At 62.2% G+C, this 55870-nt stretch carries 56 protein-coding genes (1 of these 56 cut by a window edge); 32 read left to right on the forward strand and 24 right to left on the reverse strand.

Features of this window, described 5'->3' with window-relative positions; all coding sequences use genetic code 11:
• Nucleotides 1-38 precede the first annotated feature (38 nt).
• The 7 genes from C7I87_RS22130 to lptF all read right to left on the reverse strand — a co-directional run bounded on the left by C7I87_RS22130 (nucleotide 39) and on the right by lptF (nucleotide 8021).
• A complete protein-coding gene (locus tag C7I87_RS22130) occupies nucleotides 39-332 on the reverse strand; it encodes a DUF1330 domain-containing protein (RefSeq protein WP_149906211.1) in 294 nt (97 codons plus the stop codon).
• A 68-nt stretch (nucleotides 333-400) separates the two neighbouring features.
• A complete protein-coding gene (gene rsmA, locus C7I87_RS22135; protein WP_149906212.1) occupies nucleotides 401-1240 on the reverse strand; it encodes a 16S rRNA (adenine(1518)-N(6)/adenine(1519)-N(6))-dimethyltransferase RsmA in 840 nt (279 codons plus the stop codon).
• 25 nt (nucleotides 1241-1265) lie between these two features.
• Nucleotides 1266-2282, reverse strand: a complete 1017-nt coding sequence (gene pdxA, locus C7I87_RS22140) for a 4-hydroxythreonine-4-phosphate dehydrogenase PdxA (RefSeq protein ID WP_188393945.1) — start codon at nucleotides 2280-2282, stop codon at nucleotides 1266-1268.
• Between the two features lie 13 nt (nucleotides 2283-2295).
• Nucleotides 2296-3228 carry a peptidylprolyl isomerase gene (locus C7I87_RS22145; RefSeq protein ID WP_188393937.1) on the reverse strand — a complete coding sequence of 311 codons (933 nt, stop codon included), beginning with the start codon at nucleotides 3226-3228 and terminating at the stop codon, nucleotides 2296-2298.
• A gap of 88 nt (nucleotides 3229-3316) precedes the next feature.
• Nucleotides 3317-5737, reverse strand: a complete 2421-nt coding sequence (locus C7I87_RS22150; protein ID WP_188393938.1) for an LPS-assembly protein LptD — start codon at nucleotides 5735-5737, stop codon at nucleotides 3317-3319.
• Complete coding sequence (lptG, locus tag C7I87_RS22155; protein ID WP_188393946.1) at nucleotides 5737-6822, reverse strand: LPS export ABC transporter permease LptG; 1086 nt, start codon at nucleotides 6820-6822, stop codon at nucleotides 5737-5739. The genes C7I87_RS22150 and lptG overlap by 1 nt, the downstream gene beginning before the upstream one ends.
• Entirely contained in the window at nucleotides 6819-8021 is a 1203-nt protein-coding gene (lptF, locus tag C7I87_RS22160; RefSeq protein ID WP_149906217.1) for an LPS export ABC transporter permease LptF, read from the reverse strand. The genes lptG and lptF overlap by 4 nt, the downstream gene beginning before the upstream one ends.
• Nucleotides 8022-8384: 363 nt before the next feature.
• Between lptF and C7I87_RS22165 the strand changes: the two genes are divergently transcribed.
• The 3 genes from C7I87_RS22165 (at nucleotide 8385) to C7I87_RS22175 (ending at nucleotide 11633) form a co-directional block, all read left to right on the forward strand.
• On the forward strand, nucleotides 8385-9920 hold the full coding sequence (locus C7I87_RS22165; RefSeq protein ID WP_149906218.1) for a leucyl aminopeptidase: 1536 nt from the start codon (nucleotides 8385-8387) through the stop codon (nucleotides 9918-9920).
• Between the two features lie 9 nt (nucleotides 9921-9929).
• Nucleotides 9930-10379 carry a DNA polymerase III subunit chi gene (locus C7I87_RS22170; RefSeq protein ID WP_149906219.1) on the forward strand — a complete coding sequence of 150 codons (450 nt, stop codon included), beginning with the start codon at nucleotides 9930-9932 and terminating at the stop codon, nucleotides 10377-10379.
• A gap of 306 nt (nucleotides 10380-10685) precedes the next feature.
• The gene (locus C7I87_RS22175; protein ID WP_149906220.1) at nucleotides 10686-11633 is read left to right on the forward strand and encodes a glycoside hydrolase family 26 protein; all 948 of its coding nucleotides are present in this window, start codon (nucleotides 10686-10688) and stop codon (nucleotides 11631-11633) included.
• A gap of 218 nt (nucleotides 11634-11851) precedes the next feature.
• Here C7I87_RS22175 and C7I87_RS22180 read toward each other — a convergent pair whose 3' ends face one another.
• From C7I87_RS22180 to C7I87_RS22205, 6 genes are all read right to left on the reverse strand, one after another.
• A complete protein-coding gene (locus C7I87_RS22180; protein ID WP_149906221.1) occupies nucleotides 11852-12370 on the reverse strand; it encodes a DUF995 domain-containing protein in 519 nt (172 codons plus the stop codon).
• 35 nt (nucleotides 12371-12405) lie between these two features.
• Nucleotides 12406-13335 carry a glycoside hydrolase family 26 protein gene (locus tag C7I87_RS22185; RefSeq protein WP_149906222.1) on the reverse strand — a complete coding sequence of 310 codons (930 nt, stop codon included), beginning with the start codon at nucleotides 13333-13335 and terminating at the stop codon, nucleotides 12406-12408.
• Between the two features lie 159 nt (nucleotides 13336-13494).
• The gene (locus tag C7I87_RS22190) at nucleotides 13495-15282 is read right to left on the reverse strand and encodes a glycosyltransferase family 2 protein (RefSeq protein ID WP_149906223.1); all 1788 of its coding nucleotides are present in this window, start codon (nucleotides 15280-15282) and stop codon (nucleotides 13495-13497) included.
• A 95-nt stretch (nucleotides 15283-15377) separates the two neighbouring features.
• Complete coding sequence (gene galE, locus C7I87_RS22195; RefSeq protein ID WP_149906224.1) at nucleotides 15378-16364, reverse strand: UDP-glucose 4-epimerase GalE; 987 nt, start codon at nucleotides 16362-16364, stop codon at nucleotides 15378-15380.
• Complete coding sequence (locus C7I87_RS22200) at nucleotides 16264-17391, reverse strand: UDP-glucuronic acid decarboxylase family protein (protein WP_246696353.1); 1128 nt, start codon at nucleotides 17389-17391, stop codon at nucleotides 16264-16266. The genes galE and C7I87_RS22200 overlap by 101 nt, the downstream gene beginning before the upstream one ends.
• A 1117-nt stretch (nucleotides 17392-18508) precedes the next feature.
• A complete protein-coding gene (locus tag C7I87_RS22205) occupies nucleotides 18509-18979 on the reverse strand; it encodes a carboxymuconolactone decarboxylase family protein (protein ID WP_149906225.1) in 471 nt (156 codons plus the stop codon).
• Nucleotides 18980-19064: 85 nt separating this feature from the next.
• On the opposite strand from C7I87_RS22205, the gene C7I87_RS22210 reads away from it, so the two are divergent.
• From C7I87_RS22210 to C7I87_RS22225, 4 genes are all read left to right on the forward strand, one after another.
• A complete protein-coding gene (locus C7I87_RS22210) occupies nucleotides 19065-19757 on the forward strand; it encodes a TetR/AcrR family transcriptional regulator (protein WP_149906226.1) in 693 nt (230 codons plus the stop codon).
• 19 nt (nucleotides 19758-19776) lie between these two features.
• On the forward strand, nucleotides 19777-20388 hold the full coding sequence (locus C7I87_RS22215) for a hypothetical protein (RefSeq protein ID WP_149906227.1): 612 nt from the start codon (nucleotides 19777-19779) through the stop codon (nucleotides 20386-20388).
• Nucleotides 20385-21251 carry a 23S rRNA (adenine(2030)-N(6))-methyltransferase RlmJ gene (locus C7I87_RS22220; protein ID WP_149906228.1) on the forward strand — a complete coding sequence of 289 codons (867 nt, stop codon included), beginning with the start codon at nucleotides 20385-20387 and terminating at the stop codon, nucleotides 21249-21251. Before C7I87_RS22215 ends, C7I87_RS22220 begins: the two co-directional genes overlap by 4 nt.
• Before the next feature lie 186 nt (nucleotides 21252-21437).
• Nucleotides 21438-21890 carry a hypothetical protein gene (locus C7I87_RS22225; RefSeq protein ID WP_149906229.1) on the forward strand — a complete coding sequence of 151 codons (453 nt, stop codon included), beginning with the start codon at nucleotides 21438-21440 and terminating at the stop codon, nucleotides 21888-21890.
• A 99-nt stretch (nucleotides 21891-21989) separates the two neighbouring features.
• On the opposite strand, the gene C7I87_RS22230 is transcribed toward C7I87_RS22225, so the two are convergent.
• Nucleotides 21990-22301 (reverse strand): transcriptional regulator, encoded by a 312-nt coding sequence (locus C7I87_RS22230; protein ID WP_149906230.1) that lies wholly within the window; start codon nucleotides 22299-22301, stop codon nucleotides 21990-21992.
• 552 nt (nucleotides 22302-22853) lie between these two features.
• Here C7I87_RS22230 and C7I87_RS22235 point away from each other — a divergent pair.
• The gene (locus C7I87_RS22235) at nucleotides 22854-23312 is read left to right on the forward strand and encodes a histone (RefSeq protein WP_149906231.1); all 459 of its coding nucleotides are present in this window, start codon (nucleotides 22854-22856) and stop codon (nucleotides 23310-23312) included.
• 422 nt (nucleotides 23313-23734) lie between these two features.
• Nucleotides 23735-24331 (forward strand): glutathione S-transferase family protein, encoded by a 597-nt coding sequence (locus C7I87_RS22240; RefSeq protein WP_149906232.1) that lies wholly within the window; start codon nucleotides 23735-23737, stop codon nucleotides 24329-24331.
• A gap of 62 nt (nucleotides 24332-24393) precedes the next feature.
• Here the strand turns inward: C7I87_RS22240 and C7I87_RS22245 are convergent, their stop codons facing one another.
• Nucleotides 24394-25047, reverse strand: coding sequence for an outer membrane protein (locus C7I87_RS22245; protein WP_149906233.1), 654 nt, complete (start codon nucleotides 25045-25047; stop codon nucleotides 24394-24396).
• A 411-nt stretch (nucleotides 25048-25458) separates the two neighbouring features.
• Here C7I87_RS22245 and C7I87_RS22250 point away from each other — a divergent pair, with 411 nt between their 5' ends.
• The 6 genes from C7I87_RS22250 to C7I87_RS22275 all read left to right on the forward strand — a co-directional run bounded on the left by C7I87_RS22250 (nucleotide 25459) and on the right by C7I87_RS22275 (nucleotide 30570).
• Nucleotides 25459-26223 (forward strand): SDR family oxidoreductase, encoded by a 765-nt coding sequence (locus tag C7I87_RS22250; RefSeq protein WP_149906234.1) that lies wholly within the window; start codon nucleotides 25459-25461, stop codon nucleotides 26221-26223.
• The gene (uvrC, locus tag C7I87_RS22255) at nucleotides 26220-28286 is read left to right on the forward strand and encodes an excinuclease ABC subunit UvrC (RefSeq protein ID WP_149906235.1); all 2067 of its coding nucleotides are present in this window, start codon (nucleotides 26220-26222) and stop codon (nucleotides 28284-28286) included. Before C7I87_RS22250 ends, uvrC begins: the two co-directional genes overlap by 4 nt.
• A gap of 97 nt (nucleotides 28287-28383) precedes the next feature.
• Complete coding sequence (gene pgsA / locus C7I87_RS22260; protein WP_010915213.1) at nucleotides 28384-28980, forward strand: CDP-diacylglycerol--glycerol-3-phosphate 3-phosphatidyltransferase; 597 nt, start codon at nucleotides 28384-28386, stop codon at nucleotides 28978-28980.
• Nucleotide 28981: 1 nt separating this feature from the next.
• The gene (gene moaD / locus C7I87_RS22265) at nucleotides 28982-29239 is read left to right on the forward strand and encodes a molybdopterin converting factor subunit 1 (RefSeq protein ID WP_149906236.1); all 258 of its coding nucleotides are present in this window, start codon (nucleotides 28982-28984) and stop codon (nucleotides 29237-29239) included.
• A 5-nt stretch (nucleotides 29240-29244) separates the two neighbouring features.
• Nucleotides 29245-29727 (forward strand): molybdenum cofactor biosynthesis protein MoaE, encoded by a 483-nt coding sequence (locus tag C7I87_RS22270; protein WP_149906237.1) that lies wholly within the window; start codon nucleotides 29245-29247, stop codon nucleotides 29725-29727.
• A 78-nt stretch (nucleotides 29728-29805) separates the two neighbouring features.
• The gene (locus C7I87_RS22275; RefSeq protein WP_149906238.1) at nucleotides 29806-30570 is read left to right on the forward strand and encodes a YbaY family lipoprotein; all 765 of its coding nucleotides are present in this window, start codon (nucleotides 29806-29808) and stop codon (nucleotides 30568-30570) included.
• Between the two features lie 4 nt (nucleotides 30571-30574).
• Here C7I87_RS22275 and C7I87_RS22280 read toward each other — a convergent pair whose 3' ends face one another.
• Together C7I87_RS22280 and ndk are read right to left on the reverse strand one after the other, a co-directional pair.
• Nucleotides 30575-31180 (reverse strand): class I SAM-dependent methyltransferase, encoded by a 606-nt coding sequence (locus tag C7I87_RS22280; RefSeq protein WP_149906239.1) that lies wholly within the window; start codon nucleotides 31178-31180, stop codon nucleotides 30575-30577.
• A gap of 180 nt (nucleotides 31181-31360) precedes the next feature.
• Nucleotides 31361-31783 (reverse strand): nucleoside-diphosphate kinase, encoded by a 423-nt coding sequence (gene ndk / locus C7I87_RS22285; protein WP_127279526.1) that lies wholly within the window; start codon nucleotides 31781-31783, stop codon nucleotides 31361-31363.
• 279 nt (nucleotides 31784-32062) lie between these two features.
• Here ndk and C7I87_RS22290 point away from each other — a divergent pair, with 279 nt between their 5' ends.
• A complete protein-coding gene (locus tag C7I87_RS22290; protein WP_149906240.1) occupies nucleotides 32063-32335 on the forward strand; it encodes a DUF2934 domain-containing protein in 273 nt (90 codons plus the stop codon).
• Between the two features lie 80 nt (nucleotides 32336-32415).
• Here the strand turns inward: C7I87_RS22290 and C7I87_RS22295 are convergent, their stop codons facing one another.
• Nucleotides 32416-33108, reverse strand: a complete 693-nt coding sequence (locus C7I87_RS22295) for a glutathione S-transferase family protein (RefSeq protein WP_149906241.1) — start codon at nucleotides 33106-33108, stop codon at nucleotides 32416-32418.
• A 66-nt stretch (nucleotides 33109-33174) separates the two neighbouring features.
• On the opposite strand from C7I87_RS22295, the gene C7I87_RS22300 reads away from it, so the two are divergent.
• Nucleotides 33175-33687, forward strand: coding sequence for a DinB family protein (locus C7I87_RS22300; RefSeq protein WP_149906242.1), 513 nt, complete (start codon nucleotides 33175-33177; stop codon nucleotides 33685-33687).
• 47 nt (nucleotides 33688-33734) lie between these two features.
• Here C7I87_RS22300 and C7I87_RS22305 read toward each other — a convergent pair whose 3' ends face one another.
• A complete protein-coding gene (locus tag C7I87_RS22305) occupies nucleotides 33735-34367 on the reverse strand; it encodes a GNAT family N-acetyltransferase (RefSeq protein ID WP_246696349.1) in 633 nt (210 codons plus the stop codon).
• A gap of 8 nt (nucleotides 34368-34375) precedes the next feature.
• Entirely contained in the window at nucleotides 34376-35332 is a 957-nt protein-coding gene (locus tag C7I87_RS22310) for a LysR substrate-binding domain-containing protein (protein ID WP_149906243.1), read from the reverse strand.
• Nucleotides 35333-35443: 111 nt separating this feature from the next.
• On the opposite strand from C7I87_RS22310, the gene C7I87_RS35320 reads away from it, so the two are divergent.
• The 6 genes from C7I87_RS35320 (at nucleotide 35444) to C7I87_RS22345 (ending at nucleotide 42289) form a co-directional block, all read left to right on the forward strand.
• Complete coding sequence (locus C7I87_RS35320) at nucleotides 35444-36277, forward strand: hypothetical protein (RefSeq protein ID WP_188393939.1); 834 nt, start codon at nucleotides 35444-35446, stop codon at nucleotides 36275-36277.
• A gap of 45 nt (nucleotides 36278-36322) precedes the next feature.
• A complete protein-coding gene (locus C7I87_RS22325) occupies nucleotides 36323-37249 on the forward strand; it encodes a DMT family transporter (protein WP_149906244.1) in 927 nt (308 codons plus the stop codon).
• The gene (locus tag C7I87_RS22330) at nucleotides 37242-37445 is read left to right on the forward strand and encodes a hypothetical protein (RefSeq protein ID WP_095202476.1); all 204 of its coding nucleotides are present in this window, start codon (nucleotides 37242-37244) and stop codon (nucleotides 37443-37445) included. Before C7I87_RS22325 ends, C7I87_RS22330 begins: the two co-directional genes overlap by 8 nt.
• A 161-nt stretch (nucleotides 37446-37606) precedes the next feature.
• Entirely contained in the window at nucleotides 37607-38059 is a 453-nt protein-coding gene (locus C7I87_RS22335; protein WP_149906245.1) for a Ros/MucR family transcriptional regulator, read from the forward strand.
• A gap of 137 nt (nucleotides 38060-38196) precedes the next feature.
• Nucleotides 38197-40074 carry an ABC-F family ATP-binding cassette domain-containing protein gene (locus C7I87_RS22340; protein ID WP_149906246.1) on the forward strand — a complete coding sequence of 626 codons (1878 nt, stop codon included), beginning with the start codon at nucleotides 38197-38199 and terminating at the stop codon, nucleotides 40072-40074.
• A 94-nt stretch (nucleotides 40075-40168) separates the two neighbouring features.
• Nucleotides 40169-42289: a molybdopterin oxidoreductase family protein gene (locus tag C7I87_RS22345; protein ID WP_149906247.1), complete on the forward strand. Its 2121-nt coding sequence runs from the start codon at nucleotides 40169-40171 to the stop codon at nucleotides 42287-42289.
• 65 nt (nucleotides 42290-42354) lie between these two features.
• On the opposite strand, the gene C7I87_RS22350 is transcribed toward C7I87_RS22345, so the two are convergent.
• Both C7I87_RS22350 and C7I87_RS22355 read right to left on the reverse strand, forming a co-directional pair.
• Nucleotides 42355-43530 carry a flavin-containing monooxygenase gene (locus tag C7I87_RS22350; RefSeq protein WP_246696350.1) on the reverse strand — a complete coding sequence of 392 codons (1176 nt, stop codon included), beginning with the start codon at nucleotides 43528-43530 and terminating at the stop codon, nucleotides 42355-42357.
• A gap of 28 nt (nucleotides 43531-43558) precedes the next feature.
• Nucleotides 43559-44038 carry an Lrp/AsnC family transcriptional regulator gene (locus C7I87_RS22355; RefSeq protein WP_149906248.1) on the reverse strand — a complete coding sequence of 160 codons (480 nt, stop codon included), beginning with the start codon at nucleotides 44036-44038 and terminating at the stop codon, nucleotides 43559-43561.
• Between the two features lie 108 nt (nucleotides 44039-44146).
• On the opposite strand from C7I87_RS22355, the gene C7I87_RS22360 reads away from it, so the two are divergent.
• Genes C7I87_RS22360 through C7I87_RS22370 form a run of 3 tightly spaced genes read left to right on the forward strand, consistent with a single transcriptional unit; the run spans nucleotide 44147 to nucleotide 47752 of the window.
• Nucleotides 44147-45355 carry a diaminopropionate ammonia-lyase gene (locus C7I87_RS22360; RefSeq protein ID WP_149906249.1) on the forward strand — a complete coding sequence of 403 codons (1209 nt, stop codon included), beginning with the start codon at nucleotides 44147-44149 and terminating at the stop codon, nucleotides 45353-45355.
• Nucleotides 45352-46599 (forward strand): Zn-dependent hydrolase, encoded by a 1248-nt coding sequence (locus C7I87_RS22365; protein ID WP_149906250.1) that lies wholly within the window; start codon nucleotides 45352-45354, stop codon nucleotides 46597-46599. Before C7I87_RS22360 ends, C7I87_RS22365 begins: the two co-directional genes overlap by 4 nt.
• On the forward strand, nucleotides 46592-47752 hold the full coding sequence (locus C7I87_RS22370) for a M20 aminoacylase family protein (protein WP_149906251.1): 1161 nt from the start codon (nucleotides 46592-46594) through the stop codon (nucleotides 47750-47752). The genes C7I87_RS22365 and C7I87_RS22370 overlap by 8 nt, the downstream gene beginning before the upstream one ends.
• 274 nt (nucleotides 47753-48026) lie before the next feature.
• Here the strand turns inward: C7I87_RS22370 and C7I87_RS35325 are convergent, their stop codons facing one another.
• Nucleotides 48027-48398 carry a hypothetical protein gene (locus C7I87_RS35325; RefSeq protein WP_188393940.1) on the reverse strand — a complete coding sequence of 124 codons (372 nt, stop codon included), beginning with the start codon at nucleotides 48396-48398 and terminating at the stop codon, nucleotides 48027-48029.
• Here C7I87_RS35325 and C7I87_RS35330 point away from each other — a divergent pair.
• From C7I87_RS35330 to C7I87_RS22400, 6 genes are all read left to right on the forward strand, one after another.
• The gene (locus tag C7I87_RS35330; RefSeq protein WP_188393941.1) at nucleotides 48397-48570 is read left to right on the forward strand and encodes a hypothetical protein; all 174 of its coding nucleotides are present in this window, start codon (nucleotides 48397-48399) and stop codon (nucleotides 48568-48570) included. The two genes, C7I87_RS35325 and C7I87_RS35330, sit on opposite strands and share 2 nt — an antisense overlap.
• Before the next feature lie 71 nt (nucleotides 48571-48641).
• Nucleotides 48642-50735 (forward strand): ATP-dependent helicase, encoded by a 2094-nt coding sequence (locus C7I87_RS22380; RefSeq protein WP_149906253.1) that lies wholly within the window; start codon nucleotides 48642-48644, stop codon nucleotides 50733-50735.
• A gap of 8 nt (nucleotides 50736-50743) precedes the next feature.
• Nucleotides 50744-51526, forward strand: a complete 783-nt coding sequence (gene dapB / locus C7I87_RS22385; RefSeq protein ID WP_149906254.1) for a 4-hydroxy-tetrahydrodipicolinate reductase — start codon at nucleotides 50744-50746, stop codon at nucleotides 51524-51526.
• A 173-nt stretch (nucleotides 51527-51699) separates the two neighbouring features.
• Entirely contained in the window at nucleotides 51700-52704 is a 1005-nt protein-coding gene (locus tag C7I87_RS22390; protein ID WP_246696354.1) for an ABC transporter substrate-binding protein, read from the forward strand.
• A 107-nt stretch (nucleotides 52705-52811) separates the two neighbouring features.
• On the forward strand, nucleotides 52812-53621 hold the full coding sequence (locus C7I87_RS22395; protein WP_149906256.1) for an ABC transporter ATP-binding protein: 810 nt from the start codon (nucleotides 52812-52814) through the stop codon (nucleotides 53619-53621).
• Between the two features lie 11 nt (nucleotides 53622-53632).
• Nucleotides 53633-54511: an ABC transporter permease gene (locus tag C7I87_RS22400; RefSeq protein ID WP_149906257.1), complete on the forward strand. Its 879-nt coding sequence runs from the start codon at nucleotides 53633-53635 to the stop codon at nucleotides 54509-54511.
• Between the two features lie 50 nt (nucleotides 54512-54561).
• Here the strand turns inward: C7I87_RS22400 and C7I87_RS22405 are convergent, their stop codons facing one another.
• Nucleotides 54562-55870: the 3' portion of a sensor histidine kinase gene (locus C7I87_RS22405; RefSeq protein ID WP_149906258.1), read on the reverse strand. The gene runs 50 nt beyond the window's last position; the window shows 1309 of its 1359 coding nt (coding positions 51-1359); the start codon falls outside the window, past its right edge; its stop codon occupies nucleotides 54562-54564.

A 55870-nucleotide genomic window follows, 5' to 3' on the forward strand; every position in this document is an offset into this window, starting at 1 on the left:
TGCACCATCAAACCCTGGGATCAAACATCTAACCGGCGTCAGGGCGCTATGCCATCGACCAGGATCAGATGTCGGCTGAGCGCGGCGTCGCGCACATCCAGTGCCGCAGCATACTCGGCGGATGCGTACCAGCGCCGTGCCCGCTCGACGTCAGGAAATTCGACGACGATCAGCGGCCCGGGATGCCACTCGCCTTCCAACGTCTCCACCTGACCGCCGCGCACCAGATAGCGCCCGCCATACCGTTCGATAGAGGCTGCGGCACGTGAGCGGTACGTCTGGAATGCCACTTCGTTGCGGATCGTGACATCGGAAATGATATAGGCAGGCATTCTGGCTCTCCGGCATGTTCGCCGAACTATCTATGTCTCGATCGGGGCAATTCCAGACTTGCCGGCGCTCACACCGCGTTCGTCAGCCGGACGAATTCCTCCACGCTCAGCGTTTCGGCGCGTCGGGTAGGATCGATGCCTGCGCGCTCGAGCAGCGCCTCTCCGCCGAGGCTTTTCACACTTTGCCGCAGCATCTTTCGGCGTTGGCCGAAGGCGGCTTCCGTGACCCGGCCGAGTTTCTTCACATCGGCGGGCAGGGGTGTCCTACGCGGCTCCAGGTGCACCACCGAAGAGGTGACCTTGGGCGGCGGCGTGAAGGCCTGGGGCGGGACGTCGAAGGCGATCCTGGCCTGCGTGCGCCAGCCGGCGAGCACACCCAGCCTGCCATAGGCATCGCTGTCGGGTGCTGCAACGATGCGCTGGGCGACCTCACGCTGGAACATCAGCGTCATCGAGGCATAGAAAGGAGGCCAGTCCGCGACCGTAAGCCATCGGACCAGCAGTTCCGTGCCGATGTTGTAAGGCAGATTGGCCACGATCCGCACCTGGCCGCTGTCTCCGGCAGCCGCGGACGCGAGGGCGGCGAAGTCGGTCTTCAGCGCGTCGCCCGAAATCACTTCCAGCCGACCGGGGTAATGAGCGGAGACTTCGGCAAGCGCTGCCAGGCAGCGTTCGTCGCGCTCGATGACGACGACCCGGCGGGCGCCGTTCGACAGCAGAGCCCTTGTCAGCCCTCCAGGCCCAGGCCCGACCTCGATCACCGTGGCATTCGTCAGGTCACCGGCGCTGCGTGCGATCTTGCCTGTCAAATTGAGATCGAGCAGGAAGTTCTGGCCGAGCGCTTTTTTCGCCTGCAGCCCATGGCGCTCGATGACGTCGCGCAGCGGCGGCAGCCCATCGATGCTCATGCGCGAAGACCGGAAGCGGAAGCACTCATGCGGCGACAGCCTTTGCGTCGATGTCGGCCAGTTTTCTGGCAAGCTTCAGCGCAGCGATCAGGCTGTCCGGTCGCGCCACGCCCTTGCCGGCGATGTCGAAGGCGGTGCCGTGGTCGGGCGAGGTGCGGATGAAGGGCAGGCCCAGCGTGACGTTGACCGCCTCGTCGAAGGCGAGCGCCTTGGCCGGGATCAATGCCTGGTCGTGATACATACACAGCGCCACATCGTAGCCCGCCCGCGCCCGAGCATGGAACAGTGTATCGGCTGGCAAGGGGCCGAAAGCGTCGATGCCTTCAGCGCGCAGGATGTCTACCGCCGGGCGCACGATATGCTCGTCTTCCAGGCCCATGGAGCCGCCTTCGCCGGCATGCGGATTGAGGCCGGCAACGGCGAGCCGCGGCTTGGCGATGCCGAAGCGGCTGGCAAGGTCGGCCGCAGTGATGCGCGCCGTCGCGACGATCAACTCGGTGCTCAGGGCCTTCGGCACATCGGCCAGAGCGATGTGGATGGTGACGGGAACCGTGTGCAAGTCCGGGCCTGCCAGCATCATCACCGGCATCGCCTCGACGCCGCTGTGCCGAGCCGCCAGATGCGCCAGATATTCGGTGTGGCCGGGAAAGCGGAAGCCGGCATCATAGAGCGGCTTCTTGGCTATCGGGCAGGTCACCACTGCAGCGGCATCGCCGGCAAGGCAGGCCTCGACTGCGCGGTCGATCGCTTCGATGGTGCCGGCTGCATTGGCCGGATCGGGCCGGCCCGGGCTGTCGATGAAGCGCGCCGTCAGGGGAACGATCGGCAAGGCGCGGCCAAACACCTCGGCCGCCTGCACCGGCGTCACTTCCTGGACAGGCAGCGAAACGCCAAGGTGGCGCGCGCGCGCGGCGACCACGGCCGGGTCAGCCAGCAAATAGAAGGGCGGCAAGCCGACAGCGTTGCGCGCAAGGAAGGCGGCGACGGCGATTTCAGGACCGATACCGGACGGATCGCCGACGCTCAACGCCAGCGCGGTCATCGCGTTGCTCACGTCAGCGCTTGACGATGCGGGCTTTCGCCTTCAGCTCTTCGACATATTTCTTGCTGAGATCGTCGGCGGCCTTGTCGTTGGAGCCTTCGCTCTGGAACACCATCTGGGCCGTCTTGTCGTCGGACACTTCGCGCGACGAGCAGATGCCGATGAATTCGACGCCGCGTTCGGTCTCGCGCGTGACGGTGGCGCCGCCGACCTTGGTCGCTTTGATCTGCTCGGCCCAGTCCGGCGGCAGTTGCGGCGCCAGAACCCGGCCGAGGTCGCGAACGGTGACGTCGATCAGGCCCTTGGCGAACTCACGCGTCGTGTTGCAGCCGTTGAAGCGGGCACGCATGGCGTCGGCCTCGCGCTTGCGTTTGGCCAGCGTCGCGCTGCGTTCGGCTGCCGGCACGACGAAGATGACCTGCTGCAGCATGTATTCCATGGCGCTCGGCTTGGCTCCGCCCTTGTCCAGCATGCGCCGCACCGCGTCCTGTTCGGTCACGCTGCCACCTTCGCCGGAACGGTAACGCGCGCTCAGGGCCTGGTTCCATGCCATCTGGGCGCGAATGAACTCCTTGAAGTGATCCTTGCCGACACCGGATTTTTCCATGACGCCATCGAGCTGACCAAGCTGCATCTTGTTGTTGGTGGCAAAGCGCTGGTAGGCGGCCTCGACCTGGGCATCGCTGATACGGATGCCAAGCCGTCTGGCCTCGGCGACGCGCAGCGACTGGTCGATCATTTCCTGTGCAGCGTCGCCCTTCTTGCGCTGCAGCTTCAGGAAGGCGGCACGATGGGCGATATCACCACTGGTGATTGCTATGTCGTTGACGACGTATTTGATCTCGCTGGCAAAAGCCGGCGGCGTCATCACTGTCATCGACACGGATGTCGCCGCCACAAGCAACGCGAACCCTGCTGAAAAGAGGTATTTCCTCATCGTTGGCATCCCAATTCTAGTCCGGCTCCGCCCAATTCCGTCCCCTTCCGGATACGCGAATCCGTGCCAGCCCTATGCGGCGAAACGATGTCGCCGCTTATTGGATGGTGTCGATTGCGTTGGTCGACGAGCCGAAGTCGCCGAGGGTGCGGAACGACAGGTTGAATCCGATGCTCTGCGTCACTTCCCTGGTGTTCAGGTCACGCGACTGCGCGTACGTCATCAGATAGGTGAAGCAGGAATCGTTGTAGGCGAAGCCCACCCCGTCCTTGACCAGCAGGCCCTCCTGCAAGTCGTAGGTTCCTGTCCCGAACACGCGCCAGTTCTCGGCAAGATGCGTCGATGCGCCGAGCGTGACCTCGTGACGGTCGGTCGTGAAACCATAGAGCGGCTGGGCCTGGATGAAGGCATACTTGGCGCTCAACGACACCGGCAGGCCGGAATAAGCAGCTTTTAGCTCGGCGCGGCGGATCTCGAAGCTCTGTTCGTCGAACCGGCCGCTGACCGAGGCCGCGAAGCCATTGGGGCTGGTTATGCCAAACAGGCCGACATAGTCGGACTTGGTGGTCTCAAGCCCCGAATTTGCGCCGACATTGACCAGATCGGGTGCCGCGAAGGAGTTTTCGCCGCCGATCTGATAGGACTGGCCGAAGATCGCATTGGTGCCCCAGCCATTGATGTAGGAGCCGGAATAGCGCAGCCCGACATTGGCACGCGAGCCGCCTTCGATGCGGTCATAACCGGAGAACTTGTCACGTTCGAACAGCGTGGTCGCATCGAAAACCATGCTTTGCGCGTCTTCGTTCGGAATGGAGAGGCCGCCGACATACTGTTCGTTCGGACGCAGGAACACCTGTGCCATCGGCTCGACAACGTGGCTCGACCCGCTGGCCAGCGAGAACAACAGGGGCCAGCTCATCTCGAGCCCAGCGGTCGCCATGTAGCGGGCAAAGGACGAGCGCATGTCGTCCTGCTCGCCCAGATTCGTCGCCATCTGGTTGACTGCGGTGAGCGAGGCCGATGAGGCTCTGACATAGTCGACGTCGCCTTGCAGCGCCAGCAACGGCGTCAGCACCAGCCCGTCATCGGTGACAAAGCTGCGTTTCCACTCGGCCTCGGCGGTAACACGGCTGGACTCGCCTTCGATGCCGCGCACACGCTGCGTACCCGAACCGGGTACGTATGGGGTAAAATAGGCCTGGTCTAGATCCTCGCGGCGGATGACGCGCGTATTGACGTTGAGCGACAACTGGCCGCCGGCGACCGACGTGTCGGGAATGTAGGCGTAGTCGAGCGAGGGCAGAACCCAGGGCTGCTGGCCGCTTCGCGCTGCCGGATTGCTGTTGAGCGTGTTTTCCTGGACCTCGAAATGCATGGCGCGCACGTCGAAATAGTTGCGGCCATTAAGGCCAGTCAGGTAGACCGACGACTGGTGGACATATGCATTGTACTTGTCGATGTTGTAGGTGTTCGAGAAGTTCTTGTCGGTCTGCAGCAGCACGTCCCAGCCGAAATTCCAGCGTTCGTTGATCGCGAACTGCCCCTGCGTGCCCATCATGCCGCGGAACTTGTTGGAATCGCCCGCCGCGCCCGAATTGATGTTGCGGCCGGCGCTGTCGATGAAGGCATCCGGATTCTGCTGCTGGATGGCAGCCATCTTGAAAGTGTATTGGCCGTTGTTGAAGCGCTGGCGCCATTCGGCTTCGCCGAGGAAGCCCTGCTTGGTATAGCCGCTTCCGGTCACCGTCAGATCATATGTCGGCGAAAGGGCGAAATAGTAGGGAACCTTGACGCTGTACCCCAGATGGCTGTTGTAGCCGATGCTGGGGATCAGGAAGCCGCTCTTGCGCTTCACCGTCGGGTCGGCGATCTCGAACGCCGGCAGGTAGGCCAGCGGAAAGCCGAAGAACTCGAAATTCGCGTTCTCGAAACGAACCGTCTTCTTCTCACCGTTCCAGATGATCTTCCTGGCTTTGACGCGCCATGTCGGTGCCTTGTCGGGCTTGTCCTCGCACGGTTCGCAGGCGGTGTAGACACCATTGTGGAAGGTGGTCAGCACGCCGCCCATGCGTTCAGCACTTTCGGCGGCGAAATAAGCCTTGTCGATGGTTTCAACGCGCAACGCGTTGACGAAACCGTCGGCGAAATCGTCGGTGATGTCGATGTGCTGCGAATTGATCTTGGTGCCGTCGCTGTTGACGATCTCGACATTGCCGCTGGCAACCATCCGCTTGGTATTGCGGTTGTAGACGACTTTCTGAGCGACGAGGCGGTTGCCGCCGTAGTCGATCTGCACGCCGCCGATGGCGGTCACTGTCTGGTTATCGTTGTTATATTCCAGCGTGTCGGCGGCCAGCAGCATCTGCGAGCCTGACGGAACCGTGGTCGCCATGTTGCTGACGTCCTGCGCGAACGCCGGCAGCGGGACGCCGCAAGCAACCAGGCACGCCAAGGCGCTCGCCGCATAAAGGCGCGCCAAACGGGCCTGCCTGTCGCTGGGCAAAAACGCCTCCCTCACTAGCCGTCTTCCTTGTATAGCAGGAAAGTCACCCCGAAGAACATAGCTACCACGACCGGTACCCAGGCGGCTATGGCAGTCGGCACGAACCCCGCCACGCCGAACGCCTTCACAAGCACCGAAACGACATAAAGCAGAAACCCGGCAACGACGCCACCCAGAATCATCGTTGCCGACTGCCCCATTCGCGCAAATCGCATTGAAACTGTTGCCGCAATCAGCGTCATGGCGACGAGGAGGAACGGCAACGCCACCAGCGAATCAAACTGCATGGCAAAGGCATTTGCCTTGAGGCCGAAGGAACGGGCAACCTCGATTTTTCCGGGCAGGTCATAGAAAGGAATTGTCTCCGGGCGCGCCAGCCGCTCCTGCACGAATTCCGGCTTCAGATTGGTCGGCACACGATCGTTCGCGACGGGCTGGATGGTACCGTTCCTGAAGGTCTTCACATCCTGCAATTCCCAATAGCCGTCGCGCAGGTAAGCACGTGCCGCATCCTTGCGCTCGACGATATTGCCTTGCTGGTCGAGGATGAAAAACACCGCGTCGGACATCTCCAGGCCCTGGTCGAGGATGGCCCGCGCGCCGATGATCGTGTCGCCGGAAGTGGTTTTCTGGCGAATCCAGGGAGCGGCATCGGCCGAAACCGCGTTCGATTTGCCGGAGCGCAGCTGGGTCTCGATCTGTTCGGACAAGGAGAAGGCGTGCGCGGCGAGCGGGTTGATGAGCCCGACCGACACGGCGCCGAACAGCAGTGCGCCGATGCAGCATGGCAAAAGGAACTGCCAGGCAGAAACGCCCGCGGACCGCGCGATGACAAGTTCGTAACGTCGGTTGAGCGAAACCAGCGTCGCCATCGCCGAGAACAAGCCGACAAACGGCACTGTCTGCAGCATGATCATGGGCATTCGAAGACCTGAAATGGCCATCGCCGTGCCATAGGTGAACCCTGGCAGGCCGGTGGTGCGGCCGGACAGTTCGGTGAAATCGATAAGGAACACCAGTGCCAGAAGGCCGAGGAAGAACCAGATCGTGATCGCCACGTAGCGGAAGAAGAAATATCGGCCCAGAGTCCAGCCCATCAGCCGACCCCTTGGCCTGAGGTGTCGCGTCTGGATAGACGCAACTTGAGGGCATTCCAGCCGTCACCGATGCGGCTGGCCAGGTTTGTCATCCAGTCCGCCCAGGCAACCGGCAGTTCCATGGTCCGGTTCGACACGATGAACCAGATCGCCACCGCGGAGGCCACGATCGGCACGCCATAGACCATATAGGAATATTGCGGGACCTCGTCGGCCTTGCTCGCGGCGAAGAAACCCAGCCAGCGTACGAACAGCGATATCGCGATGGCCGTGATCAGCGGATTGACGCGCGCCTCGCGATGCGAACGCGCGTCTCCCGCCACCGCGAGCGCGATCAGCGCAAAAACCATGGAGTACGTCCATTCCGAAAACCGCTGGTCGACCTCGGCCCGGTATTCCTGGGGATTTTGCTGGTAATTCTTGTCGTTAGGACTTGGATTGAGCAGGTATTGGGTGGTCTGGTCTTTCGGGAGCAACGTCACTTGGTTTGCCGCCGACATGAAAGCCGACATGTCGAAGGCATAGGACGTGAACCGGATGACACTGAGGTCGCCTGTCAGCGTTTTGCGATGGATGACGCCGTCATTCATCATCAGCACCTTTTCGCCGCCGCGTTCGATGATGCTGCCGGTCTTCGCATAATAGACGAGATTGACGCCTTCTTCGCGCGAATCGGCGACGAAGATGCCACCCAGCCGGTTGTCGGGAAGCCGCTCGCCAATCTGCAGGAACAGTCCGTCCTCGATCTTGCGGAAGGTGCCTTCCTGGATGATCAGCGACAAGAGGTCGGCGCGCGACTCCGCCACCAGGGCGCGGTTCTTCTGTCGTGCATAGGGGTCGATGCCGTTGTCCACGGCGAACGAAAAGACGCTGGCGGCCAGCGCCAGCAGCATGATCGGCCGCACGATGGTCCAGCGCGAGGCACCCGATGCATTGACCACCGCGAGTTCCGAATCCGAATTCATCACGCTCAGTGTCTGCGCGACCGCCACCACGAGCGCGAAAGGCACGACGATCGGAACGATGGAAGGGAGAATAAGAGACGCGACCTCGAAGAAGGTCAAAGCCGATTGGCCGCTGTCGGTGACCAGGTTGATCTTAGCCAGCACCTGCGTCGTCCACACGATGGCCAGTGTCCAGACCAGCGCCGCCAGGAAGACCACGAAAGCGCGGCGCATGATGTAGCGTTCAACGACCTTCATGAAGGCTTTACTCGATTTTCTCGAACGGCATCATGCCACCACGCTAAGGGTAGCTGTCCGGCGACGCCCGCACAACTGGCACCGTCGGGCTGCATCAGGCAGGCGATCCGGTCCCCGTCCCACGTCGCGTACCGCAGTAGGCCGGAGTGTCGGCGGCAATGGATAAGAAAGGACGAACATCGATGGTTAACAACAGGTTGCGGCTTGAAGCGGGCCGTGCCGCGACGAATCGCCATCGATTCCATGTCTCATATGGGTAGCCATTTTGGCAAAGTCTTGCCAAATGCCGGAAAACGACCAAATGTCGCGGATCGCTCCAAACCGCTTCGCGCATCATCGCGCAATCCCCGAAAGCAGGACATGATGAACCCGAGACCATCGATCGCCTTTGCAAAATTCGCCGCGCCCCAGACGGCGGCGAATAGAAAGGGCACGGTCTTCGTGCTGTCGGCGGATGACGGTGGCTTGAGCGATGCGGCCAGGGCTTACGATCCGGGCAAGACGCTGGATAGGGCTTTCCCGGTCGCCGAGTTTACCGGCAAGTTCGCCGGCACTGTCGAAATCCTGGCGCCGGAAGCAACATCGCTCGACAGATTGGTCGCGGTCGGTGCCGGCAGGGTGTCGGGGCTCGACGAGTATGCCTGGCTGAAGCTCGGCGGTACTATTGCTGCATCGCTGCGCAAGGCAGCCGACGTGGCCGTGGTGCTCGACCTAGCCGGTGCCTCGCCCGATGGCAAGGATGCCGCGAACCTCGCGGCGGGCATTCTTTTGCGCGGCTATTCCTTCGACAAGTACAAGACCAGGAAGGATAAGGACGACGGCCAGGGGAGCGGCCAAGAGGGCGGTAAGGCCGAACCGAAAAAACCGGTCAAGGTGACAATCCATACCGCCGACCCGGCAGGCGCCAAGAAAGCCTTCGCCGATGCCGAGGCGGTGATCGACGGTGTGCTTCTGGCGCGCGACCTGGTCAATGAACCGGCAAATGTGCTGGGACCGGTCGAGTTCGCCGCCCGCGCCAAGGACCTCGAGGCGCTCGGCGTCAAGGTCGAGATCCTGACGGAGAAGGAGATGAAGAAGCTCGGCATGGGCTCACTGCTCGGTGTGGCGCAAGGCTCGCCCCGAGGCGCCCGTATGGCGGTCATGCAATGGAACGGCGGCAAGCCGAAGGACAGCCCGGTCGCCTTCGTCGGCAAGGGCGTCACGTTCGACACCGGCGGCAATTCGATGAAGCCGGCGTCGGGCATGGAGGACATGAAGGGTGACATGGGCGGCGCTGCCGCCGTGACCGGGTTGATGCACGCACTCGCGGCGCGAAAGGCGAAGGCCAATGTCGTCGGCATCATCGGTCTTGTCGAAAACGCCGTCGACGGTCATGCTCAGCGCCCGGGCGACATCGTCACCTCGATGTCGGGACAGACCATCGAGGTGCTCAACACCGACGCCGAGGGACGCCTCGTCCTGGCCGACGCGCTGTGGTACTGCAACGACCGCTTCCAGCCGAAATTCATGGTCAACCTGGCGACGCTGACCGGTGCCATCATGGTTGCGCTCGGCGTGCATTATGCCGGCCTGTTCTCCAACAATGACGAACTGGCGCAAAGGCTGACCGCGGCCGGACAGTCAACGCAGGAGCGGCTATGGCGCATGCCGCTCGGCGCCGAATACGACAAGTTGATCGATTCCAAGAATGCCGACATGAAGAACATCGGTGGCCGCTACGGCGGCGCGATCATCGCCGCGCAGTTCCTGCAGCGCTTCGTCAAGGACACACCCTGGGCGCATCTCGACATTGCCGGTACCGCGATGGGCTCGCCATTGAACGAGATCAACCAGTCGTGGGGTTCGGGTTTCGGCGTGCGGCTGCTGGACCGGCTGGTGCGTGATCACTACGAGAGTTGACGTCGATCCATGGCCGATGTGCTGTTCTACCATCTGACCGAATCGACGCTGGAGGATGCGCTGCCGGGCCTGCTCGAGCGCAGCGTCGATCGCGGTTGGCGCGCCGTGGTGCAGACCGGCACCGAGGAGCGGCGCGACGCGCTAGACCAGCATCTATGGACTTTCCGCGATGATTCCTTTCTGGCGCACGCGACCGATCGCGAAGCTTATCCAGCCGAACAACCTATCCTGTTGACCACCGGCGACGGCAATCCCAACGAAGCCAAGATCAGGTTCCTGGTTGACGGCGCGGCGCCGCCCGACCTTGGCGGCTACGAGCGTGCGGTGTTCCTGTTCGATGGCCATGACGCGGCCCAGGTCGAGATGGCCCGGGCGCATTGGAAGACGATGAAGGACGCGGGTCACGCGGTCACTTACTGGCAGCAGACCGCGGACCGCCGCTGGGAGCGCAAGGCTTAGCCCTCCGCGTATCATCTGGCTCAACAGGGTGAAACGGCCGACATCGCGATCAAGTCGTCGAAGACGCGGATGATCGGTGCCCGGATGATGGACCGGCGCTTATTGGAGACAAGCGTGGGACATTGGCCGAATGTCTCGAAACCGAATAAAATTTTAGCATTCCGAAGAAGCATTCGTTCACTAACTAATTGAAATACATATATTATTTGTCAAAAATCAAGCAGCGCGGCGCAGTATCCCCGGCAGATCGGGGATACATCGATGCTGTTTAACCATCTCATAGTCCAACTCTGCGTGGCGTTTGGAATGATGCTTCCGGGAAACGCCTCGCTCGCTCCACTGGCTTTCACCGCGAGCCTCGAGCATGCCAATATCGACCGTATGGAAACCACGGCCCTGCCGCCCCGCCAAGACCTTGCCGTGCCCCAACCCGCGCCGATCGAATTCGGCGTCTACGATCCGGCCGACGCTTTCAAATCGGCCACCGATTTTCGCATCGAGCATGTTTTTGTCGCCTGGGAGCCGTTCGATGCCAGCAAGCTGAGGCAGAAGGCGGCCGAAGCTGCCGAACGTGGGCGCGACCTTATGGTCACCGTGGAGCCATGGCCGAAGGCATCGAGGATGCGCCGTGGCGGCGACGCGATGCTGCGTGAAATCGCGCAGGCAAAATATGACAGCCAGATCGATCATGTCTGCTCGGAACTGGCAAGGTCGTCCGGCCGTACCTTGCTGCGCTGGGGGCACGAGATGGAGGTGGTGTCGGACCGTTATCCCTGGGCTTACAAAGACCCCGCCAGCTTCATTGCCGCCTTCCGGCATGTGGCCGAACGGTGCCGAAAGCTGTCCCCCAACACGCTCATCGTGTGGTCGCCGCGCGGCGATGGAGAGCTGAGGAAATACTATCCTGGTCCCGACTATGTCGACTATGTCGGCGTATCTCTCTGGGGACTGCAGAAGTGGGACCGCAAGCATGGCGGGCGCGATCGCGCTTTTCGCGAAGTCTTCTGGGAAACGTATCGAAATGTGGTCGCCTACGCCAAGCCTGTGATCATCTCCGAACTCGGCATTTCTGGCGACCAGGACTATGTCGATCGCTGGCTAGCCGAGATCATGGACCACGACACCAATGGCGCGAAATTCCCGTTGCTGAGGACCATCGTCTATTTCAACGACAAGGAACCTCATTATTGGCCGCAAGGGTTCGGTTCACCGGATTGGCGAGTCGATCCAACCAAACTGGTGGCGCTGCCCTGACGTGCAGGCGGCCCGGACCCAGGCATCAGCCCGGAAGCGGCTAATGCATGTCGCCCGGAAGTGTCCTCGGTTCCGGGATAACGACATGCATAAAATCAGAAGCTTACAGCAGGTCGGGCGAATCCTATTCGCCGCGACATGCTGTAGCCGCCCGGGGCAAAATCCAATCCCTGGACATAGACGCTGTCTGGCAGAGGGCTGATCAGGCAGTCGCCCGCTCAGTCCGCGGTCGCTGGCTGGTTCAACGAATCCTTGATTTCCTGCACCCTCTTGCTGACCCGGTCGCCCGGCTTCAGCATCTTGATCTCCTGGTAGCCCTTGGTGTCGCCGGTCAGAACGTACCAGTCTCCCTTGGCCGTGTTCTTGGCATAGATCGTGTCGCCAACCCTTCTGTGGGCAAAGCATGAATGGTCCGTGCTGGATTTCTTGGCGCTGGTCCACTTCGCACGGAAGCAGAAGGTCCCGTCATCCTTGAGGAACCAGACGCCTTCGCCGTAGGAGGCAGCCGGGCCTGTTCCGCTCCATCCGGCGAATTGCCGCTTTTCCCGCTGGAAATAGCCGGCGCCATCCTTCCAGGTCCAGGTCATATTGTTGTAGATCGCCAGCACGTCACCTGCTGTCAGCGGCTTGCCCTGTTCTGCCCGCTTGGCGATCGAACTTACCGTTTGCGCCGACGCTGCTCCTGTCAGGAGGCAGGCGATTCCGACAGCGCCGACAACCAGTTTGAATGCACGCATAGCCAACTCCCTTTCTGCTTTTGCCCTCTAGGCAATCAGTTGATGATGTTCTGCTTTATCCGCCAGTCAGGCAGGCCGTAATGCTCTGGCCAAGGATAGACTTCCTTGTCGTTGAAATAGACGACCGCCGTGAGTTTGGGGAACGCAGGCAAGGGCTGACGTACCTCCGCATCCCACGCCGCGACATAATCCTTGCTGCCGGAATAGCCGAGTTCCGCGACGACAATCGGTCTGTTGAACTGGAGAACCCGGTCGTAGCCCGGCTTCAACAGCTCGGAGAAAGTCCGGTCGCGGCCATATTTATCCCTGTCGAATTTCTGCAGGCCGAAGACCGACAGGCCGATCACGTCGACATAGTTATCGCCAGGATAGTAGGCGGCCAGGCCGTCATCGCCCTTTGGCGACCACATGAACGTGGCGTGAGGGGCCTGTGTCCGGCACCGGTCAACGACATGTCTGTAGGCCTTGATGTAATCCGCCGGATCCCAGTTCGCCCAGGAGAATCGGCCCGTCTTGTCTTCCATCTCGTGCGCAAAACGTATGGTGACGGCCGTCTTCATTCCTCCGGCGATCCTGCAGATGGCATCGAGGTTCGGATCGTATTTGCCGGACAGGATGCCGTCCCTGAGTTCGTTTGGCGTGACGCGCCATTGCTGTGACCAGGTCCATGGCTCGATCGTGATCAGGATGGTCCGTCCTCTTGCGGCCGCATAGGTATCGGCCGCGGGCAGACTTGCTAGGTCGACATCTTCCCATGGCAGAAACAGATGCTCGATCTTGACCGTCTTGTCGTTGCTGAATGCGCCATACGGGTCGTACGCGCCAAAGTCAGGAGCCGAGCCCTGCGGCGTGGCCTTTTGCGATAGGTCGGTCGACGCGCCAAGCGACGGGGTCGCAGGCATGGTAACGCTGGCGGCCAATCCCATCGCGACAAGGAGCGCGAAGCTTCTCGGGTAAGATTTCATCGTCCGTTTCATCACATTACTCCCTGGCTGTGTTGAGCATCATCGGGTTTTCCGAAGATCAGTTCGGCGTCAGTGCCTCCCTCACGGGCTTGGTTTGCATTCCATCCATGCGGCCGCGTGGCCGCCGACATATCCTTGCTGATCAGACGATGGTTATCGTCATGGCTGGTTTCCTTTCTTCCCGGCGGTCGCGGCCTGGCTGTCCCACCAGACCTCGAAACGCAGCTTCCCGGCTTTCACGGCTGTCAGGCCTGCTCCGGACGGGCCGTAGGTGAGGCGCGTCAGTTTTAGAGGCTCGGCGCCTGCCGCCATTGTGTCCAAGCCTTCGAGGCCGTGGGACGACAATGAAACCGCCGAGATCGTCGAGACCGCGCCCGCGAACGCGCTCTGCCTGATGAGGCCGACATTCGGCTTGATCGAGTTTTCATAGGCATGCCTGAGGATGATGACGACCAGGATCAGCGCATACACGACGGCGTTGAATATGGCGAAGAAGTAGAAGCCGCGCCCGGCCGTGGCGTCCTCGACAAAGATCGCCGGCAGCGCAGAGGTGATGGACAGAACTGCGTATGGAGCGATGACCCGGAAGGGTAGGACATCCGCTGGCCCGCCGCCCTTCGGCGTCACGCGAAAATCGACGAACGTTCCGGTAGCCCAATCGCGAAAGGCCGCCAGTATGCCAGCCAGCGCCCACGGCCACCTGGCGAACGGAAACAGGATACCTTCCCAGCTGAAGACCTTGGCATTCTTTGGCCGCCACCAGCCATTGGCGCGAAACAAGGTGTTTATCGATGTGAGAATGATCGTCGATGGCAGGAGATGCTTGAAGAATTGTGGAAAATCCGTTCCGACGAAGTTCATGTCGAACAGAAGGGCGACAATGGGAATCGAAAACGAAATAACCATCGTTGCGCAGAACAATCCGTACCAAAGCTGGCAGAAGAGGAATTGAAACCGCAGCTTTAAGGGCAGTTTTTCGATGTAGGCGGGGGTATATTTGATAAGAAGCGTCATGATGCTTCGCGACCATTGGAATTCTTGCGTCGCGAGGTCGGCGAATGTCTGCGGACCGTCACCATTGGCAATCGCATCGATGGCGTGGGCGCCCCGCCAACCCTTTGCATTCATCATCAGGGTTGTGGAGTGGTCCTCTGCAAGCTCGGGACCCAGGCCGCCAATGTCCTTCAGCGCGGCGGTCCGAACGGCGTAGTGCGAACCGAAGCAGATCGGCGCCCAGCCGCCATTGTAACCGGCCTGTAGAGCGCCATGCAGTATGCCTTCCGCATAAAGCCTGCTTCTGGCCGACCAACTGTTCCCTGCGTTCCTGTCACAGATGCTTGGCGCCGAGACATAACCAACTCGTGGGTCGCAGAAGGGCGCCAGCATGTGCCTGAGATAGGATGGCGAGGGGACGTGATCGGCATCCAACTGGGCAACGAAGTCGTACCGGTCGTAGCCGTAATTGTCATAGAAGAAGGCGAGGTTCCCCTCCTTGCACCGGGTTCTGCGCGGCCATTGCGGCCGGTGATAGTCGTCGCGTCCCTTTCGTGTCGAAACAAAAACGGAATGCGCGCGGCACCAAGCCAGCGTCTCCTCGGACGGATCCTCGTCCGCCAGCCAAGTGTCGTGTCGCAGATCCTGGCGGCGCATTGCCGTGAGCGTTTCGGCAATGATCGAGAATGGCTCCGACGGCGCTTTGGTGACGACCATCGCCACGCGACAGGAGGGTGAAAGGCCTATCCCGGACGCTGGAACCCTCGAGCGCAGAAATATCGTCAGTGTGTAAAGCGGCATGGCCATTGTCAGTGCCACCAGCACTGACACCATCACGAAACGCCCGGTTCCGACGTCATGCGCCGGATCAAGCCACCACGACCAGAAATAGCACAATGAGGCAAGCCAGATCAGATAGGCCGACACGTACGCGGCCTTCTGCGGCCTGGTCATCAAGGAGACCAGAAACGAATTGCGCTCGTCGGCGCGATGCGAAACTGCATCGATAGCTCTGCCGGAAGTCCAATGTGATGGCGCGAAACTGGTTCTCATCGCGTCGCCTCGAGGCCAAAGAACGGGGCCGCTGTCCTGACGATGGTGTCGATGTCGGAAAACTCGGGCACGAAGCCCAGATGCTCGCGTGCATTGACCGGATCGGCATAGAGCGCGGCCGGGTCCCCGAGGCGCCGGGTTCTGTAGACAGCCGGGACCGATCGCGACGTCATCCGGCTGACTGCCTGCAAAATCTCCTTGATCGACACGCCTCGCCCTGTCCCGAGATTGACCGACAGGCTTTCGCCGCCGGCTTCCACGTGCAAGAGCGCCTTCAGATGCGCGCGGGCGAGGTCGCTGACATGGATATAGTCGCGCACGCAGGTGCCATCCGAGGTGTCGTAGTCGGTGCCGAAGACCTCGATCTCGTCGATCAACCCGGAGGCGGCCATCAGGACCCTGGGAACCAGGTGCGTTTCTGGCGAATGCCATTCCCCCAGTTCCCCGTCGGGATCGGCGCCGCAGGCGTTGAAATAGCGCAGGATGGCGTATTTCACCCCATAGGCGGCCGAATAGTCGCCGATGATCTGCTCGCCCATCAGTTTGCTGCGCCCATAGGGGCTGATCGGATTCTGCGACGAACTCTCGCGCACCGGCAGCACCTCCGGCACGCCGTAGGTCGCGCAACTGCTGGAGAAGATGATGTTGCCGATTGCTGCGGCGCGCGCCGCATCGAGCACCGCGATGGTTCCGGCCACATTGGTCGAATAGTGCTCGGCCGGTTGGTGGACAGACTCTCCAACATAGGCCAGGGCCGCGAAATGGATGATCGCCTTCGGCTGGTATTTGCCGATCGTCTGCTCCAGCGCGCGTTTGTCCCGGATATCGCCGACGACGAGCGGACCCCAGCCGACGGATTTCTCGTTCCCGCGGCTGAGATCATCATAAACCACGGGGAGGTAGCCGGCTGCCGCCAAGAGCTTGCAGGTGTGGCTGCCGATGAAGCCGGCGCCGCCTGTCACGAGTATGACGGGCCGTGTCATGACACGGCGGCCTCTTTAACAGGCCGGTTGCTGTAGAGCAGGGCGTCGAAATACTCCATAGGGCAAGACCCTGGCTCAGGTTGATCGTCGGTTCCCAGCCGAGATGTTGCCTGGCAAAGGAGATATCGGGTCTGCGTTGCCTGGGGTCGTCGACGGGCAGTGGCCGGTGCACAATCCGCGACCGGGAGTTCGTATAATCGACGACCAGCTTGGCCAGATCCATGACGGTGAATTCAGCGGGATTGCCGAGATTGACCGGATGCGGCGGTGGCGTCGGGGCTCTCATCAGGCTGACAAAGCCCTCGATCAGGTCGTCCACGTAGCAGAACGATCGTGTCTGCATGCCGCTGCCATAAACGGTCAGGTCCTCGCCACGCAGCGCCTGGACGACGAAGTTCGACACCACGCGGCCGTCGTCGGGCTGCATGCGACGGCCATAGGTGTTGAATATCCGCGCAACGCGGACATCGATGCCGAACGTTCGCGAATAGTCGAAGAACAGGGTTTCGGCCGAACGTTTACCCTCGTCGTAGCAGGATCGTGGGCCGTGCGTGTTGACGTTGCCGAGATAGCTCTCCGGCTGAGGATGGACCAGCGGGTCGCCATAGACCTCCGAAGTGGAGGCCTGGAAGATCTTGGCATTGTGGCGCCGCGCGAGTTCCAGAAGGTTCAGCGAGCCGTGTACGCTGGTCTTGAACGTGTGGATCGGATCGGCCTGATAATGCGGCGGAGAGGCGGGGCAGGCGAGATTGTAGATTTCATCGACGGGAATGTCCCCAGGTAGCGCGTCGACAATGTCATGCTCGATGCATCTGAATGCCGGATCGCTCAATATGGCATTGAGATTGTATCTCTTGCCGGTATGGAAATTGTCGAGCGCGACGACTTCATATCCGTCCGCCAGCAACCGTTCGCATAGATGCGAGCCTAGAAATCCTGCTCCCCCCGCGACCAGGGCGCGACTTTGGCGCGTGCCTTTGCGGCTGATCCCATCCCGGAGTTTCAAAACCTTGATGATTTTACTCATGGTCTTCCCCTTACGCACGGCGCACACCATCGACCGGGCAGGACAAAGCACCGCCCGGCCACGTTCTTTCGAACGTGACAAAACCCTCCGCTCGCGCGGAATCGCCATCTCTGATGTGCGCTACTTGCTCTTTGAGTTCACAGGATCGATGCGGCGCGGCTTATTGCCGCCGCCCAGCTTCCAGATGCCCCGAATTTTCGTGACTACACACTTGGTGCCACCATCGCCCATTGCCTGCGCAAATTGCACATCCCAACGGGTCAAAAATAAACCTGTGGACATTCTAGTCAACTAAATTAGCTATCCATTAACTACAATCGTTCGTGAGTGGTTAATTACGATACTGGAATCTTGGTCCCGCGCGTCAAACCATCTGATCGGCGATCCGGTCTTGGAGGGAAATAAAAGCAGAATATATCGGATGGCGCAGCGCATAGAACATCAGCTATATCGGTGTGAACGAAACTGAGATATAGGTAAAATATAAATCGCGGCGTATACCTATTAGGCAGAAGAAAACGCGGAAATTTTATAGCGTAACTGCTTAGACGTCGCCGTTACACGCGCAGAAAGCAATGTGACTGCCGACCAAAGCCGCTTGGGCTGCAAATGTGCGCGGAGTTCCCGATATAGGGATTCCAGCTTGCCGTGGTCGATGAGATGCTATTTGTCATAACGCTACGATCCGGCTTTGGGGCGGCCAAAGCATGATATCCAGTGTTGGAGGATTGGCAGCCGGCTATACCGAGAGCAAAGCTCAGAGCCAAAAATTTGTATCTTGAATTTGGCTCCGGAACTGGTCTAGGTTCGCCAAAGCGAGTGAATTCACCTTGGTGATATTTGCACATCAAGTCCCTCCGTCCCTGAAATGTCCGTCGTTGCCCGAATCGCCTGCAATATGCCGATTGGCTCTTTAATTATCCGGACAATAGTTAATTTAGCTACCGCTACTGATCGCCTGGGTAGAGCCCTTGGCGTGGGCCCGATGGTCATACATGACCGTGGCTTGCCTTGGCTCGGGCAGGGAACGGCTCCCTCCGGACCTCTACTGCATGGACTGCCCGAGGCCCGCCATTGGCGGGCCTCTTCTGGATGGCCACAGCCGTCATCGATGGGCTTACTGCCCACCCATTTCCTTCTTGAATGTATCGAAATCGACCTGCATGCCGTTGAAGATCGTGCTCCAGTGGCGCGTCAGCGCCGCCATCGCCACGGCTTCCTGGATCTCCTCGTCGGTTGCGCCGGCGCGCTTGGCGTCCTGCGTGTCCGACCAGATGCAATAGGTGCAAGGGATTTGTGCCGCCACGGCCAGGGAGATCAGCGACTTGACCTTGGGCGGCAGCGCCGTCTTGTCGCTGAGTTCGATGGCCTTGACCTCGGCCCAGGCACCGGGCAGACCGGTTTTGGGAAACTGCTTCACAAAGCTCGGTACACCGCCCATGGTCGACTGGATGTCCTTGAGGGTTGCATCATAGTCGTCGGCATGGGCCGGCGCGGTGCCGAGCGACAGCACGCAGGCCGCGGCGGCGAACAGGAACGCACGTTGGGATGAAGACTGCACGGATTTGACGATGCGATGATACGACATGGTTTTCTCCTCTGGTCTTTGTTAGCCTTACGATGTAAGGTGACTGCGAAAATGAACCTTACACTGTAAGTTGTCAAGCGGCGCAATGGATCAATCAATCAAGAAAAAGAGAGCGCGCGGGCGTCTGTCTCGCGAAATGATCGAGGACGCGGCTTTCGAAGTGATCGAGAGGGAGGGCCTTTCCGGCTTTTCGATGCGCAAGCTGGCGGCAGCACTTGGTTGCGAGGCGATGAGCATCTACCATCACTTTCCCTCGCAGGCGCACCTCTTTGAGTCGCTGGTCGACAGGTTGATTGGTCCGTTGAAGATGCCGGCTCCGGATCTGCCATGGCGCCAGAGGATGCGCATGGCTGTATTGGATTATCGGCGTATCGGTCGCGAGCATCCGGCCTTCGCGAGCTATTTTCTCAGCTACCGGATGAATTCGCCCATTTGCCTTTCCTATATCAACAACATCGTAGGCTTGTTCAATGACGGCGGCTTCGATCAGGAAATGGCCGCAAGGCTGTTCCGTGCGGTCGGGTACTATCTGGGGGGGGCGGTGCTCGACGAGACCGCCGGTTATTCAAAGGGCCCGTCGGCGGTCACAACGGTCAGCAGTGAGCAGCTTGAGCGCGATTTCCCCAACATCGCCACCGCGGGCCGCTACTTCGGCACCGCTGAATTCGACAAAACCTTCGATCTTGGCCTGGAGATGCTTCTGGACGAGATGGAGCGGATCCGCACTGCTACCCTGGACAGATCCGCGCAAGGCGGCAGCCCTAGCGAGCAGAAGTAGAAATGGCCAAGGTTTTTCGATGCGCTTTCTCTCTGTCCTGCTTCTGATCGCCGGCGCCGCCATCGGCATTTTCTCTCCGTGGGCTGTGAGTAATTTTTCCGGCAGGGCGGTCGGCACATACCGCGTTTATGAGGGCCGCCAATTCCGGCCGGTGACGGTTCAACTTACCGCGGGCGATGCGGCGTTGCGGGTGCTGGTCGACCTGACCGCGAGGGCCGAGCGCATCGTTTCGCAGCAGCGCACGGTGTTGACACTGACCGCCGCCACCAACGGCCGCACGGTGCTTGCCTCGACGCTGCAGTTCAACCACGTGGACAATCCGCGCCAGGCCGGCCCGCAGCTGCCCGACAAGATCTTTCGCGACGAGGCCGGCCTGATTGCCACCGTCAGCCCCGGCGCTTACGTCTTCACTGTCGGCCCGGGCGATGCCGAGGACATACCGATGCGAGCGGTCGACCTTGTCTTGCGCTCCGGCGCAGGCGAGATCGACGGTCGCGCGCGGCCGATAGGCTTCTCGCTGATGGCGGTCGGCTTGATCGGTTTCCTGCTGTCCCTGCGTTCTGGTGGCAGGCGACCGGAAAATCCGAACTCGCAACCGCCGCCGCCACGCTGGGGCAGGGGGCCAAAGTGAACTACCGCCACGCCTACCACGCCGGCAATTTTGCCGATGTCGTCAAGCACGTCGTGCTGACGCGCCTGCTCGCCTATCTCAAGCAGAAGGACAAGGCGTTTCGTGTCGTGGACACACATGCCGGCATTGGCCGCTACGACCTGTCCTCACTCGAAGCGCAAAAGACCGGTGAGTGGCAGGGAGGCATCGGCAGATTGATCGATGCTCCGTTCGACGCGAAGGCGGCGGCGCTGCTGGCGCCCTATCTGGAGGCGGTGCGCTCGCTCAATCCCGAGGGCGGCGTGAAGAAATATCCGGGCTCGCCGCTGCTCGCGCGCAATCTCCTGCGCAAGCAGGACCGGTTGTCGGCGATCGAACTGCACCCGAAAGACGCCGAGAGGCTGAAGACGGAGTTCGCCGGCGATTTCCAGGCAAGGGCGATGGAACTTGACGGCTGGCTGGCACTCGGAGCGCACCTGCCGCCGAAGGAAAAGCGCGGTCTGGTGCTCATCGATCCGCCCTTCGAGGAAGAGGGTGAGTTCGGCCGCCTCGTCGACGGGCTGGTGAAGGCGCACAGGCGCTGGCCCAGTGGCATCTACGCACTGTGGTATCCGATCAAGGACCGCAAGGCGATCATCGCCTTCAGGAAAGCGCTGAAGCAATCCGGCATCCCGAAAATCCTCGACATAGAATTCGAGATCAGGCCAGCCTCTTCCGAACCAAGCCTCGATGGCACCGGCATGGTGGTGGTCAATCCGCCCTTCACACTGGAAGGCGAACTGCGAACCGTATTGCCGGCATTGCACAAATTGCTCGCTGTGGGAAAGCCGGCCCACTGGTCGATGGAATGGCTGGCCGGCGAGCAGGTCCCGCCGCCAGTATAGCCGCCTTCGAACGCCGCGCTCGTTACGACCGCACGATCCGCCTCCTGGGGAACTTTGCCGTTACCTGCGGATTGCTGCTTACAGCAACAGTTCGGCGTCGGTTTCTGGAAACCATTGTTTCGGCAATCGCTTGACCGCCGCCAAGCGAATCCGCACAGTACGCGGAATCGACCTTGAGAGGCTGCCATGACTCGCTTCGCCAACTCCGCACTTGCTGCCCTGATTTCGCTCTGCACGCCCCTTGCCGCGCCTCTCGGTATCACCCAGGCGGTCAAGGCGGCTGACCTCGCCGTCTATTCCGGGGACGACGGCAGTGTCTGCGGCGAATCATGGGTACTGAGCAAGATCACGCATCGGTTCTCCTACCAGGTACATCACGTGCCGCATCTGCCCGACGTCGCTATCACCGATTTTCGCGACATTCGCCAGCACCGCTATCAGCAGGCGAGCGAGGAATGGCCGATCGGCCGTCACTATTGCCGGGCAACCGTCAGCCTGTCGGATGGCCGGGACCGGTCGATCTTCTATCTGATCGAGGAAGGCCAGGGTTTTGCCTCGATCGGCGACAATGTCGAGTTCTGCGTCTCGGGCTTCGATCGCTGGATGGTCTATAACGGCCGTTGCCGCGTCTTGCGCTGAACGCGTCTCTTCCTTCCAGATCTTTTTTCGCGCCTGCTGCCTGAAGGGTCGCAGGCGCTTTGGTGTCCTGTGTTGACAGGTGTTCGCTCGATCGCAGTGCTACTTCCTGCGTTGCGGCGCTTGGGCTTGATCGATGATCTTGCGAAGAAAGGCAATGTGACCGCGAAAGGCCCGCCGCCCGGCCGTTGTGGCCCTGATCCGTGTCTGCGGCCGACGTCCGACAAAAAGCTTTTCAATATCGACATAGCCAGCCCTGGCCAGCGTATCGAGATGTGCGCCGAGATTGCCGTCGGTGGCCTCGATCATGGCCTTCAACTGGGTGAACTCCAGCGCCTCGCGCCTCTCCAGCGTGTTCAGGACGGCCATGATCCTGAGCCGCGTCCTCTGGTGGATAATGTCGTCGGCGCTCATCAATGGGCTCCAATGCGGCAAAGCTTGGGCTGCCGCCGTGTGACTCGGCAATCTCTGCCACCGGTGATGTTACTTGCCTTTGTATGACCGAAATCGAAGGCGCGATCACGTCCCTTGACAGAATACTCTGCAATACGGAGTATTCTGTCAATCGGAAAGCGGGCGCTCGAAACATGCTTGACAAGGTGATCTTCAAATCGGGCGCTGCATCGCGCTCGTGATCCGCAGGGATCGCTCGCTTGCAAAAGATGATCGCCTCGATGAGACGGCAAGTCATGATGTTCACGGCCGAAGATCATGCGCGAAGTTGCTCGCTAATCTTCGGAGTCTGATGGCGAGCTCGCATCGGGAGTGCCGGTGTCAGATTGCCGGCGACGTCAGAAGATCAACGGCGGATTTTTCCGGAGGTGAGTGTGATTGTGTGTCGGTCGCAACCAAAATTTAAGTTGAGAAAATCATACCATTGCTTCGCTGGCTAGCGAGACGCGAGTCAGATATGCATTGCGCGCCGGGGTCATTCACGGCCATCGGCATAACGTGAAGGGGCATGACATGGCTAAGCAGTCATCTAAAGCGCCGGCATCCAAGGCACCGGCAAAGAAAGCACCCGCAAAAGCAGTCGCGGCGAAGGCCGCAACGGCAGTGAAGAAAGCAGCACCCGCCGCCAAGCCGAAGGCAACTGCTGCCAAGGCACCGGCGAAGAAACCTGCGGCAGCGGCAAAGGCCGTTGCGAAGCCGGCAGTGAAGAAGGCAGCGCCCGCGAAGGCCGCGGCGAAGCCGGCAGCGAAAGCGGCACCGGCCAAGAAGCCGGCGGCCAAGGCGGCGGTCAAACCCGCAGCGAAGAAGGCAGCGCCCGCGAAAGCCGCGGCAAAGCCGGCAGCGAAAGCGGCGCCGGCCAAGAAGCCGGCGGCCAAAGCAGCCGCGGCCGCGACCAAGCCGGCGGTAAAAAAAGCCGCGGCGCCGAAGGCAAAGGCAGCGCCTGCGAAGGCGAAGGCTCCGGCTAAGAAGTAGACAGATCGTTGGGCGTCCCGTGTCCTTCGGGGCACGGCAAGGACGCAAGACGCTCTAGGTCAGAGCATGTTCGGCAGCGGGTTCAGCCCTCGGGCTGATCGTCGGGAAGGGCCGAGGGGCAAGCAAAGCGAGGCGCCGGTTGGCTGCCTCGCTCGCCCGCCTCTTTCTCCTCGCCGTGGTTGGCGAAGGTCTCTGCGCGACGACTAGCGCCTGTGAAGTGTGGCGCCTGTAAACGCAGGTTTGAACACCCGGCAGCTTGCTGTCGTGGCCTGTTGATATTTTCCAGCGTACCGGTTTCAGGCGTGTCATGATGCGTGGGCGGAAACTGCGGCCGGTTTCTGGCCGCTGTTTTTTTGCACTCTGGTGATTGATCGCAACAGCTCTGCGGTCAACAGTGGACGTCCGCAAACAGGAAACCGATCATGCCGAAGCTGCTCTACGCGTCCACCTCTCCCTACAGTTCCAAGGTAAGGATGGCCGCGGTCTATGCCGGGATCGCCATCGATGAGGTGCCGGTCAAGACCGAGGACAGGCCGGCCGAACTGATCGGCGCCAATCCGCTCGGCAAGATCCCGGTGCTGGTGCTCGACGATGGCCGTTCTGTTCACGACAGCCGAGCCATCACCCAACACCTCAACCGGATTTCGAAGAACGCGTTGTTTCCACGCAATCCCGACAAGCGTCTGGAAGCGGAAGTGCTGGAGGCGCTGGCTGACGGTATCTGCGATTGCGCGCTGTCGATGGTCTACGAGCGCCGCACCCGCCCCGAAGAGATGGTCTATCAGCCCTGGCTCGACCGCCAGTGGGCGAAGATCACAGCAGCACTCGATCTGCTCAATGCCAATCCGCCAAAGCTGCCGAAGAAGATCACGGCCGGTCAGTTGGCGTTGCGTGCCTGCCTCGGCTATCTCTCGCTGCGCTTTGGCGGTCAGTGGGAGAAGGGGCACGGCCGGTTGACCCGCTGGGCAGCGCGCTTCGACGAAAAATTCCCGGAGCTCAAATCCGCGGTTCCGGCCTGAGCGACCGGACATAAAAAAGCCGGGCGCGAGGCCCGGCTTTTTCGTGTCGTGGCTTGAACGACTTAGAACTTCATACCGAGGCCGAAGGTGACGCGGTTGTCCGTCGCCTTGACCTTGCCGATATTATCGAAGCTCTTGCTGCCGAAGTCGGTGTAGCGATACTCGACGCGGCCGAACACATTGTCGGTCAGCTTGATGTCGGTGCCGACGCCGGCCGTCCAGCCGATCATGGTGGCCGTGTCGCTGCCAAAGGTGTCATCTTGCACCTTGAGGCTCCTGCCGGCGAGACCGCCGGTGCCATAGAGCAGGATTTCCGGGGTCACGGCGTAACCGAGACGGGCACGCAGCGAGCCTTCGAAGCCACCCTTGGAGTGGACACCGTTGTCGTCGCCCTTGACGCCGTTGTAGCCGAGTTCGGCTTCACCGCCGTACACGAAGTTCTCCTGCTGCCACTGATAGCCGCCGAAGACACTACCGACAAAACCCTTGGTATTGGTCGAGAAGCCGAGATCCTTTTCCTTGGTCTTGCCGCTGAAGCCGTAGCCCAGATTGATACCGGCATAGGGGCCGGCCCAGGATGCGACGGGCAGTTCGGCAACCGGTGCCGGTGCCGGCGGCTCTTCCTGGACGACGTCCGCCGCATAAGCGGTACCACCGAGGGCGAAGAGCCCGAGCGCAACAGCCAGCGGCCGTGCGAATTTAAGATTGGCTTGCATTGTTCTTTACTCCTTAAGCCACAGGACACAGGCTTGTTTCTCACGATCGCCATCAACCCGCCCGGGGGGTGAAACGGATCTGGCGTTCGTCGGTTCCGAATGTCGTGTCAAAATACGGCTGAACCGAACCTGAACTTGGGTCATTACCCGGCACGAATGAGGCAGAACCTTGACGTTGCATCTTCGCAACAGCGAAATGTCAGCAGCAGTTCATGCTGCGCTGCACGCGGCTTGGTGCAAGGACTCCAGCGACCTATATTGCGGTCCGGCGGTTCCGAGTCCAGGAGGGCACGGCATGCCGAACGGGCACTTCGCCACAATATTGCCCCAGGTGCGAACGCCGTTTAACGCATGCCGGGCCATATTTCGTCGGCGTCGCGTTTTCGAGCCGAAATTGAGGATTGACAGCAAATGAGCAAAGCCACTGCCGTGGCGTTGGTGACCGGTGGGGCGAAACGGATCGGCAAGGCGATTGTCGAGGACCTCGCCAGCCATGGTTTTGCGGTCGCCATCCATTCCAATCGCTCGCACGATGAGGCGGATGCGCTGGCCGCGAGGATCAACCGGTCGGGCGGCCGGGCCGCCGTGATCGCGGCTGATCTGACCGACATGGACGCCGTCAGCGGCCTCGTCGGCCAGGCGGAAGCAGCACTTGGCCCAATCTCGCTGCTGGTCAACAACGCTTCGCTCTTCGTCGATGATTCAGTGGAAGATTTCGACTGGCATGCCTGGGACCGCCACTTTGCCATTCATGTAAAGACCCCGGCGCTTTTGGCGCAGACCTTCGCTCGTTCCTTGCCGGAAGGGCAGGAAGGCCTGATCGTCAACATCATCGACCAGCGCGTCTGGCGGCCGACACCGCGCTATCTCTCCTATGCGCTGTCGAAATCGACGTTGTGGACCCAGACACAGATGTTGGCCCAGGCACTCGGACCCCGCATCCGCGTCAATGCGATCGGGCCGGGCCCGACGCTGAAGAACGTGCGCCAGGACGATTCGGATTTTGACGCGCAGGTCGCCGGCTTGATTCTAAGGCGCGGCCCGGAATTGCCGGAATTCGGCGCCACCATCCGCTATCTATGGGATGCGCGCTCGGTCACCGGCCAGATGATCGCGCTCGATGGTGGCCAGCATCTTGCATGGCAGACGCCCGATGTGACAGGCATGGCGGAATGAGTCCTTTGGATCACAAGAACAAGGCGCGCGGCGGCGCCGATGATCTTCCTCCCGAAATCGACCTCGAGGATGAGGCTCTGGAGGAGATCGTCGAACCGGTTGGCCCGGATGTCGCCTTCACGGCCATCGACTGGACGCAGCACGCCGGCGACGCCGAAGGCATGGTCGGCGCCGAGGTGATCCAGACGCTGGTCAAGCGGCTGCCCAATGCGCCCGGCGTTTATCGGATGATGAACGCGGCCGGCGACGTGCTCTATGTCGGCAAGGCGCGCAGCCTGAAGAAGCGCGTCACCAACTACGCGCAAGGCAGGTTCCACACCAACCGCATCGGCCGCATGGTGCGCGAGACGTCGACGATGGAGTTCGTCGTCACCCGCACCGAGATCGAGGCGCTGCTGCTCGAAGCCAATCTTATCAAGCGTTTGCGGCCGCGATTCAATGTTCTGATGCGGGACGACAAGTCGTTTCCGTATATTCTTTTGACCGGCGACCATGTCTCGCCCGGCATCTACAAGCATCGCGGCGCGCGGTCGCGCAAGGGCGATTATTTCGGGCCCTTTGCTTCGGCTGGCGCCGTCGGCCGCACCATCAATTCGCTGCAGCGCGCCTTCCTGCTCAGAAGCTGCACCAATTCCTTCTACGAGAACCGCACGCGGCCGTGCCTGCTCTACCAGATCAAGCGCTGCGCCGGTCCGTGCACCGGCGAAATCTCGCATGAGGGCTATGCCGAGTTGGTCGCTGAGGCGAAGGACTTTCTCTCGGGCCGCAGCCAGAAGGTGAAGACCGAGATTTCGGCCGCCATGCAGCAGGCTTCGCAAGACCTCGATTTCGAGCGCGCCGCCATCTATCGCGACCGGCTGGCGGCTTTGTCGCACGTGCAGAGCCATCAGGGCATCAACCCGGCGACCGTCGACGAGGCCGATGTCTTCGCCATCCACCAGGAAGGCGGCCAGGTCTGCATCCAGGTGTTCTTCTTCCGCACCGGCCAGAACTGGGGCAACCGCGCCTACTTCCCGAAGGCCGATCCGGCGCTGGAGGGATCTGAAGTCCTGGGCTCTTTCCTGGCGCAGTTCTACGACGACAAGCCGACACCGCGTGCCATTCTCCTGTCGCAGACCGTCGAGGACCAGGAACTGCTGGCCGAGGCGCTCTCGACCCGGGCCGGCCGCAAGGTGGCGATCTCGGTGCCGCAGCGCGGCGAGAAGAGGGACCTGACCGACAACGCCTTGCAGAATGCGCGTGAGGCGCTCGGCCGCCGGCTGGCCGAAACCTCGACGCAAGCACGGCTGCTTGCCGGTTTCGCCGAGACCTTTGGCCTGGCCAAACCGCCGGTGCGCATCGAAGTGTATGACAACTCGCACATCATGGGCACCAACGCCGTCGGCGCCATGGTCGTCGCGGGGCCGGAAGGCTTCGTGAAGAACCAGTACAGAAAATTCAACATACGCTCGACAGAGATCACGCCGGGCGACGATTTCGGCATGATGCGCGAAGTGATGGAGCGGCGTTTTTCGCGATTGCTCAAGGAGCATGGCGATGTTGCCCCCGACGAGACGGCCCCGGGTGATCCGGGTGAGGATATCGAAGACGATATCTCCGGAAGCTTCCCGGCCTGGCCCGATGTCATCCTGATCGACGGTGGTCAGGGCCAGATGACGGCGGTGCGCAAGATCCTTTCCGATCTCGGCATCGAGGACCGTGTCGTCGCCATCGGCATCGCCAAGGGACAGGACCGCGATGCAGGCCGCGAACGCTTTTTCGTCAAGGGCAGGGACTCGTTTTCGCTGCCCGTGCGCGATCCCGTGCTCTATTTCGTCCAGCGGCTGCGCGACGAGGTCCACCGCTTCGCCATCGGTTCGCACCGGGCCCGCCGCAAGAAGGAAATGGTCAAGAGCCCGCTCGACGAAATCGCCGGCATCGGCCCCGGCCGCAAGCGCGCGCTTCTCTTGCATTTCGGCACCGCCAAGGCGGTCAGCCGCGCCGCGGTGGAGGATCTGAGGAAGGTCGACGGCATTTCCGAACAGGTGGCGAAACTGGTCTACAATCACTTCCACGAGAGCTGAAAAAATCGCCGCTTTCAGCTGGCCAGTCGAATCTGACCTGTTGACCCCCTACATCCGCTTCTGATTTGAGTACGCAGGCAGAAAGAGTCGACCAGACATGGCCCAGCGCGCGTTCAACTTGCCTAACATGCTGACCTACGCCCGCATCATCGCGGTGCCTCTGGTCGTGCTGTGCTTTTTTCTGGAGGGCCACCTGAAATCGAGCGACTTCGCCCGCTGGTCGGCGCTGGTCATTTTCCTGCTGGCGTCGGTCACCGATTACTTCGACGGCTATTTCGCGCGCGCCTGGCAGCAGACCTCCAACATCGGCAAGATGCTCGATCCGATCGCCGACAAGCTGCTGGTCGCCACTTGCCTTTTGCTGCTTGCTGCCGACACCGATCGCCATGCCGGTATTGCCGGCTGGTCGCTGTGGGCGGCGATCATCATCCTGTGTCGCGAAATCCTGGTTTCGGGCCTGCGCGAATATCTGGCGGCGCTCAAGGTCTCGGTGCCGGTGACGCAGCTTGCCAAGTGGAAGACCACCATCCAGATGGTCGCCATCGCCTTCCTGCTGGCGGGACCTGCCGGTGACAAGATCTTCCCGCTGACCACGCAGACCGGCCTTGTGCTGCTGTGGATCGCGGCCCTCGTGACGCTCTACACGGGCTATGACTATTTCCGCGCCGGCCTCAAGCACATCATGGACGAGTGAGATGACGACCCGTCTCATCTATTTCGCCTGGGTTCGCGAACGCATCGGCATGCCGGAAGAAGATGTCGAATTGCCCGCCGGCATCGAGACGGTCGCCGACCTCTTGCGCTGGCTGCAATCGCGCGGTGAAGGTTACCAACACGCGCTGCAATACCCCGATGTGATCCGCGTCGCCATCAACCAGGAACATGTCGATCACCGCGAGAAGATTTCGGGCGCGCGCGAGATCGCACTGTTCCCGCCGATGACCGGGGGCTGACACTCATGTCGGCCGTCCTGGTGCCGATCGTGCGCATTCAGCGCCAGGATTTCGATGTTGCCGCCGAGATCGCCGCGCTGACGCAGAGCCGTGCCGACATTGGCGCGGTGGTGACCTTCTCTGGCCTGTGCCGCGACGAGCAGGGCGCGCTCTCGGCACTCGAACTCGAGCACTATCCCGGCATGGCTGAAGCCGAGATCGGCCGCATCGCAACCGAAGCCACCGAACGCTGGCCGCTGCAAGGTCTCACCGTCATCCACCGCCATGGCAAGATCGCGCCAGGGGCGAACATCGTGCTGGTGGTGGCCGCTTCGGCGCACCGCCAGGCGGCGTTCGAGGCCGCGAACTTCCTCATGGACTACCTCAAGTCTCGTGCACCCTTCTGGAAGAAGGAACATCGTACCGACGGCTCCGAGGGCGGCTGGGTAGAGGCCAAGGAAACCGACGCTGAGGCAGCCCAGCGCTGGAAGCGGCCGCCGTCCGAATAATACCGTGCAGGCGTCACGGAACGACCGCAATCCTTCTGCCAACTGGTCACCTGACTGATTTGGACAAGGGAGACGGTCATGCTGGACAGGATCGCCGAATTCTTCGTCTTCGGTTTCGTGCCTCTGGTCGTCGGTATCCTGGCCGTGCCGGAATTGTCCGCCGCCGCCGAAAAGGCGGTGAGGGGCGAGGTGATCTATCGCGAGCGTATCGCATTGCCGCCCAGCGCGGTGCTCTCCGTCGAGCTTGCCGATGTCTCGCTGGCCGACGCGCCCGCCAAAATCATCGGGCAACAGAAGATCAAGCCCGCCGGCCAGGTGCCGATCAGCTTCGAGATAAAATTCGACCCCTCTGTTATCCGGCCGCAGATGACCTACGCGCTGCAGGCCCGGATCACTGTAGACGGGAAGCTGATGTTCATCTCCGATCTACGCCATCAGCTCGATCCGCTGACCGACGCGCCGCAGACAGTCATGCTGAAGATGGTCACACCCAGCAAGGAGCCAGCGGCTTCCGTCTTTGATCAGCTCTGGGTGGTCGACTATGTCGATGGTGTTGGCGCCGTCACCGCGCCGCAGGCGACCTTCAGGGTCAGCGAGGCCGGCAAGGCTGGTGGCAGCGGCCCGTGCAACAGCTATTTTGCCACGGCTAAGGTCGAGGGCCAGGCGATCGCGATCGGCGAGATCGGTTCGACCTACAAAGCCTGCGCGCCCGACGTGATGGCCGAGGAAAAAGCCTTGTTCGATGCGTTGGCCAAGGCGGCGTCATACATTGTCGATGCCGGCAAGCTCACCATATCGGACAAGGACGGCCGCGAAATCCTGCGTTTCAGTGCCGCGAGTTGAGTTCTCACTCTGCCTGTTCGAACACGACGCCGTAGTGATAAGGCGGGACGTCAACCATTTCAGCCAGCTTGAAACCGGCCGGCTCGACGGCGATGATGGTCTGTTCCGGCGACAATCTCAACTCGGTCTTCGGCCCGCGAGGCTCACCCAGCACTACCGTTCGCTCGCGCGGCGTCCGATGCCAGTTCACAATGGCAAAACGGCCTGACGGGCCAAGCGTCGCATGGACCGCGCGGGCTAGGCGCAGCTGATCCGGAACACCATGAAAGGCGTTTGCCATGAAGATGAAATCGGCGGGGCGGGCCGCCAGGCTGGCAAGCTCATAGGCGTCGCCCGCCACGAAGTCGCAATTCGACAGGCCATTTTCAGTCAGGCGCCGGCGCGCGACTTCGAGCAGGTCGGCGTCGATATCGATGGCGGTGACATGACGCGCGATCCTGGCAATCTGCAATGTGAACCAGCCATCGCCGGAGCAGAGATCGATCACGTCCATACCCGGCTTGATCCCGGTGGCCGCAAGCACTGTCGCCGGGTCGGGCCACAGCGCCTCCCACCATCCGCTGGTCGGCATATCGGTGCCCTGGAAGAACCCTGGAATGGCGCTAGTCATGGTCGGGTCGGCTCCATCGCGACGGTGCTCCGCGCCCGGTCTATTCACGCATCTCGTATTTTTCGGGACTTTCCGGCGGCTCGCTTCATATGAGATGCCGTCGAGTTCGAGATCATGTCCTATACGAAAAAGGCCGACATTTCGCCGGCCTTTCTTGCATGTGAGATATGGGCTGTCGGCTCAGCCGACGATCTCGGTGTCCGAGAACCAGTACTTGATCTCCTGCGCGGCGGTTTCCGGCGCGTCGGAGCCGTGCACCGAGTTCTCGCCGATCGACAGCGCATGCACCTTGCGGATGGTGCCTTCGGCGGCGTTGGCCGGGTTGGTGGCGCCCATCACGTCGCGGTTCTTGGTGATGGCACTCTCGCCTTCCAGCACCTGCACGATGGTCGGGCCCGAGGACATGGATTCCACCAACTCGCCGAAGAACGGCCGCTCCTTGTGGACTGCGTAGAAACCTTCTGCCTCGCGGCGGCTCATCCACACCCGACGCGAGGCGATGACGCGCAGGCCGGCGTCTTCCAGCATCTTGGTGATGGCGCCGGTGAGGTTACGCCGCGTTGCGTCGGGCTTGATCATGGAGAAGGTGCGTTCGAGCGCCATGGGTCGTCCTTGTCTGAATTTGAATTGAGAGTGGCGGGCTCTATACAAGCCGGCCGGCCCATTGCCAAGGGGTGAGGAGCGGTCCGCGTAGCGGGCGGAAAGCCAATTGCCTGGCTTTCCGAGCGACGAACACCCGGAGCGATAGCGGGGGGCCGGAACGGTCTGTGCTCCTGTGGCTGGTCGCCGCAGGCAAGCGGATCAGGCGGCTGTAAAGCAACGGTTTGCTTGCTATAGTCACTCGGTCGGCGCCGCGCTGAAGTCGGCCCGAATGGAGACAACATGACCATGACAGACGATCGTCAGGAGCGCATTCGCAACCGTGCACATCAGATTTGGCAGGAAGAAGGGCAACCGGCAGGTCAGCATGAACGCCATTGGCACCAGGCGGCAGCCGATGTCGATCAGGAGGACGCGGGCAAGCCGTCGGCGGACAAGAAGCCAGGCAAGAAGGCATCCGGCGCCGGCAAGGCAAAAGCCGCCCCCAAGGAAGAAAAGACCGCCGCGAAAGCCAGCAAGCCGAAGGCCAGCAAGCCCAAGAAGGCGGCCAAGTAGGGCCAGCTGTTCCGCCGCTGGTTTTCGCAACAGTTGACGGCGCTCGAGCTGCCTTGCGGGCAGGCAGGTCGTTGCGCCCGTCACGCTGCCGCCGCAACCTTTCGTCCCAGCCCGCCATGCAGGTCGAGGCAGCGGGCGAACCACTGCGCCACCGCGTCGCTATCTTCGAGCAACTTGTAAGGCGATGCGATGCGCGCCCATTGCAGTGCGCCAAAGACGATATAGTCGGCAAACAGCGGCGAGGCGCCGCCGATGAATGGCTGGTAGCTCAACATGGAGCGCAGCGGCTCCAGCGCTGCCCGGAAGGTTGCCAGGCCGGCGTCGCGTGCGGCGACGACGTCCTCCAGCCGCTTGCCGAAGCGCTGCTCCCGGCTCTGGCGGAAATACGAGGCGTTCTCCTCGTCTTGCATGGCGTGAAGGTCAACGAGCGCCGCGGTGGTGACATAAGGGTGGATGGTCAATTGCGACCAGCGCTCGATGAAGCGCGCCATCGCCTTGCCGCCCTCGCCGCCAAACAGCGTCGGGCGATCCGGATAGGCTTCGTCGAGATAGAGCGCGATGGCGAAGGAATCGATGACGACCTTGTCGCCATCGCGGATGACCGGAACGGTTTTTGAGACACCGCCTTCAATGGCCGGCACGTCGAGAAAACGCGTCGGCGCGGTCGAGATATCAAGTCCCTTATGGGCCAGCGCCATCGTTGCCTTCCAGCAATGCGGACTGAACGGGCGGCTCTCGTCACGCCCGACGAGATCGTAAAGCAGAATGGTCATTGGCGTCGGCCCCTTCGCGGTCTAGGTATCCCCCGAAAACCCGAAACGGGCGCGGCGGGAGAAAAGATGAAACAGCATTTCATGATGTTTGCGGCATACAATCAATGGGCCAATGGCCGCATCTACGATGCCGCCGACGATCTCGACGATGAGGAATTCAACCGCGACGTCGGCGCCTTCTTCGGCTCGCTGATGGGCACGCTCAACCACCTGCTCGTCGCCGATCGCATCTGGATGAAGCGCTTCACCGGCGAAGGCGCCGCGCCGACGACATTGGATGCCATATTATACCGGGCCTTGCCTGTCCTGAGGACAGCGCGCGAGGCCGAGGACCGGCGGATTATCGATTGGCTCGGCGGTTTGAACGACAAGGCGCTGTCGGGCCGCTTCACCTATATGACCTTATCGGATATGCGCACCGTCTCGCAACGCCTGGCGCCCGCACTGGCTCATGTCTTCAACCACCAGACTCATCACCGCGGTCACGCGCATATGATCCTGACGGTTCTGGGCCGCCCTTCCGTACCGCTGGACCTGGCACATTTCCAGCGGACCGAGGAGGGAAGGGCCTTCGCCTGATCCAGATGGGGTCGTTTTTAAATTCGAGGGCGAGCGGTTCACGCGGACTACCGCCGCATTTTTTGCCGGAGCATCGCCTTCACATCCGGCCACTCGGTATCGATGATGCTGAAGCGGACGGAATTGCGTTTCCGGCCGTCCGGCATGATCCGTTCATTGCGAACGATTCCTTCCTGTTTTGCTCCTATTCTCAAAATGGCCGCTCTCGACGCGTCGTTGAGTTCGTCGGTGGTGAATTGCACGCGAACACAGTCCATGACCTCAAATGCCTGAACCAGGAGAAGATATTTAGCCTCGGTATTGACCCCCGATCGCTGGACCGAACTGCCGAGCCACGTGTGCCCAATCTCCAACTTTCTGTTCGCGCGATCGATTTTCCAGAACCGCGTGCTCCCGCAAATCATGCCGGTGGCGCGCAAGACGATTGCATAAGGCATGACAGTCCCGGACTGCCGTCCAGCCAAGGCGTCGGCAATATAGCCATCGATCGTGCCTGGCCCCGGAACTACGGTGGTCTTCAGGCTCCATAGCTTGCCATCCGCGGCCGCACTCAAAAGCCCCGCGGAATGCTCCGGTTGAAGGAGCCTGAGTTCAACGATATCACCGACCAAGGCCGGTTGCCTGGATTGGATATCCATTGATCGATGGTTCTCAATTTCCTGGTTGGCGGCGATAAACAAGGCTGATTTCAGACAGCCTCTAAAGCCAAGCCCGCGACTTCGTTGTCCAACTGGCGTTGGGTCATGGCCGCTTCGGCCATCACCCATTGCTTGAACAGCAGCATCTTGCGTGCGGCAAGGCTCTTGTGCGAGACGAAATACCAACCGGCCGTGTTCGGATGATGAACTGCAAAGGGAGCGACTAGCTTCTCGGCGCGGATATCGCTGGCCATATAGGCGCGGTTGGCAACGGCAAAACCCATTCCGGCGTTGGCCGCCTCGTAGGACATCATGCACGAGTCGAAATAGATGCTTTTGGTCTCGCTGAGCACAAAACTGGCACCGGCGAAACCAAGCCAGGACTGCCAGTTCTGGGTGCAGGTGTCGGAATGCAGCAACGTGAAGTATCTGAGGTCGTCCGGCGTCACCTTTGACAGCGGCCTGTCGCCGAGAACCTCATGGAACAGCTTACGGCTGCACACCGGCGTCAGATCTTCCCGAAACAGCAGGTCGGATGGCAGCCCGTTGAAATGGCCGTCGCCATAGCGGATCTCGAGATCGAAATCCGACGTCGTGAACTCATGCGTCGCGTACGAGGTCGAAACCCGCATCACGATATCGGGATGTTGCTGCTGGAACAGCGGCAGGCGCGGAAACAGCCAGCGTGCGGCAAATGTCGGCAGTACGGATATCTTCAGCACATGTTCCTGTGATTGCCCGGTCGCTTCCATGCTGGCGGCGACGATCCGCTCCAGCGCCTCGCGAACACGCGAGACATAGGTCTCGCCCTCCGGTGTCAGCGACACCGCATTGCCGCCGCGCTGGAAAATCTTGAAGCGCAGCTGGTCCTCCAGGCTCTTGACGCGCTGGCTGACCGCCGAAGCGGTGATGAACTGCTCTTCGCCGGCACGCGTAAAATTGCCATGCCTCGCAGCACTCTCCACGATTTTCAGCGAATTGAGGTTGACCTGACTGAGCAGACGCACGGTTTCGACCTTAAGCTTGGCTTACGGTAGCACTAGCATTCCTAATTTTACAGGGGGTGCTAATTTAATTGACTGTTAACCAAGTGTTTGCCCCCCACTTGGAGAAGTACAATGAACGCACATACGATACCCGAACTGCGCTATGCGATGAGCCGCGAGGCCATCATCGGCCACGAAACCGCCTGGAAAGTGTCGAGCTTCGGCGTTGCGCAGTATCTGCATGGCTATGATCCGGCACTGCTTGCCGCGATCGAGGAGGCCGCCCTGAAGCTCAAGGCCAGCCATGCCGTGCACAAGCACCTCGATCTGACCTTTATCACCGGCGCCGACCGTTTCATCCCCGAAATCAAGGAGTTGCTGAACGACAAGTTGCGCCTGGAGCGGCTGTCCGACATGATGGGCACGAAGCTCGAGCCCTATCCGCTGTCGATCGTCGGCTCGACCGTTACCTTCATGAATCCCAGGGATGGCGCCGTCGAATGGCATTGCGACGGCGTTCCTGTGACCGAGCTCATTCCACTGTCGATCAGCGATCCGCTGGTCGGCGGCCATCTCGAAATCTATTGCCACGATTCCGAGACCGGCCGCGCCATTCTCGAATCCGGCCGTGAGATTCCGCGCAACCGCATCATGCGCATCGATCACAAGATGAACTACGCGACCCTCGGGCAGTTCCTGGGCGTCCTGCACCGCACGGCGCCGATTCAGTTCGGCGAGCGCGTCACGCTGGTGCTCAACCAGCGCTCCGTGGCCAAGCCCTATGTCGACGATAACCGGATGTTCTATCTTGCCGCCGACAACGATCACGACCGCGAGTGGGTCAAAGAGCTGGCCGAAGATGTATGGACCAACCAGCTGCCGGCCTATCGCCGGTTCGAAGCGGAGCATCCGACGCCGGCCGCCGCCGAAGCGGCGGTTCCGGGGGGAGCCAGAGAATCATGGTAGCGATCCATGATCCCGAAAAGTGGGAACCGGTTTTCGGCCAGGATCATGGCCGAACGCGGAGATAGGGATCCATGCCGATTCCTTCGGCATGGATCAGGCTCGATATCCGCGCTGGTCTTCGCAACCGGCGCGGTGGCGCTGTGGTCGACAAATGCGCTGGTTGGCAAATCCCTGCTGGCCAGTCACCCGGTGTCGCAGGTGCAGTTCCTGCAGTTTGTAGGGGCTGCCCTGGTCTTCGCGATCATCCGGTCGATGAGCCGCGAGAAAGCCGCAGCGGTCACGGCGGGCACCGCGCTAGTATCGCTCGCGGTCGGCTTCATCGGTCTCGTCGGCACCATGGTGCTGCAATATATCGCCTTTGCCTCGATGCCGGTGATTGAAGCCAATCTCGTGGCCTACACTTGGCCCTTGATGGTTGCCGCGGCAGTGATCGCCTTCGAAAATCCCCGGCGTCCGGCTTTGCTGGGCCTTGCCGCGGCCCTTGGGTTCGTCGGTGTCGTGCTGGTGATTTCGGGTGGACGTGACCGCACCTGGTTCCAGGGTGATCTCGCCGGCTATTTGGCCGCATTCGGGTCTGCGCTGTGCATGGCTTTCTATTCGGTGATGGTGGGACGGCTCGCCACGTCGCCGGACCGCCTGTTGCTGCCGTCGTCGCTGGTTGGCGTCGCCTTGACGCTTATTTGGTCCGCTCGCGAAGGCGTCGCCTGGCCCACCGGGGTGGATCTGGCCCTCGGGCTCTATCTCGGCGTCGGCCCGATGGGGCTGGGTTATTACTTCTGGTCGCGCGCCTTGAAGCTCGGGGGCAGCGGCAAGGTGGCTGTCGTTGCCTATCTCACGCCGATCGCATCGACGCTGCTGTTGACCTTGTCCGGCGAACGGCTGACGACGACCGCCATCGCCGGAGCCGTCCTCGTGATTGGCAGTTGTGTCGCGGTCGGCCTGGAGCGTTCGGAGGCGCAAGACTATGTTTGACGACAATGAACGTCTCGCCAGGCAGGAAGCGCATTGGCTCATCAAGGAATTCGGCGCCGAGGCACCGCTTTACGCCGCGATGAAAGCCGAAAAGGCGATTGAACAGAAGGATTTTGGGCGTTGCGCCCGCTGGAAGCGTATTCTTGAGATATTGGCGGATGGTCGGACAACCAAATCTGCCGCTTCCAAGTATTAGATTTTCTAATTTGCGCGACGTCGATTTCCCATAAAAATAGTTGATGCCAAGTCTTGATTCGTGTCGGGACTTGGCGGTCCGTTGGGGGACGCGGTTAAAGAGATACATCGACAAAAGTCTTCACTGGGGTAGATGACTTTGTCACAAATAAGGTGAAAGAATTGTCAAATATCGAGGATAAGATCGTTATCGAGCTAACCGCCGATATTGTCTCGGCTTATGTAGGCAACAATCCGCTTCCGGCTTCCGGCCTGCCTGACCTGATTGCCAGCGTCAGCGCCTCGGTCCGCAAGCTGGCTGGTGCGACCGTCGTGGAAAGCCCGAGCCTGGTTCCGGCCGTAAATCCGAAAAAGTCGGTGTTTCCCGACTACATCATCTGCCTGGAGGACGGGAAGAAGTTCAAGTCGCTCAAGCGACACCTCAGGACAGACTACGGTTTGAGCCCGGACGACTATCGCGCCAAATGGGGCTTGCCGCCGGACTATCCGATGGTCGCGCCGAATTACTCGGCGACCCGGTCGGCGCTGGCGAAATCGACGGGACTTGGCCGCAAGCCGGCCGCTGCGCCGGCGGTCGTGGCCAAGGCGACAAAGCGTGGCAAGGCCACTGCCTGAGGCCTTGCTGGCCGGTATGGCAGGCCACTGATCGGCTGCTCTGAACGGCGCATTGTGTGCGCCGTTTCCAGGCCTTGTGCGGCCAACTGGCCCGCAAGGTCTTGCGAAGCGTTGATGTCCAGTGCAAAAGCGCGGCCATGCTTATCATCAATGACCTTTCACTCCGCATGGCGGGGCGCTTGCTTCTCGACCACGCCTCGCTCACCTTGCCGGCCGGCACCAAGGCCGGCCTTGTCGGCCGCAACGGCACCGGCAAGTCGACCCTGTTCAAGGCAATAACAGGCGATTTTCCGTCCGAGACCGGCTCGATCAGCCTGCCGAAAAACACACGCATCGGTCAGGTGGCGCAGGAAGCACCGGGAACCGAGGACCCGTTGATCGAGATCGTGCTCAAGGCCGACCTTGAGCGCTCCGCGCTGCTCGAAGAAGAAAAGACGGCAACCGATCCGCACCGCATCGCCCACATTCACATGCGGTTGGCCGACATCGACGCCCATTCGGCCGAGTCGCGCGCGGCCACCATCCTCGCCGGCCTCGGCTTCGACGACGCCGCGCAACGCCGTCCGGCCTCGTCCTTCTCCGGGGGCTGGCGCATGCGCGTTGCGTTGGCCGCCGTGCTGTTTTCAGAGCCGGATCTCCTGCTGCTCGACGAGCCGACCAACTATCTCGACCTCGAAGGCACGCTCTGGCTGGAAAACTACGTTTCAAAGTATCCGCACACGGTGCTGCTGATTTCGCACGACCGCGATCTGCTCAACCGTGCGGTCAATTCGATCGTTCACCTAGACCAGAAGAAGCTGACGTTCTGGCGCGGCGGCTACGACCAGTTCGAGCGCCAGTACACCGAGCAGAAGGAACTGCAGGAAAAGGGCCGCGTCAAGCAGGAAGCCGCCCGCAAGCACATGGAATCCTTCGTCGAGCGGTTTCGCGCCAAGGCCTCCAAGGCAAGACAGGCACAGTCGCGCATCAAGGCGTTGGAAAAGATGAAGCCGATCTCGGCAATCGTCAACGACACGGTACGGCCGTTCTCTTTCCCCGAACCTGTGAAGACGGTGGCCTCGCCGATCGTGGCGCTGAACAACGTCAATGTCGGCTATACCGAGGGCCAGCCGATCCTGAAGAAGATGACGCTGCGCATCGACGCCGACGACCGCATCGCGCTGCTCGGCGCCAATGGCAACGGCAAGTCGACCTTCGCCAAACTGCTGTCGGGCCGTCTGAAGCAGGAGACCGGCACCATGACGGTGGCGCCCGGTTTGAAGGTAGCGATCTTCGCCCAGCACCAGCTCGACGACCTTCGCCCTGAGGAAAATGCCTATGAGCATGTCCGCCGGCTGATGCCGGAGGCGCCGGAATCCAAGGTGCGCGGCCGCGTCGCCCAGTTCGGTCTCACGACCGAGAAGATGAATACGCCCGCCAAGGATCTGTCCGGTGGCGAGAAGGCACGGCTTTTGATGGGCCTGTCCGCCTTCGAGGGGCCGAACCTGTTCATCCTCGACGAGCCGACCAACCACCTCGACATCGACAGCCGCGAATCGCTGATCCATGCGCTGAACGAATTTCCCGGCGCCGTTATCCTGATCTCGCACGACCGCCATTTGCTCGAGGCGACAGCCGACCGGCTGTGGCTGGTCAAGGACGGTGCGGTCAATCCCTATGACGGCGACCTCGAGGACTACAAGACACTGGTCACCGGCGTGTCCGGCGACCGTCGCGGCAAGCGCGAGGCCGACAAGGCGTCAAAGGCTGACCGCCGCCGCGATGCGGCCGCGCGCCGTGCCGCGTTCGAACCATTGGCCAAGGAGATCCGCGCCACTGAGGCGCTGATGGACCGCATCCGCAAGCGCATCGACGGCATCGAGGACGAACTATCCAACCCGGCGGTCTACGAGAAGGATCCGTCGACGGCGACAAGGTTGGCCAAGGAACGCTCGCAGCTTGCGCAGACGCTTGCCGGCCACGAGGAAAAATGGCTGACCATGTCCGCGGAGTATGAGGAAGGCACGGCGGAGTAGGGACGAGCGCTTCTTCCTTCTCCCACAACAAGGGGAGAAGGGATGGCGCCATCTGGCCCTACACGTGACCATCATAAACGGCTAGTTTGCCCCCATGAACCAGCACGCGAACCTCCGCATCGGCCATTCTGCCTGTCCGCATGATTGCCCGTCGACCTGCGCGCTCGAGGTCGAACTGCTCGACGGCAACCGCATCGGCCGCGTCCATGGCGCCAAGGCCAACAGCTACACATCGGGCGTCGTCTGCGCCAAGGTCGCCCGCTATGCCGACCGTGTCCACCATCCCGATCGTTTGCTGAAGCCGCTGGTGCGCAAGGGCGGCAAGGGTGACGGCGTCTGGAAAGAAGCCAGCTGGGAGGCCGCCCTCGACCTCGTCGCTGAAAAGTTCGTTGCCGCCGAGGAGAAGTATGGCTCGGAGACGGTCTGGCCTTATTACTATGCCGGCACGATGGGGCTGGTGCAGCGCGACGGCATCGACCGGCTGCGCCACGCCAAGAAATATTCAGGCTTCTTCGGGTCGATCTGCACCAATCTCGCCTGGACCGGCTGGATGATGGGGGCGGGCGCCTTGCGCGGTCCCGATCCGCGCGAGATGGCCAAGTCCGACTGCGTCGTGATCTGGGGCACCAATGCCGTGGTCACGCAGGTCAATGTGATGACCCATGCAATCAAGGCGCGCAAGGAGCGCGGCGCGAAAATCGTCGTCATCGACGTCTATGAAAACGCCACCATGAAACAGGCCGACATGGGCTTGGTGCTGAAGCCGGGCACCGACGGTGCGCTGGCCTGCGCCGTGATGCATGTGCTGTTTCGCGAGGGCATGGCCGATCGCGCCTATCTCGAAAAATACACTGACGACCCCAAGGGACTGGAAGCGCATCTGAAGACGCGCACGCCGGAATGGGCCTCTCTCATCACTGGCCTTGGCGTTGCCGAGATCGAGGCCTTCGCGCGATTGGTCGGCACGACCAAGAAGACCTATTTCCGCCTCGGCTATGGCTTTGCGCGGCAGCGCAACGGCGCCGTCAACATGCATGCGGCGTCCTGCATCGCCGCGGTCACCGGCGCCTGGCAATATGAGGGCGGCGGCGCCTTTCATTCCAATTCCGGCATCTTCAAGCTCAACCAGGATGTGCTGGAAGGCACAAGGATGCGCGATCCCTCGATCCGCTATCTCGACCATTCGCGCATCGGCCCGGTGCTGACCGGCGCCAGCGACGCGCTCTATGGCGGACCGCCGGTGACCGCGATGCTGATCCAGAACACCAATCCGGTGAATGTCGCGCCCGAGCAGCGGCTGGTGAAGCAGGGCTTTCTGCGCGACGATTTGTTCGCCTGCGTGCACGAGCAGTTCATGACCGACACGGCCAAGCTCGCCGATGTCGTACTGCCGGCGACGATGTTCGTCGAGCATGACGACATATACAAGGGCGGCGGCAACCAGCACATCACGCTCGGCCCCAAGCTGATCGAGCCGCCGGAAGGGCCGCGCACCAACCATTTCGTCATCGAGCAACTGGCTGGGCGCCTTGGTGTCGCCGATCGTCCGGGCTTCGGCCTCACCGAGCAGCAGCATATCGACATCATTCTGGGCAAGCGCGGGCTGGGCAGCTTCGACTCCTTGAAGGAAGAGAAGTGGATCGACCTCCAGCCGGATTTCGACACGGCGCATTTTATCCGGGGCTTTGGCCATGCGGACGGCAAATTCCGTTTCCGCGCCGACTGGACGGGCCAGCCGGCTCCCAACCGGCCGCCGAAGAGCATGGGCCTGTTCGGCCCGGTGGCCCGATTGCCTGAATTTCCCGATCATGTCGACCTGATCGAGGTGGCCGACGAAGCCCATCCGTTCCGACTGACGACCTCGCCGGCGCGCAACTTCCTCAACTCGACCTTTTCCGAGACACCGGTGTCGAAGGCCAAGGAGGGCCGCCCGGAGCTCCTGCTGCATCCTGACGATGCGGCGGCTCTCGATCTTGCAGACGGCGACCGTGTCGAAATCGGCAACATGCGCGGCGAGGTGGTGCTGCATGTCAAGCTGTTTGATGGCATCAAGCGTGGCGTCGTGATCGCCGAAGGCATCTGGCCCAACAGCGCGCATGAGCGCGGCGAGGGCATCAATGTGCTGACCGGCGCCGACGCCCCCGCACCCTATGGCGGCGCTGCCTTCCACGACAACAAAGTGTGGCTGCGCCGGGCGGGTGAGCTGGCGGCCTAGCGTCGTCGGTCTTCGGCATGATGCTCAGGACATCGCCCGCTGCGGATTGAGAGCGCGGCCCAACTTCATACCGGCAGGGTTTCGACCGCCTTTTTCCTGTTTTGCCGCTGACGGATGTCGTTTGCGACCGCCTGGGCTTCGATGCCGATTTCGCGCAGCAACCCGGTGACCGCGTTGTGAAAGCCGACCAGGTAGAGGCCGAGATCCGAGGCGCGCGCATTGACGCCGCTGGGACCCGGCTCGATGGCGGGTTCGAGGAACCTGGCATAGCCAGGCCGGTAGCCGGTGGCGAAGAGGATGGTGTCGAATTCGCCGTGCCTGCCGTCCGCAAAACGGGCGCCGCGTTCCGAAATCTCGGCGATGTCGGGCGCCACCTTGATCGCGCCTTCGCGGATCTTGCCGATGGTACCGACATCGATCACCGGAATGCGCGACGAAAGGGCGATCTGCTGCAGCAATCCGTGCTTCGGCCGTCTGAGCCCAAATTTCTCCAGCCTGCCCAGCACCAGATCGAGGATGATGGGGAACTGGGCGTCATTGATGCGCTGCGGCCCGAGCCGTGTCGCCATGCCGACCATCTGGATCGGCACGCCGAACAATTCGCGCGGCACGATGTGAACGCCGTCGCGCACCGAGATCGTCGGTCGGGCACCGCCTTCAGCCAGATCGAGCGCGATCTCCGCACCGGTGTTGCCCATGCCGATGATCAGCACCGATTGACCGGCAAAAGGCGTGGCGTTGCGATAGTCGGCGCTGTGCAGCGTCTTGCCCTTGAAGGCTTCGAGGCCGGCGAATCTGGGCAGCAAGGGCTCTGCATTGTAGCCGGACGCGATCACCACATGCGAAGCGCGTAAGGGACCGGACGTCGATTCCACCCGCCAGCCGCGGCCCTCCCGGGCGATCGTCCGCACCGTTTCGCCGAAGCGGGGCTCGAGGTCGAAACGTTTTGCGTAAGTGTCGAGATACTCGACCACGAGATGGCGCGGCACATAGCGTGGATAATCCCTGGGGAACGGGACGAAGGGCAGCGACGAGTAGCGCTTGGTCGTATGCAGATGCACGCGCTCGTAGTGGCGCCGCCAGGCTGGCGCGGCCTGCTGCTCCTTTTCGAGCATGACGAAATCCAGCCCGGCTTGCCGCAGGCAGGCCGCAACCGCCAGGCCCGCCGGCCCCGCACCGATGATCGCAACCGTGGTGCTGTCCCGCAACCGCGCCTCCGCCGCCATTTGCCGGCGCACCATGTCAGAAACCCGGCAGTGGCGCCACCGATCATCCAGGCAGCGGCACGGTCAATCCGACCTTCACACGGTCCATGGCGACGAAGGTGCGGAACTTCCGCACATTGTTGCTGCCGAAGAACAGTTTTCGCGTCAGCGCCTCGTAGGCGCCCATGTCAGCCACCGTGATGACGAGGATAAAGTCGGCCTCGCCGGTGACATAATAGCATTGCTGCACCTGCGGCTCTGCCGAGAATTGTCGCTTGGCCGCATCGATCAGTTCGGTGCGTTCGCTCTCCAGCTCGACCTCGACGAAAATAGTGATGGGCTGGCCGACGGCCGCAGGGTCGATGTTTGCGACATTGCCGGCAATGACGCCGGTCTGCTCCATGCGCTTGATGCGGCGCTGCACGGCCGGGGCCGACAGGTTCACCGCTTCGCCGATCAGGCGCTGCGGCGTCGTGTTGTCCCGCTGCAGGATGGCAAGGATGGCGAGATCGAAACTGTCGAGTGAAGGGGGCGGCTGAGGCACTGGCGTATCCTGACGAAACAAACTTGCATTTGGGAAGCCGAATTACAGCGCTTTTTGCGCGTATCCTGCAATATCTTCTCTCGGACGACGCCGAGGAGGAAACCGTCGATGTTCCTGCCCAATCGCAATGCCTTGCATCGCCGGCCGCTGGACGCTGCCGATGCCGAAACCCTCGGCATTGCCGGGGCGGACACGGTCGAGCGTTTCCTTGCCCGTCGTGACAATCACCGGACAACCCCGCTGCACGCGCTGCCGGCGCTGGCTGGCGAACTCGGTCTGGCTGCGGTCCATGTCAAGGATGAGGGTTTTCGCCTCGGCCTCGGCAGCTTCAAGGCGCTGGGCGGCGCCTATGCGGTCTTCCGCCTGGTCCTGGAGGAGGCCACCAAGCGGCTCGGCCGCCCCGTCGATATCGGCGATCTCGATCGGCCTGAAGTCCGGTCGGTTGCCGCGACCATGACGGTTGCTTGCGCCACCGACGGCAATCATGGCCGATCCGTCGCACAAGGCGCCGAGCTTGTCGGTGCCAAGGCGGCGATCTTTGTCCATGCCGGCGTCAGCGACGAGCGCGTCGCGGCCATCGCCCGCTATGGCGCCGAGATGTTCCGCGTCGATGGCAATTACGACGATTCGGTCAGGCAGGCCGCGCAGACCGCTGCCGAGAAAGGCTGGACGGTGGTTTCCGATACCTCATGGCGGGGCTACGAACGCATTCCGGGCCTCGTCATGCAGGGCTACACGGCGATCGTGCGCGAGGCGCTGCGCCAGCTCTCCGAACCGCCGACCCATGTCTTCGTGCAGGCCGGCGTCGGCGGCATCGCGGCGGCGATCGCCGGCCATCTCGCCATCGTGCTTGGCGAAGCCAGGCCGGTTTTCACGGTGGTGGAACCCGCCCGTGCCGCCTGCGTTTTCGGTGCCGCCAAGGCCGGGCATCCGGTCAAGATCGCGCATGACGAGGCGACGGTCATGGCGATGCTCGAATGCTACGAGGCTTCGCCGGTCGCCTGGCGGGTGCTGGCGCGTGTCGCCGACGCCTTCATGACGGTGGAGGAGGACGACGCCGTCGCCGTGATGCGGCGGCTGGCACGCCCGGCCGGCAACGATCCGGCCATCGTCGCCGGTGAAAGCGGCGGGGTCGGCCTTGCCGGGCTGATCCGGGCTATGGCCGATCACCGGACTGAGCTTAGCCTCGACACCACTTCGCGCGTGCTGGTCGTCAACACCGAAGGCGCGACCGATCCCCGCCGCTATGCCGAACTCGTCGGCATGAACCCGGCGGATGTGCTTGCCGGCAAGATGCTTTCTGGAGCGACGCCATGACCTCGATCGACGCGCAAAGGCTGCTTGGCCGCATCCGTGAGCTCGGCGGCATCGGTCGTGATGGCGAGGGCAGGCTGGTGCGGCTGGCAGCCTCCGATGCTGACAGGCTGGGTCGCGACCGCTTGGTCGGCTGGCTGCGCGAGGCCGGTCTCGAAATCGCCGTCGATCGCATGGGCAACATCTTCGGCATCTGGCAGGTGCCGGAGAATGCTGGCCATGCGCCGATCCTCATCGGCTCGCATATCGACACCGTCATCGACGCCGGCATTTATGACGGCTGCTATGGCGTGCTCGCCGGGCTGGAGGTGATCGAAACGCTGAAGGCGTCGGGTCTTGTTCCGTCGCGCCCGCTCGCGGTCGCCGCCTTCACCAATGAGGAAGGGGTGCGCTATTCCCCCGATATGATGGGTTCACTGGTCCATGCGGGCGGCGTCGGTATCGACGAGGCGCTGGCGGCCGTCGGCACCGACGGCAGCGTGCTGGGAGAGGAACTGGCCCGCATCGGTTATGCCGGCGACGAGGAGCCGGGCTTCCTCAAGCCGCATGTCTATCTCGAACTGCATATCGAGCAAGGCCCGGTCCTGGAACGCGAAGGCGTGCCGATCGGTGCTGTGGAGAACCTGCAAGGCATCTCCTGGCAGCGCATCACCATAGACGGCGTCGCCAACCATGCCGGCACCACGCCGATGTCGATGCGCAATGACGCCGGCTATGCGGCTGCGCGTGTCGTCACGTTCCTGCACGACCGTGCCAAAGCTTCGAACACGCCGACCGTTGCAACCGTCGGCACGATGCGCTTCGAGCCAAACGCCATCAATGTCATTCCCTCGCGCGCTGTCTTCACCGTCGACCTGCGCGACCCTTTCGAGGATCGCCTGCAAGCGGAGGAAGCGGCACTCGCCGCATTTCTTGAAGAATGCGCGGCCGCCGATGGCGTCGTGATCTCGGTCGAGCGGCTGGCCCGCTTCGAGCCGGTGATCTTCGACAGCCGCATCGTCGAACTGATCGAGGCTGCCGCGAAGCAACGCGGACTTGCGTCGAAGCGCATGACCTCAGGCGCCGGCCACGATGCGCAGATGATGGCGCGCCTTGCGCCCGCGGCGATGATTTTCGTGCCGAGCGCCGGCGGCATCAGCCACAATCCGCGCGAACATACCGCGGATGCCGAGCTTGTCGCCGGCGCCAACATCCTGCTTGATGTCGTCGGCCGCCTTGTGGATCAGGAGATATCAGGCAATGGCTGAAATCGACCGCGACGCGCTGAAGCTGGAGATGACCGGATGGCGGCGCGATCTGCACGCGCACCCCGAATTCGGCTTCGAGGAGAAGCGCACGGCGGCCTTCGTCGCGGCCAAGTTGCGCGAATTCGGCCTGGACGATGTCGCCGAGGGTGTCGGCGGCACCGGCGTCGTCGGCACTTTGAAGCGCGGCAGCGGCAACCGCGCCATCGCGCTGCGGGCCGACATGGATGCGCTGCGCATATCGGAGCAATCGACCCTGCCATACCGCTCCGGCAATCCCGGTCTCATGCATGCCTGCGGCCATGACGGCCACACGGCGATGCTGCTGGGTGCGGCCAAGCTTCTGGCCGGGGAGGGCGGTTTCGACGGCACCGTGCGCTTCATCTTCCAGCCGGCGGAGGAATGGGGAAAAGGCGCGTTGGCGATGCTCGACGATGGCCTGATGCAGCGCTTTCCCTTCGACGAGATCTTCGGCCTGCACAACGTGCCGGGCCTGCCCATCGGGCATTTCGAAACCCGCGCCGGTCCGGTCATGTCGGCCGAGGATATCTTCGAGATCGTGCTCAGCGGGCTGCGCGGCCACGCGGCGCGGCCGCATTCGGGTCAGGAAACGTTGGTCGCCGCCTGTGCGCTGGTCACCAACCTGCAAACCATCGTCTCGCGCCGGCTGAGCCCGGCGGACATTTCCGTGGTTTCGGTGACCGAATTGATCACCGACGGCACCCGCAACGCACTGCCGGGCCTTGCCCGCATCCTCGGCGACGCGCGCAGCTTCCGCCCCGAGGTCAGCGCCGAGATCGAACGCCAGATGCGCATCATCGCCGAAGGCATCGCTGCCGCCTACAATGTCACCGCCGAGGTCAACTACACCAGGGAGTTCGTGCCGTTGCGCAACGATGCCGAACTGGTCGATGCGGCTTTCGCCGCCGCCAGGACCGTTTTCGAGCCCGGCAATATCGCGGTCGCCCGCGAGCCGAGGACGGCGTCGGAGGATTTCGCCCGCTTTCTCGACCACGTGCCGGGCTGCTTCGTCTTCCTCGGCAACGGCGAGGTCTCGGCACCGCTTCACAATTCCGGCTACGACTTCAACGATGATGGGCTGCTGTTCGGCGTCGATTTCCATGTCGCCATCGCCAGGCAGCGGCTTGGGACTTGAAACCCCGGGGCTTTTCGCGGCATTTTACCGGGGGAAAAAGCCCGGAAAGGGTCGAAATCCTTGATCTCGCATGACGCTGCGGCAAGACTCAGCTAGCCTCCGTCATGCGGCGGACCTGATATCCGCCTGGCCGGCGCTATCAGATTACCTCCCAAGCGGCGCCGGCCTTCTTCCTCGCGCTAAATTAGCTTTCGTTAAATTTAGAATGCTCGCGCTTGGCGGAAGTTAGGGTTTTGCCGTCATGACTGCGGCAGGCTTTTGGTGTGCTGCGGGTTCATAGATGCGCGGGCGGAGCTGGATAAAGGCGTTGCGTCAGGACGAAGCGCGGCGGGTGCGCGTGCGTATCGCGGAACTCGAACGAAACTTGACCGCTGCCTCGGCCGAAACACGACAGCTGCGCCAGGACGCAGGCCATGAACTGCGCAATGCCAAGTTTCGCCTCGAGCGCCTCGAGGAATGCATCGCGGCGACGCGTTGAAGACGCAATCGTCTTGCGCAGGACACCAGCGCGAGGATCGTTCCCAGCTTTTTTCTCGCCACCTCTTCCAATCTCGGAACGAAGCGCGCCGGTTTGATTGCTGCGATTGCGCCGAGGGAACAAAACGCCCAGCCTCAGGTTGACCCAGCGAAGGAGGACCGTCGACATGATCCGTTTGCTTCTGGTTGGTACGCTGGCCCTTGTCACTTACCGTCTCGCCCGCAAGATGATCGACGAGGTACCCGACACTGTCGATCCGCTCTTGCTGCCGGCGCCCGCGAACGACCGCGAGGCGCTGCGCCGGCAGTCGGCGGCGATGGGCGTTGACCCGAAACGCTGACCTTCCTGTTCCACCGAATGGCGGAGCTGCTTCTCTGTTGCGAACAAAGCGGAAACGATGCTTGATGGGCGATGAACCTTGCCGCCCATGATTCGACCTTTTTGGACTCGACCGTCCAGCCGGCCTATCTCGCCCGGCTGAACGACGCGCAGCGTCAGGCCGTCGAACATGGCGACGGCAAGATTGCAGGCCCGCTGCTGGTCATTGCCGGCGCCGGCTCCGGCAAGACCAACACGCTGGCGCACCGCGTCGCCCATCTGATTGTCAAGGGAGCCGACCCGCGCCGCATCCTGCTGATGACGTTTTCGCGGCGCGCCGCATCCGAAATGGCAAGGCGTGTCGAGCGCATCGCCGGTGAAGTGCTCGGCCGCGACGCCACGGTGATCACGGATGCGCTGACCTGGGCCGGCACTTTTCACGGCATCGGCGCGCGGCTGTTGCGCGATTATGCGCTGGAGATCGGCCTCGATCCGGCCTTCACCATCCATGATCGCGAGGATTCCGCCGATTTGATGAATCTCGTGCGGCATGAACTCGGTTTCTCCAGGACGGAAGCGCGCTTTCCGACCAAAGGCACCTGCCTTGCCATCTATTCGCGCGCCGTCAACGCGCAGGCGCCGCTTGGTGAGGTCCTGGGATCTGCTTTTCCCTGGTGCGCCGGCTGGGCCGAGCAGCTCAAGCAACTGTTTGCCGGTTACGTCGAGGCCAAGCAGGCGCAGAACGTGCTCGATTACGACGATCTGCTGCTCTATTGGGCGCAGATGACGGCCGAGCCTGAAATCGCCACGCATCTGGGCGGACGTTTCGACCATGTGCTGGTCGACGAATACCAGGACACCAACCGGCTGCAGGCGTCGATCCTGCTTGCACTGAAACCCGACGGCGCTGGGCTGACGGTGGTCGGTGACGACGCGCAGTCGATCTATTCGTTCCGGGCCGCCGAGGTGCGCAACATCCTCGACTTCCCCGGGCAGTTCGCGCAAACCGCCGATGTGGTGATGCTGGAGCGCAATTATCGCTCGACCGAGACCATTCTGGCGGCTGCCAATGCGGTCATCGGCGAAGCCTCGGAGCGCTTCACCAAGAACCTGTGGTCGGAACGCAAGTCCGCCGACAAGCCAAGGCTCGTGACCGTGCGCGACGAGGTCGAGCAAGCGAACTTCGTTTGCGACACCATCCTGGCGGAGCGCGAGGCCGGCACCGCGCTGAAGTCCCAGGCGGTGCTGTTTCGTGCTTCGCACCACAGCGGGCCGCTGGAGATCGAACTGACGCGGCGCAACATTCCTTTCGTCAAGTTCGGTGGCCTGAAATTCCTCGATGCGGCCCACGTCAAGGATGTGCTGGCGGTACTGCGTTTTGCCGAAAACCCACGCGACCGTGTCGCCGGTTTTCGCGTGCTGCAGCTCTTGCCGGGCATCGGCCCTTCCGCCGCCGCGCAGATCGTCGAAGCCATGACGTCGGCGCTGGACGAGGCGATGGGCCTGGCCGGCTGGCGTCCGCCGCAGCGCGCCGCGGACGACTGGCCGGGTTTTGTGTCGCTCTATTCCGGCTTGCGGGCCGGCGCCAAATGGCCGGCCGATCTCGAACAGATCAGGCTCTGGTACGAACCGCATCTGGAGCGCATCCACGAAGATGCGATCACGCGCCGGGCTGATCTGCTGCAACTCGAGCAGATCGGGTCGGGCTATGCCTCGCGCGAACGCTTCCTGACCGAGCTGACGCTCGATCCGCCGGACGCGACCAGCGACCAGGCCGGGCCGCCGCATCGCGACGAGGACTATCTGATCCTGTCCACCATCCATTCGGCCAAGGGCCAGGAGTGGAAGAACGTCTTCGTGCTCAACACGGTCGACGGCTGCATTCCCGCCGATCTCGGCGTCGGCACCAAGGAGGACATCGAGGAGGAGCGCCGGCTGCTCTACGTGGCGATGACACGGGCCAAGGACAGCCTCAACCTGGTCATGCCGCAGCGCTTCTTTCCGCACGGCCAGGCGGCGCGCGGTGACCGTCATCTCTATGCCTCGCGCACGCGTTTCATTCCGGCCTCCATCCTTGCCGCGTTCCAGCAGCTTTCGTGGCCGCCCGCGCAAGCGGCGCAAGGCAGGGCACCCCGGCCGGAGGTGCGCGTCGACATCGGCGCGCGCATGCGCGGCATGTGGAAATAGCAGAGCCGGTGTCGCAGCCGCCGATCAGGATCGCCATCGCTGGCGCGCTCGGCCGCATGGGACGCCAGATGGCGCAGGCCGTGCAGGCCGATGCGCGCCTGGTGCTTGCCGGCTGCTTTCACCGGCCAGGCAGTGCTGGTGATGGGCTGATGAGCCGCGACGAGGCGCTTGCCACAGCCGACGTCGTCATCGACTTCACCACGCCGGCGGCTTCCGCCGATCTCGCCAGCTTCTGTGCGGAGCGCGGCGGGCCAGCACTGGTGATTGGCTCGACAGGTTTCGATACCGCCGAACTGGCGACCATCGCCGCCGCCGCGAAAACCGTCGCTATCGTGCGGTCCGGCAGCTTCTCGCTCGGGCTCAACATGCTGGTCGGATTGGTCGGGCAGGCGGCGCGGGCACTCGGCCCGCAGGACTGGGATGCCGAGATTTTCGAGGCGCATCATCGCCACAAGGTCGATGCGCCATCGGGCACGGCGCTGATGCTGGGCCAAGCCGTCGCCGGCGGACGCGGCGTCGAACTGGACACGGTTGCCAGGCGCGTCCGCGATGGCCACGCCGGCGCGCGACCGGCTGGCGAGATCGGCTTTGCGGTGGCGCGGGGCGGCAGCATCGTCGGTGAGCACAGCGTCAGCTTCTGCGCCGAGGGCGAGACCGTCACCCTGTCGCATGCGGCCTGCGACCGTATCATGTTTGCGCGTGGCGCCATCGCCGCAGCACTCTGGGTGGCGGGCCGTGCTCCCGGCGAATATGACATGCGCGACGTGCTGGGGCAGGGCGCTCGGGCGTGACGCTGCGAACCAATTTTTTTGTCTCGCCGCTGAAAGCCAGCTGAAAGCTTGGGCATGTCATGACAGTTTTGCGGTGTCACCGCATGTCCGGCCCGCGACGGTCGGCGAGGGAGGAATGCGGCGCGGCTTCACAGCGCGTCGCCCAAATGGAGGAAGTTTTTGTGACCGGTTTCATCTCGAAGTGTGCCTTGCGCACGGCTGCCTTGACGCTTGCCATCACCGCCACGGGCGCCACAGTGGCATCGGCGGCCGACGAAAAGATTTCCATCATGGTGGGTGGCTACGAAAAGCAGATCTATCTGCCTGCCAAGCTCACCGAAGCCCTGGGCTACTTCAAGGACGAGGGCCTCGACGTCGAGTTGCTGAACGAACCGGCCGGCGTCGATGCCGAAAACGAGATGCTGGCCGGCGCCGTGCAAGGCGTTGTCGGCTTCTACGACCATTGCATCGACCTGCAGGCCAAAGGCAAATTCGTCGAGTCCATTGTCCAGTTCAGCCAGGCGCCCGGCGAGGTCGAACTGGTTTCGACGAAGCATCCCGAGATCAAGTCGCCGGCCGATTTCAAGGGCATGAACCTCGGTGTCACCGGCCTCGGCTCCTCGACAAACTTCCTGACGGAATACCTTGCCGTGAAGAACGGCCTGAAGCTGGGTGAATTCACCTCAATCCCCGTCGGCGCCGGGGATACGTTCATCGCTGCGATGCAGCAGGACAAGATCCAGGCGGGCATGACGACCGAACCGACCATCACCCGACTACTCAAGACGGGTGAAGCCAAAGTCCTTATAGACATGCGTACGTTGGAAGGCACCAAGGCCGCGCTCGGCGGCACATACCCGGCCGCCTCTCTCTACATGCAGACGGACTGGGTCGAGGCCCACAAGGATGTGGTGCAGAAGCTGGCCAATGCTTTCGTCAAGACGCAGAAGTTCATCAATAGCCATAGCGGCGCTGAAATCGCCGACAAGATGCCGAAGGACTACTATGTCGGCGACAAGGAAGGTTATGTGAAGGCCCTCGATGCCGGCAAGGCGATGTTCACCGCCGACGGCATAATGCCCGAGGGCGGCCCCGAGACGGTGCTGACTGTGCTGTCGGCCTTCAAGAAGGAACTGCAAGGCAAGCAGATCGACCTGTCGAAGACCTATACGACGGAATTCGTCAAGAACGCGAAGTGACCCGTCTGCCGGCGCGATGCACCGCATCGTGCCGGCAGTCGTCTGGTTTTTCACGCCCGGCGGCCCTGGCCGACGGCAGTCTTCGTTCGAACCCGGAGTAGCCCAGCATGGCACAAGAAAAAAGCGCACCGGCAATTGAGCTGATCAATGTCAGCCGCCGCTTCCTGTCACCCACCGGCAAGTCGCTGACCGCGATCCGTGATTTCACCATGACCGTCGAGCGGGGCGAATTCGTCGCCGTTGTCGGCCCGACCGGCTGCGGAAAGTCCACCACACTCAACCTCGTCACCGGATTGGCGAGCCCAAGCGCGGGCGAGGTCAGGGTCATGGGCGCACCCGTCAAGGGCATCGATTCCCGCATCGGCTTCGTCTTTCAAAGCGACGCGCTGTTTCCATGGCGCACGGTGATCGAGAACGTCATGGCCGGGCCGCTCTTCCGTGGCAAGGCCAAGGCAGAAGCGACGGCGGCGGCGCGCGACTGGCTTGCGCGCGTCGGCCTGGCGCGGTTCGAACATCACTATCCGCACCAGCTCTCCGGCGGCATGCGCAAGCGCGTGGCACTGGCGCAGACCTTCATCAATGGTCCCGAGATCCTGCTGATGGACGAGCCTTTTTCCGCGCTCGACGTGCAGACGCGTGTTCTCATGCACGAGGAACTGCTGCGTCTGTGGTCCGAAGCCAGGGCCTCGGTCGTTTTCGTCACCCATGACCTGGAGGAAGCAATAGCGCTGGCCGACAAAGTCTATGTGCTGACCGCCGGGCCGGCGACGGTGAAGTCGGTCTACACCATCGACCTGCCGCGCCCGCGCGTCGTCGCCGACATCCGCTACGAGCAAAGCTTCATCGACTATTCGCGCACTATCTGGGCCGATCTCAAGGAAGAGGTCGAGACCAGCTATGCACGCGCTGCCGCGTGAGGGAGGATATAATGACCGATGCCGCCATCGACATCAGGGCAGGAAGCTTCAAGCCGGGAACCTCGGACGCCGAAATAGAAGCCGCCGCCGCCAAGGCCGCGCAGCATCGCCGCCGCACGGTGATCTTCTGGCGGTATGCCATCCTCATCGTCTTCCTCGCCGCCTGGGAAATCGCCGGGCGCAAGGCCTGGATCGATCCGTTCTTCTACGCCACGCCAAGTGCGATCGCGCAGAGGCTCTATGAGTGGATGACGGAAGGCACGTCCGAAGGGCCGCTCTGGTACCATCTCTATGTCACGATGGAGGAGTCTGTCCTCGGCTTCGTCACAGGCTCGGTTGCCGGCATCATCATCGGCGTCGCGCTTGGCCGCAACCGCATGGCCGCCGATATTTTTTCCATTTACATCAAGGTGATCAACTCCATCCCTCGCGTGGTGCTGGCGCCGATCTTCATCATGATCCTCGGCCTTGGCCTTGCTTCGAAAGTGGCACTGGCCTTCGTCATGGTGTTCTTCGTCGTCTTCCACAACGCCTTCCAGGGCGTGCGCGAGGCAGACCGTGCGATGATTGCCAATGCCCGTATCCTCGGCGCCTCCGACTGGCAGCTGACCCGCTCGGTGATCGTGCCGTCGGCGATGAGCTGGATCTTCGCCAGCCTGCACGTCAGCTTCGGCTTCGCCATCATCGGCGCCATCGTTGGCGAGTTCGTCGGCTCACGCTACGGTATCGGGCTCTTGATCAACATCGCCAAGGGCTCGTTCGATGCCGCAGGCATGTATGCGGCGATCGTCATCATCATGGTGGTGGCGCTGGGCGCGGAATATCTGATGACCATGGTCGAGAACCGGCTGGCGAAATGGCGTCCGCAGCCGCTGCACGAGACGCAGTAAGCAGATCCGACCGGGCAGGGCCCTTAGCCGCAGGCCAATGGCAGACGCACCTAGCCGCCGGCCAATGGCAGGCGCACCTCGACCACCAGGCCGGCGGCCGCGCCATCCGCAAGGGTGACGCGGCCGCCGGCATTTTCCACCACCTCGCGCACGATGGCGAGCCCGAGCCCGCTGCCATCGTCGGTCGCGCCGGCGAGCCGGTAGAAGCGCTCGAAGACATGGTCGCGCTCGTCGGCGGGTATGCCTGGCCCGTCGTCGGTAACCGTCAGCACCGCCTCGCCATCGGTGGCGGCGAGTTTTACGGTGACAGTGCCGCCTGTCGGTGTGTAGCGCAGCGCGTTGTCGACCAGGTTGACGATCATCTCCCGCAGCATCGTGCCGTCGCCGATGACCGGTACGGAGCCGGTCTCATCGAGACCAAGATCGATGTTGCGATCGATGGCCCTCGGCGCGTGCGTTTCCAGCACTTGGCGCGCGGCTTGCGTCAGGTCGATGCGGTCGGCGCGCGGTCGCCGGCTACCTGGTTCAGCGCGCGACAAGGTCAGGAGTTGCTCGGCCAGCCGCGCCAACCGGGCGGAGCTTGCCTGCAGGGCGACAAGCGCTTCGCGGCGCGCATCGACAGCGGTTTCGCGCAGCGCGTAGCTCGCTTGCGTCGACAACAGCGCCAGCGGCGTGCGCAGTTGATGCGCGGCATTGGCGATAAAACGGCGCTGTGCCGCCATCTGCGCCCGCACCCGCTCCATATAGGCGTTGAGTGCATCGACCAGCGGCCGGATTTCGCTCTGCGCACCGGCGACTTCGATGGGATCGAGTTCGCTGCGTTTCGGTGAACGCACTGCGTCGCGCAGCCTGATGAGTGGCGCCAACCCTCGCCGCAGGCCGAGCAGCACGAAGACGCCGGCAATCGCCACCGGCGCCAGTTGCTGTGTGAAGGCGCTGAACCAGAGATGCCGTACCATCGCGTCGTGGCCGAAAAGCGTGACGCCGACGGTGACCGATATCGGCGAGTCTTCGCCGGCGCCGACCACGGCGTGCGTAAACGTCAGCAGCCGCAGCGTCTGGTCGCGATAGGTCGCTTCCATACTGGGACGCCCGGGAGTCCTGGGCAGCCCGGGATAACCGGTCAACAGACGTCCGCCCGCAGCCTCGACACCGTAGTAGACCCTGTCGCGGTCGCCGGTATCGAACATCTCGAGCGCTGCCGGCGGCACCGTGGCGTTGATCACTCCGTCGGTCATTGCGACCTGCTCGGCAATCATCCGTGCCGACCCGACCAGCATGCGATCAGTGATCAGATCGGCGGTCGCCAGTGCATTGCCATGGCTGGTCCACAGATTGACGGTGGCGAGCCCGGCGAGC

The sequence above is a fragment of the Mesorhizobium sp. SARCC-RB16n genome (assembly GCF_008520305.1).
In the GTDB taxonomy this organism is placed as follows: Bacteria; Pseudomonadota; Alphaproteobacteria; order Rhizobiales; family Rhizobiaceae; genus Mesorhizobium.

Excerpts from the sequence above, each read along its gene's own strand:
- pgsA (WP_010915213.1), top strand. The coding sequence starts at position 28,384 with ATGGCCCAGCGCGCGTTCAACTTGCCTAACATGCTGACCTACGCCCGC.
- C7I87_RS22235 (WP_149906231.1), top strand. The coding sequence starts at position 22,854 with ATGGCTAAGCAGTCATCTAAAGCGCCGGCATCCAAGGCACCGGCAAAG.
- C7I87_RS22400 (WP_149906257.1), top strand. The coding sequence starts at position 53,633 with ATGACCGATGCCGCCATCGACATCAGGGCAGGAAGCTTCAAGCCGGGA.
- C7I87_RS22290 (WP_149906240.1), top strand. The coding sequence starts at position 32,063 with ATGACCATGACAGACGATCGTCAGGAGCGCATTCGCAACCGTGCACAT.
- C7I87_RS22240 (WP_149906232.1), top strand. The coding sequence starts at position 23,735 with ATGCCGAAGCTGCTCTACGCGTCCACCTCTCCCTACAGTTCCAAGGTA.
- C7I87_RS22360 (WP_149906249.1), top strand. The coding sequence starts at position 44,147 with ATGTTCCTGCCCAATCGCAATGCCTTGCATCGCCGGCCGCTGGACGCT.
- C7I87_RS22165 (WP_149906218.1), top strand. The coding sequence starts at position 8,385 with ATGAACCCGAGACCATCGATCGCCTTTGCAAAATTCGCCGCGCCCCAG.
- C7I87_RS22395 (WP_149906256.1), top strand. The coding sequence starts at position 52,812 with ATGGCACAAGAAAAAAGCGCACCGGCAATTGAGCTGATCAATGTCAGC.
- C7I87_RS22175 (WP_149906220.1), top strand. The coding sequence starts at position 10,686 with ATGATGCTTCCGGGAAACGCCTCGCTCGCTCCACTGGCTTTCACCGCG.
- C7I87_RS22230 (WP_149906230.1), bottom strand. The coding sequence starts at position 22,301 with ATGAGCGCCGACGACATTATCCACCAGAGGACGCGGCTCAGGATCATG.
- C7I87_RS22280 (WP_149906239.1), bottom strand. The coding sequence starts at position 31,180 with ATGACTAGCGCCATTCCAGGGTTCTTCCAGGGCACCGATATGCCGACC.
- C7I87_RS22325 (WP_149906244.1), top strand. The coding sequence starts at position 36,323 with ATGGCCGAACGCGGAGATAGGGATCCATGCCGATTCCTTCGGCATGGA.
- moaD (WP_149906236.1), top strand. The coding sequence starts at position 28,982 with ATGACGACCCGTCTCATCTATTTCGCCTGGGTTCGCGAACGCATCGGC.
- C7I87_RS22200 (WP_246696353.1), bottom strand. The coding sequence starts at position 17,391 with ATGAGTAAAATCATCAAGGTTTTGAAACTCCGGGATGGGATCAGCCGC.
- C7I87_RS22350 (WP_246696350.1), bottom strand. The coding sequence starts at position 43,530 with ATGGTGCGCCGGCAAATGGCGGCGGAGGCGCGGTTGCGGGACAGCACC.
- C7I87_RS35330 (WP_188393941.1), top strand. The coding sequence starts at position 48,397 with ATGATCCGTTTGCTTCTGGTTGGTACGCTGGCCCTTGTCACTTACCGT.
- ndk (WP_127279526.1), bottom strand. The coding sequence starts at position 31,783 with ATGGCGCTCGAACGCACCTTCTCCATGATCAAGCCCGACGCAACGCGG.
- C7I87_RS22340 (WP_149906246.1), top strand. The coding sequence starts at position 38,197 with ATGCTTATCATCAATGACCTTTCACTCCGCATGGCGGGGCGCTTGCTT.
- C7I87_RS35320 (WP_188393939.1), top strand. The coding sequence starts at position 35,444 with ATGAACGCACATACGATACCCGAACTGCGCTATGCGATGAGCCGCGAG.
- C7I87_RS22330 (WP_095202476.1), top strand. The coding sequence starts at position 37,242 with ATGTTTGACGACAATGAACGTCTCGCCAGGCAGGAAGCGCATTGGCTC.
- C7I87_RS22365 (WP_149906250.1), top strand. The coding sequence starts at position 45,352 with ATGACCTCGATCGACGCGCAAAGGCTGCTTGGCCGCATCCGTGAGCTC.
- rsmA (WP_149906212.1), bottom strand. The coding sequence starts at position 1,240 with ATGAGCATCGATGGGCTGCCGCCGCTGCGCGACGTCATCGAGCGCCAT.
- C7I87_RS22225 (WP_149906229.1), top strand. The coding sequence starts at position 21,438 with ATGACTCGCTTCGCCAACTCCGCACTTGCTGCCCTGATTTCGCTCTGC.
- C7I87_RS22345 (WP_149906247.1), top strand. The coding sequence starts at position 40,169 with ATGAACCAGCACGCGAACCTCCGCATCGGCCATTCTGCCTGTCCGCAT.
- C7I87_RS22145 (WP_188393937.1), bottom strand. The coding sequence starts at position 3,228 with ATGCCAACGATGAGGAAATACCTCTTTTCAGCAGGGTTCGCGTTGCTT.
- C7I87_RS22295 (WP_149906241.1), bottom strand. The coding sequence starts at position 33,108 with ATGACCATTCTGCTTTACGATCTCGTCGGGCGTGACGAGAGCCGCCCG.
- C7I87_RS22380 (WP_149906253.1), top strand. The coding sequence starts at position 48,642 with ATGAACCTTGCCGCCCATGATTCGACCTTTTTGGACTCGACCGTCCAG.
- C7I87_RS22275 (WP_149906238.1), top strand. The coding sequence starts at position 29,806 with ATGCTGGACAGGATCGCCGAATTCTTCGTCTTCGGTTTCGTGCCTCTG.
- C7I87_RS22245 (WP_149906233.1), bottom strand. The coding sequence starts at position 25,047 with ATGCAAGCCAATCTTAAATTCGCACGGCCGCTGGCTGTTGCGCTCGGG.
- C7I87_RS35325 (WP_188393940.1), bottom strand. The coding sequence starts at position 48,398 with ATGTCGACGGTCCTCCTTCGCTGGGTCAACCTGAGGCTGGGCGTTTTG.
- lptF (WP_149906217.1), bottom strand. The coding sequence starts at position 8,021 with ATGAAGGTCGTTGAACGCTACATCATGCGCCGCGCTTTCGTGGTCTTC.
- C7I87_RS22185 (WP_149906222.1), bottom strand. The coding sequence starts at position 13,335 with ATGAAATCTTACCCGAGAAGCTTCGCGCTCCTTGTCGCGATGGGATTG.
- C7I87_RS22215 (WP_149906227.1), top strand. The coding sequence starts at position 19,777 with ATGCGCTTTCTCTCTGTCCTGCTTCTGATCGCCGGCGCCGCCATCGGC.
- C7I87_RS22180 (WP_149906221.1), bottom strand. The coding sequence starts at position 12,370 with ATGCGTGCATTCAAACTGGTTGTCGGCGCTGTCGGAATCGCCTGCCTC.
- C7I87_RS22250 (WP_149906234.1), top strand. The coding sequence starts at position 25,459 with ATGAGCAAAGCCACTGCCGTGGCGTTGGTGACCGGTGGGGCGAAACGG.
- C7I87_RS22210 (WP_149906226.1), top strand. The coding sequence starts at position 19,065 with ATGGATCAATCAATCAAGAAAAAGAGAGCGCGCGGGCGTCTGTCTCGC.
- C7I87_RS22270 (WP_149906237.1), top strand. The coding sequence starts at position 29,245 with ATGTCGGCCGTCCTGGTGCCGATCGTGCGCATTCAGCGCCAGGATTTC.
- C7I87_RS22300 (WP_149906242.1), top strand. The coding sequence starts at position 33,175 with ATGAAACAGCATTTCATGATGTTTGCGGCATACAATCAATGGGCCAAT.
- C7I87_RS22130 (WP_149906211.1), bottom strand. The coding sequence starts at position 332 with ATGCCTGCCTATATCATTTCCGATGTCACGATCCGCAACGAAGTGGCA.
- uvrC (WP_149906235.1), top strand. The coding sequence starts at position 26,220 with ATGAGTCCTTTGGATCACAAGAACAAGGCGCGCGGCGGCGCCGATGAT.
- C7I87_RS22370 (WP_149906251.1), top strand. The coding sequence starts at position 46,592 with ATGGCTGAAATCGACCGCGACGCGCTGAAGCTGGAGATGACCGGATGG.
- galE (WP_149906224.1), bottom strand. The coding sequence starts at position 16,364 with ATGACACGGCCCGTCATACTCGTGACAGGCGGCGCCGGCTTCATCGGC.
- pdxA (WP_188393945.1), bottom strand. The coding sequence starts at position 2,282 with ATGACCGCGCTGGCGTTGAGCGTCGGCGATCCGTCCGGTATCGGTCCT.
- C7I87_RS22205 (WP_149906225.1), bottom strand. The coding sequence starts at position 18,979 with ATGTCGTATCATCGCATCGTCAAATCCGTGCAGTCTTCATCCCAACGT.
- C7I87_RS22190 (WP_149906223.1), bottom strand. The coding sequence starts at position 15,282 with ATGACCAGGCCGCAGAAGGCCGCGTACGTGTCGGCCTATCTGATCTGG.
- C7I87_RS22170 (WP_149906219.1), top strand. The coding sequence starts at position 9,930 with ATGGCCGATGTGCTGTTCTACCATCTGACCGAATCGACGCTGGAGGAT.